The sequence below is a fragment of the Citrobacter sp. Cpo221 genome, assembly GCF_030332345.1.
Classification (GTDB): domain Bacteria; phylum Pseudomonadota; class Gammaproteobacteria; order Enterobacterales; family Enterobacteriaceae; genus Citrobacter; species Citrobacter portucalensis.
In genome coordinates this window covers 346,029-403,699 of sequence record NZ_JAOWIA010000029.1, presented here as the reverse complement: position 1 = coordinate 403,699, position 57,671 = coordinate 346,029, and the positions used below count along the sequence as shown (strand labels likewise).

Annotated in this window: 55 protein-coding genes and 7 tRNA genes (2 of these 62 cut by a window edge); 47 read left to right on the top strand and 15 right to left on the bottom strand. The window is 51.9% G+C overall.

Going from position 1 to position 57,671, the window contains the following annotated elements:
* A protein-coding gene (gene pgm, locus OGY72_RS03080) for a phosphoglucomutase (alpha-D-glucose-1,6-bisphosphate-dependent) (RefSeq protein ID WP_126955847.1) crosses the window boundary here: on the bottom strand, positions 1 to 730 show its start. It extends 911 nt beyond the left edge of the window; 730 of the gene's 1,641 nt are visible here — the first part of the coding sequence; the start codon lies at positions 728 to 730; its stop codon lies off the left edge, out of view.
* Between the two features lie 24 nt (positions 731 to 754).
* Entirely contained in the window at positions 755 to 1,297 is a 543-nt protein-coding gene (seqA, locus tag OGY72_RS03075) for a replication initiation negative regulator SeqA (RefSeq protein WP_003022848.1), read from the bottom strand.
* A gap of 194 nt (positions 1,298 to 1,491) precedes the next feature.
* Here seqA and ybfF point away from each other — a divergent pair, with 194 nt between their 5' ends.
* The 9 genes from ybfF to OGY72_RS03030 all read left to right on the top strand — a co-directional run bounded on the left by ybfF (position 1,492) and on the right by OGY72_RS03030 (position 9,258).
* Positions 1,492 to 2,265, top strand: coding sequence for an esterase (gene ybfF / locus OGY72_RS03070; RefSeq protein WP_284969376.1), 774 nt, complete (start codon positions 1,492 to 1,494; stop codon positions 2,263 to 2,265).
* 128 nt (positions 2,266 to 2,393) lie between these two features.
* Positions 2,394 to 2,681: a LexA regulated protein gene (gene ybfE / locus OGY72_RS03065; RefSeq protein WP_003831362.1), complete on the top strand. Its 288-nt coding sequence runs from the start codon at positions 2,394 to 2,396 to the stop codon at positions 2,679 to 2,681.
* A 279-nt stretch (positions 2,682 to 2,960) separates the two neighbouring features.
* The gene (gene fldA / locus OGY72_RS03060; RefSeq protein ID WP_003022839.1) at positions 2,961 to 3,491 is read left to right on the top strand and encodes a flavodoxin FldA; all 531 of its coding nucleotides are present in this window, start codon (positions 2,961 to 2,963) and stop codon (positions 3,489 to 3,491) included.
* A 210-nt stretch (positions 3,492 to 3,701) separates the two neighbouring features.
* Positions 3,702 to 3,788 carry a ryhB-regulated fur leader peptide gene (locus OGY72_RS03055; protein WP_100247215.1) on the top strand — a complete coding sequence of 29 codons (87 nt, stop codon included), beginning with the start codon at positions 3,702 to 3,704 and terminating at the stop codon, positions 3,786 to 3,788.
* Positions 3,781 to 4,227, top strand: a complete 447-nt coding sequence (fur, locus tag OGY72_RS03050) for a ferric iron uptake transcriptional regulator (protein ID WP_003022836.1) — start codon at positions 3,781 to 3,783, stop codon at positions 4,225 to 4,227. Before OGY72_RS03055 ends, fur begins: the two co-directional genes overlap by 8 nt.
* Before the next feature lie 128 nt (positions 4,228 to 4,355).
* Positions 4,356 to 5,282, top strand: coding sequence for a tricarballylate utilization LysR family transcriptional regulator TcuR (gene tcuR / locus OGY72_RS03045; protein WP_286546751.1), 927 nt, complete (start codon positions 4,356 to 4,358; stop codon positions 5,280 to 5,282).
* 97 nt (positions 5,283 to 5,379) lie between these two features.
* Positions 5,380 to 6,783, top strand: coding sequence for an FAD-dependent tricarballylate dehydrogenase TcuA (gene tcuA, locus OGY72_RS03040; protein ID WP_286546748.1), 1,404 nt, complete (start codon positions 5,380 to 5,382; stop codon positions 6,781 to 6,783).
* On the top strand, positions 6,770 to 7,909 hold the full coding sequence (tcuB, locus tag OGY72_RS03035; protein WP_286546746.1) for a tricarballylate utilization 4Fe-4S protein TcuB: 1,140 nt from the start codon (positions 6,770 to 6,772) through the stop codon (positions 7,907 to 7,909). The genes tcuA and tcuB overlap by 14 nt, the downstream gene beginning before the upstream one ends.
* Positions 7,910 to 7,962: 53 nt before the next feature.
* Positions 7,963 to 9,258: an MFS transporter gene (locus OGY72_RS03030; RefSeq protein WP_286546745.1), complete on the top strand. Its 1,296-nt coding sequence runs from the start codon at positions 7,963 to 7,965 to the stop codon at positions 9,256 to 9,258.
* Positions 9,259 to 9,309: 51 nt separating this feature from the next.
* On the opposite strand, the gene OGY72_RS03025 is transcribed toward OGY72_RS03030, so the two are convergent.
* The 4 genes from OGY72_RS03025 to nagE form a co-directional block, all read right to left on the bottom strand.
* Complete coding sequence (locus tag OGY72_RS03025) at positions 9,310 to 9,642, bottom strand: ChiQ/YbfN family lipoprotein (RefSeq protein ID WP_063940703.1); 333 nt, start codon at positions 9,640 to 9,642, stop codon at positions 9,310 to 9,312.
* A 49-nt stretch (positions 9,643 to 9,691) separates the two neighbouring features.
* On the bottom strand, positions 9,692 to 11,098 hold the full coding sequence (gene chiP / locus OGY72_RS03020) for a chitoporin ChiP (RefSeq protein ID WP_003831346.1): 1,407 nt from the start codon (positions 11,096 to 11,098) through the stop codon (positions 9,692 to 9,694).
* 436 nt (positions 11,099 to 11,534) lie between these two features.
* Positions 11,535 to 13,202: a glutamine--tRNA ligase gene (gene glnS, locus OGY72_RS03015; RefSeq protein ID WP_048226099.1), complete on the bottom strand. Its 1,668-nt coding sequence runs from the start codon at positions 13,200 to 13,202 to the stop codon at positions 11,535 to 11,537.
* A 187-nt stretch (positions 13,203 to 13,389) separates the two neighbouring features.
* Positions 13,390 to 15,339: a PTS N-acetyl glucosamine transporter subunit IIABC gene (gene nagE / locus OGY72_RS03010; protein ID WP_286546741.1), complete on the bottom strand. Its 1,950-nt coding sequence runs from the start codon at positions 15,337 to 15,339 to the stop codon at positions 13,390 to 13,392.
* 342 nt (positions 15,340 to 15,681) lie between these two features.
* Here nagE and nagB point away from each other — a divergent pair, with 342 nt between their 5' ends.
* The 12 genes from nagB (at position 15,682) to OGY72_RS02950 (ending at position 22,686) form a co-directional block, all read left to right on the top strand.
* Positions 15,682 to 16,482, top strand: coding sequence for a glucosamine-6-phosphate deaminase (gene nagB, locus OGY72_RS03005; protein WP_003022803.1), 801 nt, complete (start codon positions 15,682 to 15,684; stop codon positions 16,480 to 16,482).
* Positions 16,483 to 16,543: 61 nt separating this feature from the next.
* Positions 16,544 to 17,692 (top strand): N-acetylglucosamine-6-phosphate deacetylase, encoded by a 1,149-nt coding sequence (gene nagA, locus OGY72_RS03000; protein WP_003831339.1) that lies wholly within the window; start codon positions 16,544 to 16,546, stop codon positions 17,690 to 17,692.
* 8 nt (positions 17,693 to 17,700) lie between these two features.
* A complete protein-coding gene (nagC, locus tag OGY72_RS02995; protein WP_126955851.1) occupies positions 17,701 to 18,921 on the top strand; it encodes a DNA-binding transcriptional regulator NagC in 1,221 nt (406 codons plus the stop codon).
* Between the two features lie 166 nt (positions 18,922 to 19,087).
* Positions 19,088 to 19,840 (top strand): ribonucleotide monophosphatase NagD, encoded by a 753-nt coding sequence (gene nagD / locus OGY72_RS02990; protein WP_003022792.1) that lies wholly within the window; start codon positions 19,088 to 19,090, stop codon positions 19,838 to 19,840.
* 251 nt (positions 19,841 to 20,091) lie between these two features.
* Entirely contained in the window at positions 20,092 to 21,756 is a 1,665-nt protein-coding gene (gene asnB, locus OGY72_RS02985) for an asparagine synthase B (RefSeq protein ID WP_149384128.1), read from the top strand.
* A gap of 223 nt (positions 21,757 to 21,979) precedes the next feature.
* A tRNA-Met gene (locus OGY72_RS02980) sits at positions 21,980 to 22,056 on the top strand.
* Between the two features lie 8 nt (positions 22,057 to 22,064).
* Positions 22,065 to 22,149 (top strand) — tRNA-Leu (locus OGY72_RS02975).
* A gap of 23 nt (positions 22,150 to 22,172) precedes the next feature.
* Positions 22,173 to 22,247 (top strand) — tRNA-Gln (locus tag OGY72_RS02970).
* Between the two features lie 37 nt (positions 22,248 to 22,284).
* A tRNA-Gln gene (locus OGY72_RS02965) sits at positions 22,285 to 22,359 on the top strand.
* Between the two features lie 21 nt (positions 22,360 to 22,380).
* Positions 22,381 to 22,457: transfer RNA gene (locus tag OGY72_RS02960), tRNA-Met, on the top strand.
* Between the two features lie 43 nt (positions 22,458 to 22,500).
* Positions 22,501 to 22,575 (top strand) — tRNA-Gln (locus tag OGY72_RS02955).
* Between the two features lie 36 nt (positions 22,576 to 22,611).
* Positions 22,612 to 22,686, top strand: a tRNA-Gln gene (locus OGY72_RS02950).
* Between the two features lie 120 nt (positions 22,687 to 22,806).
* Here the strand turns inward: OGY72_RS02950 and ubiF are convergent.
* Positions 22,807 to 23,982, bottom strand: a complete 1,176-nt coding sequence (gene ubiF / locus OGY72_RS02945) for a 3-demethoxyubiquinol 3-hydroxylase (protein WP_003831329.1) — start codon at positions 23,980 to 23,982, stop codon at positions 22,807 to 22,809.
* Positions 23,983 to 24,127: 145 nt separating this feature from the next.
* Here ubiF and miaB point away from each other — a divergent pair, with 145 nt between their 5' ends.
* From miaB to rihA, 10 genes are all read left to right on the top strand, one after another.
* Entirely contained in the window at positions 24,128 to 25,558 is a 1,431-nt protein-coding gene (gene miaB, locus OGY72_RS02940; protein WP_003831327.1) for a tRNA (N6-isopentenyl adenosine(37)-C2)-methylthiotransferase MiaB, read from the top strand.
* Between the two features lie 206 nt (positions 25,559 to 25,764).
* The gene (locus OGY72_RS02935; RefSeq protein ID WP_003022776.1) at positions 25,765 to 26,811 is read left to right on the top strand and encodes a PhoH family protein; all 1,047 of its coding nucleotides are present in this window, start codon (positions 25,765 to 25,767) and stop codon (positions 26,809 to 26,811) included.
* Positions 26,808 to 27,275, top strand: coding sequence for an rRNA maturation RNase YbeY (gene ybeY / locus OGY72_RS02930; RefSeq protein WP_003831323.1), 468 nt, complete (start codon positions 26,808 to 26,810; stop codon positions 27,273 to 27,275). The genes OGY72_RS02935 and ybeY overlap by 4 nt, the downstream gene beginning before the upstream one ends.
* A 129-nt stretch (positions 27,276 to 27,404) precedes the next feature.
* Positions 27,405 to 28,283, top strand: coding sequence for a CNNM family magnesium/cobalt transport protein CorC (gene corC / locus OGY72_RS02925; RefSeq protein ID WP_003022770.1), 879 nt, complete (start codon positions 27,405 to 27,407; stop codon positions 28,281 to 28,283).
* A gap of 24 nt (positions 28,284 to 28,307) precedes the next feature.
* A complete protein-coding gene (gene lnt, locus OGY72_RS02920; RefSeq protein WP_286546734.1) occupies positions 28,308 to 29,846 on the top strand; it encodes an apolipoprotein N-acyltransferase in 1,539 nt (512 codons plus the stop codon).
* Positions 29,847 to 30,265: 419 nt separating this feature from the next.
* Entirely contained in the window at positions 30,266 to 31,174 is a 909-nt protein-coding gene (gene gltI / locus OGY72_RS02915; protein ID WP_003831318.1) for a glutamate/aspartate ABC transporter substrate-binding protein GltI, read from the top strand.
* Positions 31,175 to 31,333: 159 nt separating this feature from the next.
* Positions 31,334 to 32,074: a glutamate/aspartate ABC transporter permease GltJ gene (gltJ, locus tag OGY72_RS02910; protein ID WP_275396606.1), complete on the top strand. Its 741-nt coding sequence runs from the start codon at positions 31,334 to 31,336 to the stop codon at positions 32,072 to 32,074.
* On the top strand, positions 32,074 to 32,748 hold the full coding sequence (gltK, locus tag OGY72_RS02905) for a glutamate/aspartate ABC transporter permease GltK (protein ID WP_003831315.1): 675 nt from the start codon (positions 32,074 to 32,076) through the stop codon (positions 32,746 to 32,748). Before gltJ ends, gltK begins: the two co-directional genes overlap by 1 nt.
* Positions 32,748 to 33,473 carry a glutamate/aspartate ABC transporter ATP-binding protein GltL gene (gene gltL / locus OGY72_RS02900; RefSeq protein WP_003022754.1) on the top strand — a complete coding sequence of 242 codons (726 nt, stop codon included), beginning with the start codon at positions 32,748 to 32,750 and terminating at the stop codon, positions 33,471 to 33,473. Before gltK ends, gltL begins: the two co-directional genes overlap by 1 nt.
* A 116-nt stretch (positions 33,474 to 33,589) precedes the next feature.
* Positions 33,590 to 34,525, top strand: a complete 936-nt coding sequence (gene rihA, locus OGY72_RS02895; protein ID WP_286546726.1) for a pyrimidine-specific ribonucleoside hydrolase RihA — start codon at positions 33,590 to 33,592, stop codon at positions 34,523 to 34,525.
* Positions 34,526 to 34,621: 96 nt separating this feature from the next.
* On the opposite strand, the gene OGY72_RS02890 is transcribed toward rihA, so the two are convergent.
* Complete coding sequence (locus OGY72_RS02890) at positions 34,622 to 35,104, bottom strand: zinc ribbon-containing protein (protein WP_003022748.1); 483 nt, start codon at positions 35,102 to 35,104, stop codon at positions 34,622 to 34,624.
* 235 nt (positions 35,105 to 35,339) lie between these two features.
* On the opposite strand from OGY72_RS02890, the gene leuS reads away from it, so the two are divergent.
* Genes leuS through nadD form a run of 4 tightly spaced genes read left to right on the top strand, consistent with a single transcriptional unit; the run spans position 35,340 to position 40,210 of the window.
* Positions 35,340 to 37,922: a leucine--tRNA ligase gene (gene leuS, locus OGY72_RS02885; RefSeq protein WP_126955856.1), complete on the top strand. Its 2,583-nt coding sequence runs from the start codon at positions 35,340 to 35,342 to the stop codon at positions 37,920 to 37,922.
* Between the two features lie 14 nt (positions 37,923 to 37,936).
* The gene (gene lptE / locus OGY72_RS02880; RefSeq protein ID WP_003831304.1) at positions 37,937 to 38,536 is read left to right on the top strand and encodes an LPS assembly lipoprotein LptE; all 600 of its coding nucleotides are present in this window, start codon (positions 37,937 to 37,939) and stop codon (positions 38,534 to 38,536) included.
* Entirely contained in the window at positions 38,536 to 39,567 is a 1,032-nt protein-coding gene (gene holA / locus OGY72_RS02875) for a DNA polymerase III subunit delta (RefSeq protein WP_193135156.1), read from the top strand. Before lptE ends, holA begins: the two co-directional genes overlap by 1 nt.
* Position 39,568: 1 nt before the next feature.
* Positions 39,569 to 40,210, top strand: a complete 642-nt coding sequence (nadD, locus tag OGY72_RS02870; protein WP_122973951.1) for a nicotinate-nucleotide adenylyltransferase — start codon at positions 39,569 to 39,571, stop codon at positions 40,208 to 40,210.
* On the opposite strand, the gene cobD is transcribed toward nadD, so the two are convergent.
* Positions 40,185 to 41,279, bottom strand: a complete 1,095-nt coding sequence (gene cobD, locus OGY72_RS02865; RefSeq protein ID WP_286546711.1) for a threonine-phosphate decarboxylase CobD — start codon at positions 41,277 to 41,279, stop codon at positions 40,185 to 40,187. The genes nadD and cobD overlap by 26 nt on opposite strands.
* Before the next feature lie 96 nt (positions 41,280 to 41,375).
* On the opposite strand from cobD, the gene OGY72_RS02860 reads away from it, so the two are divergent.
* The 10 genes from OGY72_RS02860 (at position 41,376) to lipA (ending at position 50,849) form a co-directional block, all read left to right on the top strand.
* Entirely contained in the window at positions 41,376 to 41,987 is a 612-nt protein-coding gene (locus OGY72_RS02860) for an adenosylcobalamin/alpha-ribazole phosphatase (RefSeq protein ID WP_284969384.1), read from the top strand.
* A 254-nt stretch (positions 41,988 to 42,241) separates the two neighbouring features.
* Entirely contained in the window at positions 42,242 to 42,559 is a 318-nt protein-coding gene (rsfS, locus tag OGY72_RS02855) for a ribosome silencing factor (protein WP_003022728.1), read from the top strand.
* 3 nt (positions 42,560 to 42,562) lie between these two features.
* Positions 42,563 to 43,030, top strand: coding sequence for a 23S rRNA (pseudouridine(1915)-N(3))-methyltransferase RlmH (gene rlmH, locus OGY72_RS02850; RefSeq protein WP_003022725.1), 468 nt, complete (start codon positions 42,563 to 42,565; stop codon positions 43,028 to 43,030).
* Between the two features lie 30 nt (positions 43,031 to 43,060).
* A complete protein-coding gene (mrdA, locus tag OGY72_RS02845) occupies positions 43,061 to 44,962 on the top strand; it encodes a peptidoglycan DD-transpeptidase MrdA (protein WP_003831292.1) in 1,902 nt (633 codons plus the stop codon).
* Positions 44,963 to 44,964: 2 nt separating this feature from the next.
* Positions 44,965 to 46,077, top strand: coding sequence for a peptidoglycan glycosyltransferase MrdB (gene mrdB / locus OGY72_RS02840; protein WP_003022718.1), 1,113 nt, complete (start codon positions 44,965 to 44,967; stop codon positions 46,075 to 46,077).
* A 10-nt stretch (positions 46,078 to 46,087) separates the two neighbouring features.
* Positions 46,088 to 47,197, top strand: coding sequence for an endolytic peptidoglycan transglycosylase RlpA (gene rlpA / locus OGY72_RS02835; protein ID WP_032942683.1), 1,110 nt, complete (start codon positions 46,088 to 46,090; stop codon positions 47,195 to 47,197).
* Positions 47,198 to 47,339: 142 nt separating this feature from the next.
* Positions 47,340 to 48,551 carry a D-alanyl-D-alanine carboxypeptidase DacA gene (dacA, locus tag OGY72_RS02830; RefSeq protein WP_003022711.1) on the top strand — a complete coding sequence of 404 codons (1,212 nt, stop codon included), beginning with the start codon at positions 47,340 to 47,342 and terminating at the stop codon, positions 48,549 to 48,551.
* Positions 48,552 to 48,657: 106 nt separating this feature from the next.
* On the top strand, positions 48,658 to 48,921 hold the full coding sequence (gene ybeD, locus OGY72_RS02825) for a DUF493 family protein YbeD (RefSeq protein WP_003022706.1): 264 nt from the start codon (positions 48,658 to 48,660) through the stop codon (positions 48,919 to 48,921).
* Positions 48,922 to 49,035: 114 nt separating this feature from the next.
* Positions 49,036 to 49,677, top strand: a complete 642-nt coding sequence (gene lipB / locus OGY72_RS02820) for a lipoyl(octanoyl) transferase LipB (protein WP_032942682.1) — start codon at positions 49,036 to 49,038, stop codon at positions 49,675 to 49,677.
* Between the two features lie 206 nt (positions 49,678 to 49,883).
* Positions 49,884 to 50,849 carry a lipoyl synthase gene (gene lipA, locus OGY72_RS02815; protein WP_286546704.1) on the top strand — a complete coding sequence of 322 codons (966 nt, stop codon included), beginning with the start codon at positions 49,884 to 49,886 and terminating at the stop codon, positions 50,847 to 50,849.
* A 98-nt stretch (positions 50,850 to 50,947) separates the two neighbouring features.
* On the opposite strand, the gene tatE is transcribed toward lipA, so the two are convergent.
* Together tatE and OGY72_RS02805 are read right to left on the bottom strand one after the other, a co-directional pair.
* Positions 50,948 to 51,151, bottom strand: a complete 204-nt coding sequence (gene tatE / locus OGY72_RS02810) for a twin-arginine translocase subunit TatE (protein ID WP_003022699.1) — start codon at positions 51,149 to 51,151, stop codon at positions 50,948 to 50,950.
* Between the two features lie 128 nt (positions 51,152 to 51,279).
* Entirely contained in the window at positions 51,280 to 52,068 is a 789-nt protein-coding gene (locus OGY72_RS02805; protein ID WP_286546700.1) for a deaminated glutathione amidase, read from the bottom strand.
* A 90-nt stretch (positions 52,069 to 52,158) separates the two neighbouring features.
* Between OGY72_RS02805 and crcB the strand changes: the two genes are divergently transcribed.
* On the top strand, positions 52,159 to 52,542 hold the full coding sequence (gene crcB, locus OGY72_RS02800) for a fluoride efflux transporter CrcB (RefSeq protein WP_003831281.1): 384 nt from the start codon (positions 52,159 to 52,161) through the stop codon (positions 52,540 to 52,542).
* A 52-nt stretch (positions 52,543 to 52,594) separates the two neighbouring features.
* Here the strand turns inward: crcB and cspE are convergent, their stop codons facing one another.
* Together cspE and pagP are read right to left on the bottom strand one after the other, a co-directional pair.
* Positions 52,595 to 52,804 carry a transcription antiterminator/RNA stability regulator CspE gene (gene cspE / locus OGY72_RS02795; RefSeq protein WP_000034825.1) on the bottom strand — a complete coding sequence of 70 codons (210 nt, stop codon included), beginning with the start codon at positions 52,802 to 52,804 and terminating at the stop codon, positions 52,595 to 52,597.
* Between the two features lie 189 nt (positions 52,805 to 52,993).
* Positions 52,994 to 53,557, bottom strand: coding sequence for a lipid IV(A) palmitoyltransferase PagP (gene pagP / locus OGY72_RS02790; protein ID WP_003831280.1), 564 nt, complete (start codon positions 53,555 to 53,557; stop codon positions 52,994 to 52,996).
* A 462-nt stretch (positions 53,558 to 54,019) separates the two neighbouring features.
* On the opposite strand from pagP, the gene dcuC reads away from it, so the two are divergent.
* The gene (gene dcuC, locus OGY72_RS02785) at positions 54,020 to 55,405 is read left to right on the top strand and encodes an anaerobic C4-dicarboxylate transporter DcuC (protein WP_003022136.1); all 1,386 of its coding nucleotides are present in this window, start codon (positions 54,020 to 54,022) and stop codon (positions 55,403 to 55,405) included.
* Positions 55,406 to 55,521: 116 nt separating this feature from the next.
* Here the strand turns inward: dcuC and dpiA are convergent, their stop codons facing one another.
* Positions 55,522 to 56,202 (bottom strand): two-component response regulator DpiA, encoded by a 681-nt coding sequence (dpiA, locus tag OGY72_RS02780; RefSeq protein ID WP_286546697.1) that lies wholly within the window; start codon positions 56,200 to 56,202, stop codon positions 55,522 to 55,524.
* Positions 56,171 to 57,671, bottom strand: the 3' portion of a protein-coding gene (gene dpiB / locus OGY72_RS02775; protein ID WP_126318852.1) for a sensor histidine kinase DpiB. The gene runs 161 nt beyond the window's last position; the window shows 1,501 of its 1,662 coding nt (coding positions 162–1,662); its start codon lies beyond the right edge, outside the window — the gene reads right to left on this strand; the stop codon is at positions 56,171 to 56,173. The genes dpiA and dpiB overlap by 32 nt, the downstream gene beginning before the upstream one ends.

Here is a 57,671-nt window from a genome sequence, read left to right as displayed (position 1 = left end):
AGTATTCGATACCGGAACCGCCCAGCGGATCGACACCCAGCGTCAGACCCGCTTTTTGGATCGCCGCCATGTCGACGATGTCAGCCAGTCCTTCAACAAACGGCTGAACCAGATCCTGCTCTGTTACATGGCCAGATGCCAGCGCAGCGTCCAGCGACATGCGCTTCACGCCTTGCAAACCGTCAGCCAGCAGCGCGTTGGCTCTGTCTTCCACCACTTTGGTGACGTTGGTATCTGCCGGACCACCGTTTGGCGGGTTATATTTAATGCCGCCATCTTCCGGCGGATTGTGGGACGGCGTGATCACAATGCCGTCAGCCAGCGGGCCGCCTTTTTTGTTGTGGACCAGGATAGCATTCGACACAGCAGGGGTCGGCGTAAAACCGTTACTTTCCTGCACGATGACGTCAACGCCGTTCGCCGCCAGCACTTCCAGTACAGAGATAAAAGCCGGTTCAGACAGCGCGTGGGTATCCTTGCCCACATAGCACGGGCCAGTAATCCCGTTTTTCGCACGTTCTTCAGCAATCGCCTGAGCGATAGCCAGAATATGCGGCTCGTTAAAACTATGACGACCTGCACTGCCGCGATGTCCGGACGTACCGAACTTAACGGCGTGCTCAGCGTTCCCTGCTGTTGGTTTCAGTACATAATACTGTGCCGTCAGTTGGGCGACGTTAATCAAATCACTCTGTTGCGCAGGTTGACCTGCACGGTTGTGGATTGCCATTGCCTGGTCCTTCTAATGCAAGGATTAAATTGTTCCGCAAACCTTTTCAATCAATTCCGCGGGGAATTGCATTGACTGCATGATGTGTTCAACCATGCTGCATTTACGGCCGGTATTGGTGTTGGTGATCACCCAGTACGGCGTGCCTGGCACGTGTTTCGGTTTGGTTTGATTACCATTTTTCAGCAGCGTCTGTTCATCTGCTGCAAAATAAACGCGCGTACGGCCATGCAACGATTCCGTTGCTTCGGCGAACGCGTTTTGATCCAGTGAATAGAGTGTAGACAGCACCAGCATAAAGCGATTTACTGCTTTCTTCTGTTCCGCGTATTCGTCGGACAGCAGCAGTTCACGCATCGCGCGCACTTTATCTTTTACGGGGTTAACCGGCTTAGCTTCCACGACAGGTTGCACAGCGCGGACTTCTTTGACTATCGGAGTGACAGGCTGTGATGCGGCGGAAAATTTCAACATACGCCGTAAAATGTCGGATGCGCTCTCGCCAATATGCTTGGTGTGGCTGGCAATATAGCTATAGAGTTCATCATCAACTTCAATCGTTTTCATCTTAATCCAGTGCAGTGTTTAGCTGAATACAAGTTGTCGGGGTAAACACACGTAGTGTAAAGGCAAATCCCAACAGCGGATAGCGTCAAGCCTGGTGGCCAGCAAAACTCAGAGTAACCGTAGTTGTTGCAGCCATGTGGCAGAATGGTCAACATGATACCCTAACCCGTGAGTGTGAAAAAAAGAACTTTGCCATGAAATTGAATATCCGAGCGCAATCTGCGCAAAACCTGCACAATAATTCTCCCATCGTCCTGGTTCACGGCCTGTTTGGCAGTCTGGATAACCTGGGGATCCTGGCGCGCGATCTGGTGGTCGATCACGATATCATCCAGGTCGATATGCGAAATCATGGCCTCTCCCCTCGTTCCCCTGAGATGAATTATCCGGCCATGGCGCAAGATTTGCTGGATACGCTGGACGCTCAGCAAATAGAAAAGGCGACCTTTATTGGTCACTCGATGGGGGGAAAAGCCGTCATGGCATTAACCGCGCTGGCTCCTGATCGTATCGATCGACTGGTGGCCATTGATATTGCACCGGTCGACTATCAAGTTCGCCGTCACGATGCGATCTTTACCGCTATTAATGCCGTAACCGATGCCCAGGTCACTTCGCGTCAGCAGGCGGCCAGCGTCATGCGTCAGCATCTGCATGAGGAAGGCGTAATCCAGTTTCTGCTGAAATCTTTCGTCGACGGCGAATGGCGTTTTAACGTTCCCGTGCTGTGGGATCAGTATCCTCATATCGTCGGTTGGGAAACCATTCCTGCGTGGGAGCACCCGGCGCTGTTTATCCCTGGCGGCAACTCACCGTATGTTACCGAAGCGTATCGCGAACAGCTGCTGGCGCAATTTCCGCAGGCTCGGGCGCATGTTATTGCTGGCGCGGGGCATTGGGTACATGCGGAAAAACCGGAGGCGGTGCTGCGTGCCATCCGTCGTTATCTGAACGAACAGGCTAACTGATTAAAAACTCAGCGTCTGCGCGCGATTACGCGCGTGGGCGTTGGCGTGCCTCCCCTGCTGATGTATTATGGCGCGCTATCCATCCGGGCAGACGCCTGGCTGATTGTTTCCCCGAAGTCACCAAGATCATGGCCAAAGAACAAACGGACCGTACGACATTAGATCTGTTCGCGCAGGAGCGTCGCCCGGGACGACCCAAAACTAATCCGCTCTCGCGTGATGAACAGTTACGTATTAATAAACGTAATCAGCTTAAGCGTGACAAAGTTCGCGGGCTTAAGCGTGTCGAACTGAAACTGAACGCTGATGCCGTTGACGCTCTGAACGAGCTGGCGGAGGCGCGCAACATGAGTCGCAGTGAACTCATCGAAGAGATGCTGATGACCCAACTCAGCACATTGCGCGGTCAGGCATAGTCTGAATTTCTGCTCTATACCCAAATAATTCGAGTTACAGGAAGGCGGCAAATGAACGAATCCCGGTGAGCTTACTGTAGTAAGTGATTCGGGTGAGTGAGCGCAGCCAACGCACCTGAAACTTGAAGTATGACGGGTATAAATCATAAATCGTGTAGCACAGAGTGCAGTCCTGCGTGTTTGCTGTTTCCGCATGCCTGACTGTTCTGCTATGATTGCCCTTATCCGTGGGCAATGCGCCACCACCATTTCAATAAGTTTCAAGAGGTTATTTAACTCATGGCAATCACTGGCATCTTTTTCGGCAGCGACACCGGTAATACCGAAAACATCGCAAAAATGATTCAAAAACAGCTTGGTAAAGACGTTGCCGATGTTCATGACATTGCAAAAAGTAGCAAAGAAGACCTCGAAGGTTATGACATTCTGCTGCTCGGCATCCCAACCTGGTACTACGGTGAAGCGCAGTGTGACTGGGATGACTTCTTCCCTACCCTCGAAGACATTGATTTTAACGGCAAACTGGTTGCATTGTTCGGCTGTGGCGACCAGGAAGATTACGCAGAGTATTTCTGCGATGCGTTAGGCACAATTCGCGACATCATCGAACCGCGCGGTGCAACCATCGTTGGTCACTGGCCGACTGCGGGTTATCACTTTGAAGCGTCTAAAGGCCTGGCTGACGACGACCACTTTGTCGGTCTGGCTATCGATGAAGATCGCCAGCCAGAACTGACAGCAGAACGCGTAGAAAAATGGGTTAAGCAGATCTCTGAAGAGCTGCACCTCGACGAAATCATTAATGCCTGATTTCGTGCGGCGTAGATTTCCATCTGCGCCGCATCAATAGATAAAACCAATCAAAACAATTGCTACAAATTTGTAACTTTTTCGTCTGACCCTGTACAATGGCTGGATGCCAATCGGGTGTTGCACAGTGTGTTTGTCGGCGATACCACGTTTTGATTAACAATATATGCCAGAGACTTGCAGTTTTCATTTAGCCATGGCAGTTCTATAATGATACGCATTATCTCAAGTGCAATTTCTGTCACTTCTGTTAATGAAGTGAATCGTTTAGCTACAGGACAGATTCCGCATGACTGACAACAATACCGCATTAAAGAAGGCTGGCCTGAAAGTAACGCTTCCTCGTTTAAAAATTCTGGAAGTTCTTCAGGAACCGGATAACCATCACGTCAGTGCGGAAGACTTATACAAACGCCTGATCGATATGGGTGAAGAAATTGGTCTGGCGACCGTGTATCGCGTGCTGAACCAGTTTGATGATGCCGGTATCGTGACCCGCCATAATTTTGAAGGTGGTAAATCCGTCTTCGAACTGACTCAACAGCATCATCACGATCACCTCATCTGTCTCGACTGCGGCAAAGTAGTCGAGTTCAGCGATGATTCCATCGAAGCGCGCCAGCGTGAGATTGCGGCTAAACATGGTATTCGTTTAACCAACCATAGTCTCTATCTCTACGGCCACTGCGCTGAAGGCGATTGCCGCGAAGATGAGCATGCCCACGACGGCAAATAATGTAATGCTTTTTAAAAAGCCAACCTTCCGGTTGGCTTTTTTTATGGGCATTACCTGCCCTTTTCCCCTTCCCTACGCTCCTGTGTTGCTTTAATGTAAAAATCAATTGCCCCTTCCGGAGAGTCGAAATGGAACTTCGCCAGCTACGCTATTTTGTGCGCATTGTAGAAACAGGCAGCATGGGTAGCGCGGCGCTCGATCTCAATATCGGGGTTTCGGCACTCAGCCAGCAAATATCGCGTCTGGAAAACGAACTCGCTATTCGCCTGCTGCAACGCACCTCACGAGGCGTGACACCCACCAGCGCCGGGCTGGCTTTTTACTCCCAGGCGCAGCTGGCGCTTCGTCACGCAGACGACGCGATCCTCGCCGCACGCGAGTCCCGACTTTCCGGGCACGTCAGCGTCGGCATGGCTCCCAGTACCGCTTCCGTTCTCGGAATGCCGTTTATCAACGCCATGCAGGAAAGCTACAGTGATGTCCGTCTGCATGTGGTGGAAAGCCTCTCTGGCAATCTGGAGCGGATGATTAATACCCGCCAGATTGATCTGGCTGTCGTGTTTCAGAAAGAAAAGATCCTGCGCTGGAGCGCCATACCGATTCTCGAAGAGCGGCTGTTTTTGATTGGGACTCATGCCTTACTGGCTGATATTGCCGATGACAATATTGCTCCAGCCCAGCTGGCAAGTATCCCATTGATAATGCCAAGCCCGGGCCACGGTCTGCGCGGCAGGCTGGAAGCGATTTGTCAGGAACACGCGCTGAACATTGAGATCGCCACGGAAATTGATGGTCTGGCGCTACTCATGCGTGCCGTGCGCAGTGGCATTGGTGCCACTCTCCAGCCCGGCGCGGCAATTTCCCATCTCGATAAAGAGACGCTAAGAGTGATCGGCGTCCACAATCCAATACTTAGCCGCCCCAACTTTCTGGTGAGTCTCTCAGACGATGAACTCACCCCGGCAGGCCTCGCGGCCCGTGTGGTGCTGACGAAAGTGATGCATCAACTGGTGGAAGCAGGAAGCTGGCCTGGCGCCATCCTTTACAATAACTAAAGTACCGTTTAGCACTACGTCATAGCGCCCGCACAAGCTGCGCGTATACATTTCAATTACAAATTTAACAATTAGTTAAATGGTAATGGAGTATACGATGGTTGATGTTCTGGTGATTGGCGGTGGCAATGCTGCCTTATGCGCTGCCCTTACCGCCCGGGAGCAAGGCGCTTCCGTTTTACTACTCGAAGCGGCTCCCCGGGAATGGCGTGGGGGAAATTCCCAACACACGCGTAATCTGCGCTGTATGCATAATGCGCCGCAGGATGTGCTGGTGGAAAGCTATCCGGAAGAGGAGTTCTGGCAAGACCTGCAGCGCGTAACTGAAGGAAATACCAACGAAGCCCTGGCGCGTCTGGTGATCCGTACCTCATCACAGTGTCGCGACTGGATGCGCCAGCACGGCGTCAATTTTCAGCCCCCACTCTCTGGCGCTCTACACGTGGCGCGAACCAACGCTTTTTTTATGGGGGGCGGTAAAGCTCTCGTGAATGCCTATTATCGCAGCGCAGAAAAGCTGGGCGTGCAAATCCGCTATAACACACCGGTGCAGGCGCTTGAACTGCACAACGGCGAGTTCGTGGCGGCGCTGGCAGGCAAAGAGCGTATCACAGCGAAATCCTGCGTGCTTGCTGCTGGCGGATTCGAATCTAACCGGGAGTGGTTGCGCGAAGCCTGGGGGGAAAATGCCCGCGGCGAGTGGCCTGCGGATAACTTTCTGATTCGCGGCACGCGTTTTAATCAGGGCGTACTGCTCAAATTTATGATGGATGCTGGCGCAGACATTATCGGCGATCCCTCCCAGTCACACTGTGTGGCAATTGATGCCAGAGCGCCATTATATGACGGCGGGATTTGCACCCGCGTGGACTGCGTTTCGCTCGGTATTGTGGTGAACCGGGACGCTGAGCGTTTTTATGATGAAGGTGAAGATTTCTGGCCCAAACGCTACGCCATCTGGGGACGTCTGGTCGCTCAACAGCCAGGACAGATTGGCTACTCCATCATCGACAGTAAAGCTATCGGACACTTCATGCCTCCGGTCTTTCCTGGCACGCAGGCCAATACGCTGGCTGAACTGGCCTTTCAGTTAGGACTGGATGCCGAACGCTTTACCCACACCGTGACCGAGTACAACAACGCCTGCCAGCCAGGTCAGTTCGACCATACCGTTCTGGATAACTGCGCCACTAAAGATTTGCTACCCGAGAAAACGCATTGGGCGCGACCGCTGGATCAACCGCCTTACTACGGCTACGCCCTGCGGCCAGGAATCACCTTCACTTATCTTGGGTTAAAAGTGAACGAACGCGCCGCTGTGCATTTTGCAGGGCTTCCAAGCCGTAACCTGTTCGTCGCCGGAGAGATGATGGCGGGCAACGTGCTGGGCAAGGGTTACACCGCAGGCGTGGGGATGTCGATCGGCACGACCTTTGGCCGCATTGCCGGAAAAGAAGCCGCGCTGGCCGCACGTAAGGAGACACGTCATGAAGCAGCTTGAGAAACTGATCATCGAAGCGCAAATTATCACCGAACCGGAAGCGGAAGTTGAACGCGTGATGCAGGTGTGTAACGCCTGCCGCTATTGCGAAGGCTTTTGCGCCGTGTTCCCGGCCATGACTCTGCGTCTGGAATTCGGTAAAGCGGATATCAATTATCTGGCAAATTTGTGCCATAACTGCGGCGCTTGCCTGCACGCGTGTCAGTATGCCCCGCCTCATGAATTTGCCATCAACGTGCCGAAGGCGATGGCGGAAGTCCGGCTCGAAACCTATCAGCATTACGCGCAGCCCGCCGCTTTTGGAGCGCTATATCGTCGCGCAGGCGTAACCGTGACGCTGGCGCTGGTATTCGGTCTGATCCTGTTTTTACTCCTCGCTATAGGTTTGAAAGGTTCACTATTCCATCCTCCGCTGGCCGGGGATTTCTATCAAATTTTCCCGCATAACCTGCTGGCCTGGATGTTTGGTTCGGTCTTTGTTCTGGCGATCGGTTTGCTGATGGCAGGCGTGATCCGCTTCTGGCGCGAGATTTCTCCGGGCATGCCGCGTTCCGCCGAGATTGCTGAAGCCTCACACAATGTGCTGACGCTGAAGTATCTCGATGGAGGCCATGGCAAAGGTTGTAACGAAGCGGATGATGCTTTCACCCTGATGCGTCGCCGTTTCCACCACTTCACCTTCTACGGTTTTCTGCTCTGCTTTGCCGCCACCGTGGTGGCAACAGGCTATCACTACTTTGCCGGCATAGAAGCACCCTACCCGTTCTTCAGCGTTCCGGTCATGCTGGGCACGTTGGGTGGCATTGGCCTGGTTGTCGGCCCGGCTGGCTTGCTATGGCTTAATCTCAGGCGCTCACCGCTACACGGCGACGCCCGGCAAAAACCGATGGATCGCGGTTTTATTTTGCTGCTGCTGCTGACCAGTCTGACCGGTCTGGCGCTGCTGGCAGGAAGAGATACCTCATGGATGGCTATTTTACTGGTCATTCATCTCGGCGTGGTCATGGCGCTTTTTCTGACCATTCCTTACGGAAAATTTGCCCACGGATTTTACCGCTGCGCAGCCTTACTCAAGTGGGCGATTGAGAAACGGCGCGGCAAACAGGCGGGAGTCTCAGGCGACTAACCCGCAAACTCTTACCTCTATAAATATTATGATAAGACAGTGGAGCAAACCCAATGACACAACAACCATCGCGCACCGGAACTTTCGGCGCAATACTGCGGGTAACCAGCGGTAATTTTCTCGAACAGTTCGACTTTTTTCTGTTCGGGTTTTACGCCACCTATATCGCAAAGACTTTCTTCCCCGCGGAGAGTGAGTTTGCCGGGCTCATGTTGACCTTTGCGGTTTTCGGTTCGGGTTTTTTAATGCGGCCGGTTGGCGCAATCGTGCTGGGTGCTTATATCGACAGAATTGGTCGCCGCAAAGGACTGATGGTGACGCTGGCGATCATGGGCTGTGGGACCCTGCTGATTGCCCTGGTTCCCGGTTATCAAAGTATTGGCCTGCTGGCTCCTGTGCTGGTATTAGTCGGTCGATTATTGCAGGGCTTCTCTGCGGGCGTAGAGTTGGGCGGCGTTTCGGTTTATCTTTCTGAAATCGCCACGCCTGGCAATAAAGGTTTCTACACCAGCTGGCAGTCCGCCAGCCAACAGGTTGCCATTGTGGTGGCAGCGCTGATTGGCTTCGGCCTGAATGCCACGCTGGGGCACGATGAAATCTCTGAATGGGGCTGGCGCATTCCGTTCTTTATTGGTTGTATGATTATTCCGTTGATCTTCGTCCTGCGCCGCTCGCTTCAGGAAACGGACGCATTTTTACAACGTACACACCGTCCCGACACCAGGGAAATTTTCACCACTATCATCAAAAACTGGCGTCTGATCTCAGCGGGTACGCTGCTGGTGGCGATGACCACAACGACGTTTTACTTTATTACCGTCTATACCCCGACCTATGGCAGGGCTGTACTCCATCTGAGCGCTCGCGACAGCCTGGTTGTCACCATGCTGGTCGGTATTTCTAACTTTATCTGGCTGCCGATTGGCGGAGCGATTTCTGACCGAATTGGTCGCCGCCCGGTGTTGATGGGAATTACCGTACTCGCTCTGATCACCACCTGGCCGGTCATGCACTGGCTCACCGCCGCGCCAGATTTTATGCGCATGACGTTGGTCCTGCTTTGGTTCTCGTTCTTTTTTGGTATGTACAATGGGGCAATGGTCGCGGCACTCACCGAGGTGATGCCTGTCTATGTCCGTACGGTGGGTTTTTCACTGGCCTTCAGTCTGGCTACGGCGATTTTTGGCGGTCTGACACCCGTCATATCCACGGCACTGGTTCAGCTAACCGGAGATAAAAGCTCACCGGGATGGTGGCTGATGTGCGCGGCACTTTGCGGACTCGCCGCCACGGCAATGCTGTTTGTCCGGCTGAGTCGGGGTTATCAACCAGTGGAAAATAAGCTCTGAAATGCAAACGGGCGGAAAATTCTCCGCCCGTTGTCTTTTTCATTTTTTGAATTACTGTGCGGCATTCTTGCTGCGAATTTCCTGCCAGACCTTATCACAATCAGCATTAACGGACTGACCGTTACCCGTGCGCGTGGCCTGAATACACTGCTGATAATCCAGCACACGTACGCTTTCTTCATTGGCAAACTGCTGGTGCTGTTTTTCTTTCTTCAGTACATTCAACACGCTTTGGCAGGCTTCTATTTTTTCCGGCGATCCTTGAGCGGTATTAATACACGCGCTGTAGGCTTCTTTCAGACGGCTGTCCTCTTTCGGCGCAGGAGATTGCGCACACGCCACCAGCCCTGATGCCATAACGGCAATGAGTATCAGTTTTTTCATAGCACTTTCCTCAACGAAGCGGCAGGCCCCTGGCCTGCCGCTGTTGGCATTAGAAGATGGTGAACGGAGCAATAACGATGAACTTCACGTCGCGCTCATCCTGGAACATGTTGCCGTAGCCACCGCCCCAGCTCGGAATGTCTGAATGGTTGTCGTACTGAGTGAAGTGCAGCTTAAACATGGTGCCCTTCGCACGACCATCCTGCAGGGTGTAGACCGCATCCAGGCTGTAAGAAGATTCTTCGATAGTCCGGTTTTTGTCGTAGTACGCATCCGGGTTAAGCTGCCAGGTTGATGGCTTAGCATCCCATGCGTAAACGTAGGACGCGCCTACCGCCCAGCCCGGCAGATTCCAGTTCTTCAGGTCATACATTGCGCCGAAGAAGACCGCCTTTTCACCGTTGGCGTTGAAGTCAGAACGGTTATCCCACCAGACATCCAGACGACCGTTTGAAGAGGCATAGGTTGGGGTCATACGCTGCAGGAAGTAACCCTGCTGGCCGTCCGCTTTAACCCAAGTCCCTTCCAGACGAAGGTCAACGACTTCTGCCACTTTGTAGCCAAAGGTCAACGCCTGCAACCAGGCTGTGCCATCATAAATATCGTTCACGGTACGATCATCAACCTTGTCGCGTGCACCGTAGAACTGGTAGCTGGTGGTAAATGGGTTACCGCCTAAATCGAATTTGTAGCTGGCTTTTGCGAAGTACTGATCGACGTAACCTTCAGACTGACCAAATGCCGCTTCCAGCAACAGGTTATTTTTGAAGTCATATTTCGCGCCAATTGAGTGCAGGTAATCAACGCTGGTCTTTTTATCAGCCTGATAGAATTTATCGACTTCGGTGTGCCACGGTGCTTTATATTCGTTAGCCCACATATAGGAGAAGCTCAGCGCGCCAGCATCACCATAGTCGAAGTTGGCACCAGCTTCAGCACCCTGATAGGTACCTGGCATAAAACTCCAGTGCGGTGCCAGCAGAGTCTGCCCGGTTGGTTGAATGTAACCGGCACGCGCCCAGGTTGGGCCGTATTTAAATTTAGCTGCTGCTTTATAAAGGCTAATCCCGCTCTTATCGCCGGAATAATCCTCGTCATAGCCTTTATTTTTGGAAGAGAATGCGATTTCGTTTGGATGGCCGCTTTCGCTACTTTCGTTCATTTCAATAGCGGTAAATGCTGCGATATCAATACCAAACATATCGGCCGCATAACCGGACTGGAAGTCGAGGTTAGCGTTCCAGGTGGAGTGAGAAAGGTTGGTTTTGTATTTGTCATGATCGGTCACATCTTTACGGTCACGCTCACGCTGCCAGTAATAGATGCCGCCGGTTAAGGTTGAGTCATCAATAAATCCTTCGGCGTGTACCTGGGGAGCAACAACAAAACCCGACATTGCTGTGATACCGGCGATAGCCAGCGCCAGCGTACTACGTTTGCCACTAAACGTACGCATATGTTAATCCTCTTTGACGTATAAAATGCTGCCGACAAAAGCGGACAGCGAAAAAACAAAAAATAAAAAAGTAGCGCTAAGAAAACCTCAGTGACTACAATGAATAGACTATTTTTCGCGACGCGAATTATCAATCTCTTTCTGTAACGAGTATGTAATAGTATGAGCAACCGCACATATTTGATTGCTTTCTGTTACATTTTCATCGGAAGATAAAAAAGCGTTGAAAAAATTAAAAAATCGCTTGTTTTCCATGGAGATGAAATCGGTTTCAGCCCATTTCACATTGAGATAAGTTATTTAAACGTAAAAACATTCGCCCAGCCCATTATTACGGACATGTAATTAATTCGCTCCGCAAACGGAGCCTGGAACACGTTTTTTTTGCGAAAAAAAACGCCGCATGAAGCGGCGTTTAGAGAGGATGTGTTGCGGCTTATTCGCCCGCTTTAGCCCACGTGTCACGTAGACCAACGGTACGGTTAAACACCAGCTTGTCAGCCGTTGCATAACGACTGTCCAGGCAGAAGTAACCTTCACGCTCAAACTGGAACGCTTTACCTGCAACCGCTGCCTTCAGCGACGGCTCACCGTAACCCTGCTTAATGACCAGCGATTCCGGGTTAATAACGGACAGGAAGTCTTCCGCCGCGCCTGGATTTGGCACGCTAAACAGACGATCATACAAGCGGATTTCAATCGGCAGCGCATGGGACGCGCTCACCCAGTGAATAACGCCTTTGACTTTACGGCCATCGGCCGGATCTTTGCTCAGGGTGTCGGCATCGTATGTGCAGAAAATGGTGGTGATATTTCCTTCCGCATCTTTCTCAACACGTTCGGCTTTGATCACATAAGCATTACGCAGGCGTACTTCTTTGCCCATCACCAGACGCTTGTACTGCTTGTTCGCTTCTTCACGGAAGTCTGCGCGATCGATCCAAATTTCACCGCTAAATGGCACTTCGCGGCTGCCCATTTCCGGTTTGTTCGGATGGTTAGGCATGGTGACCAATTCGCTTTCGCCCTGCGGATAGTTTTCGATAACCAGTTTAACCGGATCGATAACCGCCATCGCGCGCGGGGCGTTTTCGTTCAGATCTTCGCGGATACAGGATTCCAGAGAAGCGATCTCAATGGTGTTGTCTTGCTTGGTCACGCCAATGCGTTTGCAGAACTCACGGATCGCGGCAGCGGTGTAACCGCGACGACGCAGGCCAGAAATCGTCGGCATACGCGGATCGTCCCAGCCTTCAACGTGCTTGTCGGTCACCAGCAGGTTCAGCTTGCGCTTGGACATCACGGTATATTCCAGATTCAGGCGCGAGAATTCGTACTGACGCGGATGAACCGGAATGGTGATGTTGTCCAGAACCCAGTCGTACAGACGACGGTTATCCTGGAACTCCAGCGTACACAGGGAATGCGTAATGCCTTCCAGCGCATCGCTGATGCAGTGGGTAAAGTCGTACATCGGGTAGATGCACCACTTGTTGCCGGTCTGGTGGTGTTCGGCGAACTTAATACGGTACAGCACCGGATCGCGCATCACGATAAACGGCGACGCCATGTCGATTTTCGCACGCAGGCAGGCTTTACCTTCTTCAAAACCACCGGCACGCATTTTTTCGAACAGCGCCAGGTTCTCTTCGACGCTACGATCGCGGTACGGGCTATTTTTGCCAGGCTGAGTCAGCGTGCCGCGGTATTCACGGATTTCGTCCGCTGACAGTTCGTCAACGTACGCCAGGCCTTTATTAATAAGCTCTACCGCATAGGCGTGAAGCTGATCGAAGTAATCCGAAGAGTAGCGAATGTCGCCAGTCCAGTGGAAACCTAACCATTCAACGTCGTTTTTAATCGACTCAACGTACTCGATATCTTCTTTAACCGGGTTCGTATCATCAAAACGCAGGTTGCACTGGCCCTGGTAATCTTGCGCAATGCCAAAGTTCAGACAAATGGATTTCGCGTGGCCAATGTGCAGATAGCCATTTGGCTCCGGCGGAAAACGGGTATGGATAGTGGTGTGCTTACCACTGGCCAGATCTTCATCGATGATCTGACGAATAAAGTTACTCGGGCGGGCTTCAGCCTCACTCATCGTGGATTCCTCAAAGCGTAAACAACGTATAACGGAGTATGATCTTATAAGCGACGTCAGGAGACAACTATTAGTTGCACAAAAAAGGTGTTTCAACAGGATATATGAGGGCATTTGCTGCAAAAAAAAGCGGCGGAGGAATATCCCCCGCCGCTTAAGGCACTTAACTCACTTTACTCAGGAGCAGTTATTTACCTTTAATCTCATACAGTGGTGTTTGACCGGCAACCACATGACCTTCGGCTTTAATAACCAGAGCGCCGAAATCATCGCTGTTGCTGCACACAACCGGGCTTATCATGGAACGTGCGTTAGCGTTCAGGAACTCCAGATCCATTTCCAGAATCGGTTGGCCTGCCGTAACTTCAGCACCTTCTTCAACCAGACGCTTAAAGCCTTTGCCTTCCAGCGCTACGGTATCGATGCCCATATGGACCACGATTTCCACGCCTTTAACAGTTTCCAGGCAGAACGCATGGTTAGTGTTGAAGATTTTCACGATGGTGCCCGCAGCCGGAGCAACCACGATTTTATCCGTTGGTTTCACTGCCACGCCGTCGCCTACTGCTTTGCTGGCGAAGGCTTCATCAGGAACCTGTTCCAGCGCAACTACGTCACCAGTAATCGGAGAAACCAGCGCTTCAACGGTGACTGCATTCGCTACAGCCTGCGGTTTTGCTACTGGGGCCGCTGCTGCTGGCGCACTTTCACCAGATGCTGCTGCCACCGGACCACGCGCGACAACTTTCTTCATTTCGTCGCCGATGGATTCGGCTTTCGCACCCACGATGACCTGGATAGTTTGCTTGTTCAGCTTAACTACTCCAGATGCACCTAAACGCTTACACATCGCATCGTTTACGCGACCGGAGTCGGCAACGGTCAGACGCAGACGAGTGATACAGGCATCAATCGCTTTCAGGTTATCAGTACCGCCAACCGCTGCAATGTAGTTGGTTGCCAGTTGAGCCAAACCTTCTTCAGTGTTGCTGTTGGCTTCTTCAGTAACGATATCGTCTTCTTTATCTTCGCGGCCCGGCGTTTTCAGGTTAAACATACGAATAACCGCGCTGAACAGCACAAAGTAGATAACGAAGAACACCAGACCCATCACCACCAGCATCCAGACGTTCTTACTTGCTGCTGGCAGGTTGTACATCAACACGTAGTCGATAGCACCTGCGGAGAAGGAGAAGCCTGCGTGGATCCCCAGCAGTGTTGCAACGAACAGGCTGATACCCGTTAACAGTGCGTGCAGGAGGTACAGCAGTGGAGCCAGGAACATGAACAGGAATTCCAGCGGCTCGGTAACACCGGTCAGGAACGCGGTGATCGCAACGGACAGCAGCATACCGCCAACCATCGGACGACGAGCTTTCGGAGCCGCGAAGTACATCGCCAGCGCCGCACCCGGCAGACCAAACATCATGATCGGGAAGAAGCCAGACATGAACATACCCGCAGTACCGTCACCCGCGTAGAAGCGGTTGATGTCACCGTGGAATACGGTACCTGCAGCGTTAGTAAATTCGCCAATCTGGAACCAGGCGATGGTGTTCAGCACCTGATGCAGACCGGTTGGGATCAGCAGACGGTTGATGAAACCAAAGATACCGGAACCCAGCGCGCCAGCGCCCACGATCCACTCACCACCTGCATGGATGGCGTTCTGCACCGGCGGCCACACGTAGCCAAAGATAGCAGCCAGCACCAGACAGAAGAAGCCAGTGGCGATCGGCACGAAGCGTTTGCCGCCAAAGAAGCTCAGGAAGTCAGGCAGTTTGATACCAGACCAGCGGTTATACACGGCACCGCCGACCAGACCGGTGATGATACCAGCCAGCACGCCCATATTGATTGCAGGGTTAATGGTAACCATTGCTTTGGTCAATATGAAATAACCGACCGCACCTGCCAGCGCTGCCGCACCTGCGCTGTCTTTTGACCAGCTGGAAGCAACGCCGATCGCAAAAATTAACGCGAGGTTATCAAAGATGGCCCCACCCGCTTGCGCGATGAAGGGTACGTTAAGTAAATCTGGTTGGCCGAATCGCAGCAGCAGTGCCGCGACTGGCAGCACAGCGATGGGGAGCTGTAACGCCCTACCCAGCCGCTGGAAAAAACCTAAAATATTCATTTTATTCCCCCTACGAGACCCCGATTAGGCTTCTTTGAAGCCATATTTTTATTGTGCGACCATTCCTGACAGCAAGATTCTGGAACAACGATATTAACCATTCATCTACATTCAGAGTGTGTGAAAAATTAATTCGTATCGCAAATTAAACGCGTGTTTTTTGTGATTCCAGTCACCAAATATCGTTATTAACCCTCCCTTTCACTGGCTAACTACGAAAACTTATTTTATCATTCAAAAAATCGAAACGGATTGTTCCTTACCGATGCAAAACCAGGTTACGCTTATTACTGCACAGAGACTCAATCCGCCAATTGCTTACATTTACTTTTGAGGTGAAGAATGAGACTGATCCCCCTGAATACCGCTGAACAAGTCGGCAAATGGGCTGCTCGCCATATCGTTAACCGTATTAACGCGTTCAAACCAACGGCAGATCGTCCGTTCGTTCTGGGCCTGCCGACTGGCGGTACTCCGCTGACAGCTTATAAAGCATTGGTTGAAATGCACAAAGCGGGCCAGGTGAGCTTCAAGCATGTTGTTACTTTCAACATGGACGAATATGTTGGCCTGCCGAAAGAGCATCCGGAAAGCTACCACAGCTTTATGCACCGCAATTTCTTTGATCACGTTGATATTCCAGCAGAAAATATCAACCTCCTCAATGGTAACGCGCCGGATATTGATGCAGAATGCCGTCAGTATGAAGAAAAAATCCGTTCTTACGGTAAAATCCACCTGTTTATGGGCGGTGTAGGCAACGATGGTCACATCGCGTTCAACGAACCAGCTTCCTCTTTGGCTTCCCGTACCCGCATCAAAACGCTGACTCACGACACACGTGTTGCTAACTCACGCTTCTTTGACGGCGACGTAAGCCAGGTGCCTAAATATGCGCTGACCGTTGGCGTGGGTACCCTGCTGGATGCTGAAGAAGTGATGATCCTGGTTCTGGGCCACCAGAAAGCACAGGCGCTGCAAGCCGCCGTTGAAGGCAACGTTAACCACATGTGGACCATCAGCTGCCTGCAGTTGCATCCAAAAGCCGTTGTGGTCTGCGATGAGCCTTCCACCATGGAACTGAAAGTGAAGACGCTGAAATACTTCAACGAGTTAGAAGCGGAAAATATTAAAGGTCTGTAATTGATGTCTCCGCCCTGTCGATAAGTTGCAGGGCGGCATTTTTTTGAAATCGGGGGTCGGAATGTATGCTTTAACCCAGGGCCGGATCTTTACCGGTCACGAAATTCTTGATGACCATGCGATTGTTGTCGCCAATGGCCTGATCGACAGCGTTTGCCCACTGGCTGAATTACCGTCAGGGATTGAACAGCGCTCACTGAATGGGGCCATTGTTTCCCCCGGTTTTATTGATGTACAGCTGAACGGCTGCGGCGGTGTGCAGTTTAATGATACGGCAGAAGCCGTGACCGTTGAAACGCTGGAAATCATGCAGAAAGCCAATGAAAAATCTGGCTGCACCAACTATCTGCCAACGCTTATCACCACCAGCGATGACCTGATGAAACAGGGTGTTCGCGTGATGCGTGAATACCTGGCGAAACACCCGAATCAGGCATTAGGTCTTCATCTTGAAGGCCCGTGGCTGAACCTGGTGAAAAAAGGTACCCATAATCCGGGATTTGTCCGTCAGCCGGACGCTGCACTGGTTGATTTCCTGTGCGATAATGCAGATGTGATCACCAAAGTCACACTGGCACCAGAAATGGTCCCGGTAGAGGTCATCACCAAACTGGTGAATGCGGGTATCGTGGTTTCTGCGGGTCACTCCAATGCAACGGTAAAAGAAGCAAAAATTGGCTTCCGCGCAGGCATCACCTTTGCGACACATCTGTTCAACGCGATGCCGTACATTACCGGCCGTGAGCCCGGTCTGGCGGGCGCTATTTTGGATGAAGCCGATATCTACTGCGGTATCATCGCCGATGGCCTGCATGTTGACTACGTTAACATCCGTAATGCTAAGCGCCTGAAAGGCGACAAGCTGTGCCTGGTCACTGACGCGACTGCGCCGGCAGGTGCAAACATTGAACAGTTCATTTTCGCTGGTAAAACAATATACTACCGCAATGGACTGTGTGTTGATGAGAACGGCACGTTGAGCGGTTCATCATTAACCATGATTGAAGGCGTACGCAATCTGGTCGAGCATGCAAATATCGCCCTCGACGAAGTCTTACGCATGGCAACGCTCTACCCTGCTCGCGCCATTGGCGTCGACAAACAACTCGGCAGCATCGCGCCAGGCAAAGTAGCCAACCTGACTGCGTTCACGCACGACTTTAAAATCATCAAGACCATCGTTAATGGCAACGAGGTCGTTACTGAGTAAGAGAAAGAATGACACCAGGCGGACAAGCTCAAATAGGTAATGTTGATCTCGTAAAACAGCTTAACAGCGCGGCGGTTTATCGCCTGATTGACCAGCATGGGCCAATCTCGCGAATTCAAATTGCCGAGCAAAGCCAGCTTGCCCCCGCCAGCGTAACCAAAATTACGCGTCAGTTGATCGAACGCGGGCTGATCAAAGAAGTCGATCAGCAGGCCTCCACCGGGGGCCGCCGCGCTATCTCTATCGTCACAGAAACCCGCAATTTCCACGCCATCGGCGTACGCCTGGGTCGCCACGACACAACGCTCACGCTCTATGATATGAGCAGTAAAGTGGTTGCTGAAGAGCATTACCCTCTCCCGGAGCGCACCCAGGAAACGCTGGAATATGCTCTGCTCAACACCATTGCCATCTTTATTGAGAACTGCCAGCGGAAAATCCGTGAGCTGATCGCAATTTCTGTCATCTTGCCAGGCCTTGTCGATCCTGAAAGCGGCGTCATCCGCTATATGCCACACATTCAGGTCGAAAACTGGGGACTGGTCGAAGCGCTCGAAAAACGCTTCAACGTCACCTGCTTTGTTGGTCATGATATTCGCAGCCTTGCGCTGGCTGAGCACTATTTCGGGGCAAGCCAGGATTGCGAAGACTCCATTTTGGTGCGAGTGCACCGCGGAACCGGCGCGGGTATCATCTCCAATGGCCGAATTTTCATCGGTCGCAATGGCAACGTCGGCGAGATTGGTCATATTCAGGTAGAGCCGCTGGGTGAGCGCTGTCACTGCGGTAACTTCGGCTGTCTGGAAACCATTGCCGCCAATGCCTCTATCGAACACCGCGTGCAGAACTTATTGAAACAGGGTTATCCAAGCCGGCTCACGCTGGATGATTGCAGCATCAAAGCTATCTGTAAGGCGGCAAATAAAGGCGATAACCTGGCAGCAGAAGTCATTGAGCACGTTGGTCGCCACCTGGGTAAAACCATCGCCATCGCCATCAACCTGTTTAACCCACAAAAAATCGTCATTGCGGGCGAAATTACCGAGGCTGATAAAGTGCTGCTGCCTGCAATAGAAAGCTGTATCAACACGCAGGCGTTGAAAGCGTTTCGCCACAATTTACCGGTGGTTCGTTCCACGCTGGATCACCGCTCTGCCATTGGCGCCTTTGCGTTGGTGAAGCGTGCGATGCTCAACGGTACACTGCTGCAACGTTTGCTGGAAAACTAATACACGTCATCCTTCGAGCTGCCTCTGCGTTAGCTGCATCTGCTCACCCCGGTCACTTACTTCAGTAAGCTCCAGGGGTTCGCAGACTTGCCGCCTTGATGCAACTCGAATGATGTAGTGTATTTTGTGTATAGTAATGCCTTCTTTTTTTAATGTCGGATTGTCCATGGCCATTAAGAATGTAATTTGTGATATCGACGGCGTGCTGATGCACGACAATGTTGCCGTACCAGGTGCGGCAGAATTTCTGACTGGGATCCTGGAAAAAGGCCTGCCGTTAGTCTTGCTGACTAACTACCCTTCGCAGACCGGGCAAGATCTGGCAAACCGCTTCGCCACCGCGGGTGTGAATGTCCCTGATAGCGTCTTTTATACTTCCGCGATGGCTACCGCTGATTTTCTTCGTCGCCAGGAAGGAAAAAAGGCCTATGTGGTGGGTGAAGGCGCGTTAATTCACGAACTGTACAAAGCTGGATTTACCATTACCGACGTGAACCCCGATTTTGTGATTGTTGGCGAGACACGTTCCTATAACTGGGACATGATGCATAAAGCAGCATATTTTGTCGCCAACGGCGCGCGTTTTATCGCCACTAACCCGGATACCCACGGTCGCGGCTTTTATCCCGCCTGTGGAGCACTCTGTGCCGGTATTGAGAAGATCTCAGGTCGTAAACCGTTTTATGTCGGCAAACCCAGCCCGTGGATTATTCGCGCGGCTCTCAACAAAATGCAGGCGCACTCGGAAGAAACCGTTATCGTTGGCGACAACCTGCGTACCGATATTCTGGCTGGTTTTCAGGCGGGTCTGGAAACTATCCTGGTACTGTCTGGCGTATCCAAGCTTGATGATATTGACAACATGCCGTTCAGACCAAGCTGGATTTACCCATCCGTTGCTGAAATAGACGTCATTTAATCTCTTTAGCCGGATAACAACATCTGTAAGTTATCCGGCCTGAAAAATACATCCATTCAATAAAATCACCACTTCACTGTTGATTCATCAATAATAGCGCTCATTACATAATCTTTTTTCACCAATCCACAATGACTATTGCGTTTTTTATTTTCTGACCCGTAATTCGCTTGCGCCCTCTCCAGCTTTGCGGCATTTTCTTTATCAAGCAAACATAAAAAGCATCACGCAACAGGTTAACGGAGAAGGTTATGTGTTCTATTTTTGGCGTATTCGATATTAAAACTGACGCAGTTGAACTGCGTAAAAAAGCCCTGGAACTGTCTCGTCTGATGCGCCACCGCGGCCCGGACTGGTCAGGTATTTACGCCTGTGATAACGCCATTCTGGCGCACGAACGTCTGTCCATCGTCGACGTCAATGCCGGTGCTCAGCCGCTGTACAACATGAAGAAGACACATATCCTGGCGGTTAACGGTGAAATTTATAACCACCAGACACTGCGTGCTGAATACGGCGATCGCTACCAGTTCCAGACCGGTTCCGACTGCGAAGTTATCCTCGCGCTGTATCAGGAAAAAGGACCCGCTTTCCTCGATGACCTGCAAGGGATGTTCGCTTTTGCGCTGTACGACAGCGAGCAGGACGCCTACCTGATCGGTCGTGATCATATCGGGATCATCCCGCTGTATATGGGTTACGACGAGCACGGTAACTTCTACGTTGCGTCTGAAATGAAAGCGCTGGTTCCTGTCTGCCGCACAATCAAAGAATTCCCGGCCGGTAGCTATTTGTGGAGTAAAGACGGTGAAATTCGTCAGTACTACCAGCGCGACTGGTTTGAATACGATGCCGTCAAAGACAACGTTACCGATAAAAACGAGCTGCGCCAGGCGCTGGAAGATGCGGTGAAAAGTCACCTGATGTCAGATGTTCCTTATGGAGTTCTGTTGTCCGGTGGTCTGGATTCATCCGTCATTTCCGCGATCACTAAAAAATACGCGGCACGCCGTGTTGAAGATCAGGAACGTAGCGAAGCCTGGTGGCCACAGCTGCACTCCTTCGCCGTCGGCCTGGAAGGCGCTCCGGATCTGAAAGCTGCGCAAGAGGTGGCGAACCATCTGGGGACCGTGCACCATGAGATCCACTTCACCGTGCAAGAAGGTCTGGATGCGATCCGCGACGTGATTTACCACATCGAAACTTACGATGTCACGACGATTCGCGCCTCGACGCCAATGTACTTAATGTCGCGTAAAATTAAAGCGATGGGCATTAAAATGGTGTTGTCGGGTGAAGGTTCGGACGAGGTGTTTGGCGGCTACCTCTATTTCCACAAAGCGCCAGATGCAAAAGAACTGCACGAAGAAACTGTACGCAAGCTGCAAGCGCTGCATATGTTCGACTGCGCCCGTGCCAACAAAGCCATGTCGGCCTGGGGTGTAGAAGCTCGCGTGCCCTTCCTGGATAAGAAATTCCTTGATGTGGCGATGCGCATCAACCCGCAGGACAAAATGTGCGGCAACGGCAAAATGGAAAAACACGTTCTGCGCGAATGTTTTGAGTCCTACCTGCCGGCAAGCGTCGCATGGCGTCAGAAAGAACAGTTCTCTGACGGTGTCGGTTACAGCTGGATTGACACCCTGAAAGAGGTGGCTGCAGAACAAGTTTCTGACCAACAACTGGAAACTGCCAGCTTCCGTTTCCCGTACAACACGCCATCGTCAAAAGAAGCGTATTTGTACCGTGAGATTTTCGAAGAGTTGTTCCCGGTAGTAAGCGCTGCCGAATGTGTGCCTGGCGGGCCGTCGGTTGCCTGTTCTTCTGCCAAGGCGATCGAATGGGATGAGGCGTTTAAAACCATGAACGATCCGTCTGGCCGTGCCGTTGGCGTACACCAGTCTGCTTATAAATAAGTTAATCCTTAGATAAGAGCCCTGCGGGGCTCTTTTTTTATGTTTGTTTTCTGTGCAAAAAAACAATTAATAACTAATAATTGCCGAATATTGCGTCATGCTGTTCGCAACCTAACCAAACAGTCACATTCCAGCTATTTTCAATGAAAAAGGGGTTGACGCTTCAAGGCTCAATACGCATAATGCGCCCCGCAACGCCGATAAGGTTACGCGAAAAAAAGATGGCTACGTAGCTCAGCTGGTTAGAGCACATCACTCATAATGATGGGGTCACAGGTTCGAATCCCGTCGTAGCCACCATCTTTTTTGCGGGAGTGGCGAAATTGGTAGACGCACCAGATTTAGGTTCTGGCGCCGCAAGGTGTGCGAGTTCAAGTCTCGCCTCCCGCACCATTCACCCGTAAGCGTTGCACGGATGGGGTATCGCCAAGCGGTAAGGCACCGGTTTTTGATACCGGCATTCCCTGGTTCGAATCCAGGTACCCCAGCCATTTTTTCTTCGATATAGCGGTTCACCGCAACGGTCATTGGGGTATCGCCAAGCGGTAAGGCACCGGTTTTTGATACCGGCATTCCCTGGTTCGAATCCAGGTACCCCAGCCATCGAAGAAAATGTTAGTATTTGGCTACGTAGCTCAGCTGGTTAGAGCACATCACTCATAATGATGGGGTCACAGGTTCGAATCCCGTCGTAGCCACCATATTAAGGACGTATCGACTCGTTCGGTAAATCCAAAAAATTGTTGGGGTATCGCCAAGCGGTAAGGCTCTGGTTTCTGATACCAGCATTCCGAGGTTCGAATCCTCGTACCCCAGCCAATTTCAAAAAGTCGTCCACTCTGTGGGTGCACCCGTTGGGGTATCGCCAAGCGGTAAGGCTCTGGTTTCTGATACCAGCATTCCGAGGTTCGAATCCTCGTACCCCAGCCATATTAAAAAAGCTCGCTTCGGCGAGCTTTTTGCTTTTCTGACGCCGGATGACGGCAAGCTTTACCCGGCCTACATGAGCTGTAGGCCTGATAAACGTAGCGCCATCAGGCACCACTCGAGCTACAACCCTAACGCATACTTCAGTGCCTGACGTTTCAGTACGCCAGCGCGCTCTGCGGCCATGAGCCCGAGATTACGCATGATGCGCAGCGGCTGCAGGTTATTGCTAAATCCAGCATAGAACAGATCCATACCGCTTTGCATGATGAAATTGTCAGTCATACGGCGATTCTGATAGCGCTTGAGCACCGGCTGACTGGCCCAGGATTCACCGTAGCTGCGCGCGTTCACCAGCACATCAATCAACGCATCAACATCACGAAAGCCCAGATTGACGCCCTGCCCCGCCAGCGGATGAATGGTATGCGCGGCATCACCTACCAGCGCCAGCCCTGGTTGCACATATTGCAGCGCATGACGACGCGTAAGCGGGAACGCCCCCGCAGCCACTGGCATCACCTTACCGAGTCGCGATGGAAAATGTTTAGCAATCTCCGTCTGCAATTGCGGCATATTCAGCGCTTGCAATTGGCGGATGCGAGCCGGTGAGTCGTACCACACCAACGAGGCCCAGTTATCAAACAGCGGTAAAAACGCGCGCGGGCCGTCAGGCGTAAATTGCTGCCAGGTGCTGTCTCCCGGTGAATTTTCGCATTGCACGGTTATCAACATACAGGACTGCGCGTACTGCCAGGCATGGATACCAATCCCGGCCATTTTTCGCACCTGAGAGTTGGCACCATCGGCGCCGATGACCAGCTTCGCGCTGATGGTTTCGCCGCCTGCCAGCTCAAGCTCATGTCGATCGTTATGTTGATGCAAAGAAATCAGGGACGCCGGTACGCGCAGCGTGACTTTAGGGTGAGCTTCCAGTGCCTGCCAGAGCGCCTGTTGCAGGACCGTGTTTTCCACCATATAGCCCAACAGAGGCAGCTTAAGCTCGGCGGCATCAAACATCACATGGGCATTTTCCCACTCCCACGTTTCCAGTCGACGATAAGGATGGCTGCGCATCCCCTGCACCGTATCCCAGACGCCCAGCCCTTTTAGCAACGACACCGATGCGGAACTTATGGCAGAAATTCTGACATCAGGCTGTCCGTCAGCCACAAACGGCGCGGGAACGGCATGCTCAATGACCGTTACCGTAAATCCATGCTGCGCCAGTCCAAGCGCCAGCGCGCCGCCGACCATCCCCCCGCCGACAATGGCAATTTCCGTTGGTTGATTTGTCATGGTCAATTATCCAGTTACATGTATTGTGTAAGTTTACAGGATTTTTTACCCCTTGAGGCTGACATCCGTCATACTGGTCACAACCGCGCCAAAGCAGTACACTATGCGCCCTGCATTTCAGCCACAATTTCGCAAGAGCAAGTCGATGACCAAAAAACTCCATATTAAAACCTGGGGCTGTCAGATGAACGAATACGATTCATCGAAGATGGCCGATCTGCTGGATGCCACTCATGGGTATCAACTGACTGACGTGGCGGAAGAAGCGGATGTGCTGCTGCTGAATACCTGCTCAATCCGTGAGAAGGCTCAGGAAAAAGTGTTCCATCAACTGGGCCGCTGGAAACTGTTAAAAGAGAAAAATCCCAAGCTCATCATTGGGGTCGGTGGCTGTGTTGCGTCTCAGGAAGGCGATCATATTCGCCAGCGCGCGCATTACGTCGATATTATTTTTGGGCCGCAAACGCTGCACCGCCTGCCTGAAATGATCAACAAAGTGCGTGGAAGCACGACCCGTAGCCCGGTGGTTGATATCAGTTTTCCGGAGATCGAAAAGTTCGACCGCCTGCCGGAACCGCGTGCTGAAGGTCCAAGCGCGTTTGTGTCCATCATGGAAGGTTGTAATAAATATTGTACTTACTGCGTGGTGCCCTACACCCGCGGTGAGGAAGTCAGCCGTCCGGCGGATGATATTCTGTTTGAAATCGCCCAGCTTGCAGCCCAAGGCGTGCGTGAAGTGAACCTGCTGGGGCAAAACGTGAACGCCTGGCGTGGTGAGAACTACGACGGCACGATCGGATCTTTTGCCGATCTGTTACGTCTGGTCGCAGCGATCGACGGTATTGATCGTATCCGCTTCACCACCAGCCATCCGATCGAATTCACCGATGATATCGTTGAAGTTTATCGCGATACGCCAGAGCTGGTGAGCTTCCTGCATCTGCCGGTACAGAGCGGTTCAGACCGCGTACTGAACCTGATGGGGCGTACCCATACCGCGCTGGAATACAAAGCGATCATCCGCAAACTGCGCGCTGCGCGTCCGGATATCCAGATTAGCTCCGACTTCATCGTTGGCTTCCCGGGTGAGACCACGCAGGATTTCGAGCAGACCATGAAGCTGATTGCTGACGTCAATTTTGACATGAGCTACAGCTTTATTTTCTCTGCGCGTCCTGGCACCCCTGCCGCCGATATGGTTGACGACGTACCGGAAGAAGAGAAGAAACAGCGTCTGTACATTCTACAGGAGCGTATCAACCAGCAAGCTATGGCCTGGAGCCGCCGTATGGTCGGCACGACCCAGCGCATTCTGGTTGAAGGCACATCGCGTAAGAGCATCATGGAACTGTCAGGCCGTACCGAAAATAACCGTGTGGTGAACTTTGAAGGCAACCCGGATATGGTCGGTAAATTCGTAGACGTAGAAATTACCGATGTCTGGACTAACTCCCTGCGCGGTAAAGTGGTGCGTACCGAAGATGAAATGGGTCTGCGTATCGCAGAATCCCCTGAATCGGTCATTGCGCGTACCCGTAAAGAAAACGATCTGGGCGTCGGTATTTATCAGCCTTAATCCTGCTGAAAGACGTAAAAAAGGCCCGATACCGCTACACTTATCGGGCCTTCACTTCCAGGCTCGCTGTCCCGGCGGGCCTTGTAATCTGCCCTATCATCCCCATATTTATTGCAATGCTTGCGCCTTTCACCCATGGCGTGAATAATTTCCTTAGATGCCGGTAAATGTTCAGCGTCCGGCGAGACATGCATAAGAGGAACAGTTTGAACATAGACACTCGCGAAATCACCCTTGAACCCGCAGACAACGCCCGCCTGTTGAGCCTTTGCGGCCCCTTTGATGACAACATCAAACAGCTGGAACGTCGCCTCGGCATCGAAATTAACCGCCGTGATAACCACTTTAAACTGACCGGTCGCCCCATTTGCGTCACCGCTGCGGCAGATATTTTACGTAGTCTGTACGTCGATACCGCGCCAATGCGCGGTCAGACGCAGGACATCGAGCCTGAACAAATTCATCTGGCGATCAAAGAAGCGCGTGTGCTTGAGCAAAGCGCAGACAGCGTGCCTGAATTTGGCAAAGCGGTGAACATCAAAACCAAGCGTGGAGTAATTAAGCCGCGTACACCGAACCAGGCACAGTACATTGCGAATATCCTCGACCACGACATCACCTTTGGTGTTGGCCCTGCGGGTACGGGTAAAACGTATCTCGCCGTTGCCGCTGCGGTCGATGCGCTTGAGCGTCAGGAGATCCGTCGCATTCTGCTGACCCGTCCGGCAGTGGAAGCGGGCGAAAAACTGGGATTCCTGCCAGGAGATCTCAGCCAGAAAGTCGATCCGTATTTACGACCGCTGTATGACGCGCTTTTCGAAATGCTCGGCTTTGAGAAAGTTGAAAAGCTGATTGAGCGTAACGTCATTGAAGTTGCGCCGCTGGCTTATATGCGCGGTCGTACGTTAAACGATGCGTTCATCATTCTTGATGAAAGCCAGAACACTACCATCGAACAGATGAAAATGTTCCTGACCCGTATCGGCTTTAACTCCAAAGCGGTCATCACTGGCGATATCACGCAGATTGACCTGCCGCGTAGCACCAAATCCGGTCTGCGTCATGCCATTGAAGTGTTGGCAGAAGTCGACGAAATTAGTTTTAATTTCTTCCATAGCGAAGACGTGGTGCGCCACCCGGTGGTCGCCCGTATCGTCACGGCGTATGAAGCCTGGGAAGAAGCAGAACAGAAACGCAAAGCCGAGCAGGCTGCAGAACGCAAGCGCGAAGCTCAGGAGCAGGAACAAAAATGAGTCAGGTTATCCTCGATTTACAGCTGGCATGTGAAGACGAATCCGGTTTACCAACAGAAAGTCAGTTTCAGGGCTGGCTGGATGCGGTGATCCCGCAGTTTCAGGAAGAGTCTGAAGTGACGATTCGTCTGGTCGATGACGCGGAAAGCCACGACCTGAACCTGACCTATCGCGGGAAAGACAAATCCACCAACGTGCTCTCTTTCCCGTTTGAGGCTCCGCCGGGCATCGAGATGCCGCTGCTGGGCGATTTGATCATCTGCCGTCAGGTCGTCGAGAAAGAAGCGCAGGAGCAAGGCAAACCGCTTGAGGCCCACTGGGCGCACATGGTGGTGCATGGTAGCCTGCACTTACTCGGCTACGACCATATTGAAGACGATGAAGCGGAAGAGATGGAATCCCTCGAAACAGAGATTATGCTTGCTCTGGGCTATGAGGATCCGTACATTGCCGAGAAAGAGTAAGCATTTCGACATCTTGTAGGCCTGATAAGGCCTACCTGGTTTGAAGTACAATGAAGAGATATGCCGTCAACAGCTGAGTAAACGCATGACGCGCTTTGTATTAACTAACATGAGAACCCATACGACGCCATGAGCGACGACAATTCACACAGTAGTGACACCTTAAACAGCAAAAAGGGATTTTTTTCCCTGTTACTGAGCCAACTTTTCCACGGTGAACCGAAAAACCGCGACGAACTGTTGGAGCTGATCCGTGATTCCGGGCAAAACGACCTTATCGATGAAGATACGCGCGATATGCTCGAAGGGGTAATGGATATTGCGGACCAACGTGTTCGCGACATCATGATCCCTCGCTCCCAGATGATTACCCTGAAACGCAACCAAACTCTGGACGAATGCCTCGATGTCATTATCGAGTCTGCCCACTCGCGTTTCCCGGTAATTAGCGAAGACAAGGATCACATTGAAGGGATTCTGATGGCCAAAGATCTGCTGCCGTTTATGCGTAGCGATGCCGAAGCCTTCAGCATGGAGAAAGTGTTACGCCAGGCGGTTGTCGTCCCTGAAAGCAAGCGGGTTGACCGCATGCTGAAAGAGTTCCGCTCCCAGCGTTATCATATGGCTATCGTCATCGACGAGTTTGGCGGTGTCTCAGGTCTGGTGACCATTGAGGACATCCTTGAACTGATTGTCGGTGAAATTGAAGACGAGTACGACGAAGAAGACGATATTGATTTCCGTCAGCTCAGTCGCCACACCTGGACTATTCGTGCGCTGGCGCCGATTGAAGACTTCAACGAAGCTTTCGGCACGCATTTCAGCGATGAAGAAGTGGATACCATTGGCGGGTTGGTCATGCAGGCCTTCGGTCATCTGCCCGCGCGTGGAGAGACCATCGACATTGATGGTTACCAGTTCAAAGTGGCAATGGCCGACAGCCGTCGTATTATTCAGGTTCATGTCAGAATTCCGGACGACTCACCCCAGCCCAAACTGGACGAATAAACCCGAAACTGGATCTAAGACTACATGGCATTTGCCCCTTTAATTGAACGCCAGCGCATTCGCCTGCTGCTGGCGTTATTATTCGGTGCCTGCGGGACACTGGCTTTCTCACCGTATGACATCTGGCCCGCTGCGATTGTTTCGCTGATGGGTCTGCAGGCTCTCACCTTCAACCGTCGTCCGCTCCAGTCTGCCGCTATCGGCTACTTCTGGGGACTGGGACTGTTTGGCTCAGGCATCAACTGGGTTTACGTCAGTATCGCGCAGTTTGGCGGTATGCCGGGCCCCGTTAACGTCTTCCTCGTGGTTCTGCTTGCTGCTTACCTTTCCCTCTACACCGGCCTGTTTGCCGGTGTTTTGGCGCGTCTGTGGCCGAAAGCCACCTGGATACGCGTAGCGATTGCCGCGCCGGTAGTCTGGCAAATCACTGAATTTCTGCGCGGCTGGGTACTGACAGGTTTCCCGTGGCTGCAGTTCGGCTACAGCCAGATCGACGGTCCGTTAAAAGGGCTGGCGCCGGTAATGGGCGTTGAGGCGATTAACTTCCTGCTGATGATGGTTAGCGGCCTGCTGGCGCTGGCGCTGGTAACACGTAACTGGAAGCCGCTGGCTGCCGCCGCAGTTCTTTTCGCTCTGCCCTTTCCGCTACGTTATATTCAGTGGTACACGCTTGAGCCAGAAAAAACCACCCAGGTTTCGATGGTGCAGGGTGACATTCCGCAGTCGCTTAAATGGGATGAAGGCCAGTTACTCAACACCCTGAAGATTTATCTCGACGCTACCCAGCCCGAGATGGGCAAATCACAGCTCATCATCTGGCCAGAATCCGCTATTCCTGACCTGGAAATTAACCAGCAGCGTTTTCTGAGTATGATGGATGACCTGCTGAAATCGAAAAACAGCACGCTGATTACCGGTATCGTGGACGCGCGTCTGAACAAGCAGAATCGTTACGACACCTACAACACCATCATCACGTTGGGTAAAGACAGTCCGTACAGCTACGACTCCAGCAACCGCTACAACAAAAACCATCTGGTACCGTTTGGCGAGTTTGTCCCGCTGGAATCAATCCTGCGCCCGCTGGCGCCATTCTTTGACCTGCCAATGTCTTCGTTCAGCCGCGGTCCGTATGTACAGCCACAGCTGCATGCACACGGCTTTAAGCTGACCGCAGCCATCTGCTACGAAATCATTCTTGGCGAACAGGTACGAGATAACTTCCGCCCGGATACGGACTATCTGCTGACTATCTCCAACGATGCATGGTTTGGTAAATCTATTGGTCCGTGGCAGCACTTCCAGATGGCGCGGATGCGTTCCCTCGAGCTGGCGCGACCTCTGCTGCGTAGCACCAACAACGGTATTACGGCGGTGATTGGTCCGCAGGGCGAAGTGCAGGCGATGATCCCGCAGTTTACCCGCCAGGTGCTGACCACCAGCGTGACGCCAACGACGGGCTTAACCCCTTATGCCCGTACCGGAAACTGGCCGCTCTGGCTGCTAACCGCGCTGTTTGGCTTTGGCGCAGTGGTAATGAGTCTGCGCCAGCGTCGCAAATAAACCAGTACCCCATCAAATGTAGGCCGGATAAGGCGGTACGCCGCCATCCGGCAGTTGTGCCGCATCGTGCCTGATGGCGCTACGCTTATCAGGCCTACTCCCCCCTTCCTCTCTTCCAATGCCCATTCTGGCACGTCTATTGCTTTGTTCTACAAGGCAAACGCTGTTTTGGCTGAATGTGCAACCTGGTCGCACCAAAGTTGAGCGCCGGTAGCACCTGAAAAGTGCAACAAGATATTTTTGCCCCCAAATGGTGCGGCGCACTTCGCAAAAATAAACAATAACACAGCAAATTCTTTACATTCATCCAAACTAAATGTTAACAAACACATACAAGACTGCACGTTTTAGTAGCAAACAATAACAACATCACAATGGGTATCAATGCGTCCCTGGCGCAGACGATAAAGGAGTTGGATATGCAATTACGTAAGCTCGCCACTGCCATGCTGGTCATGGGAATGTCCGCCGGTCTGGCGCACGCAGAAGACGCAGCACCAGCGGCAGGCAGCACGCTGGATAAGATCGCCAAAAATGGCGTGATCGTTGTCGGCCACCGTGAATCATCAGTACCGTTTTCTTACTACGATAATCAGCAAAAAGTGGTCGGTTATTCACAGGATTACTCCAACGCGATCGTTGACGCCGTGAAGAAAAAGCTGAACAAGCCTGATCTGCAGGTGAAACTGATCCCGATTACTTCTCAAAACCGTATCCCGCTGCTGCAAAACGGCACCTTCGATTTTGAATGTGGATCCACCACCAACAACGTCGAGCGCCAAAAACAAGCGGCTTTCTCTGACACCATTTTCGTTGTCGGCACCCGTCTGCTGGCGAAAAAAGGCGGCGACGTCAAAGATTTCGCCGATCTGAAAGGTAAAGCCGTAGTCGTGACTTCGGGTACCACCTCCGAAGTTCTGCTGCACAAGCTGAATGAAGAACAAAAAATGGATATGCGCATCATCAGCGCGAAAGACCACGGTGACTCTTTCCGTACTCTGGAAAGCGGTCGCGCCGTTGCCTTTATGATGGATGACGCCCTGCTGGCTGGCGAGCGCGCGAAAGCGAAGAAACCAGACAACTGGGAGATCGTCGGCAAGCCACAGTCTCAGGAAGCCTACGGCTGTATGTTGCGCAAAGATGATCCTGAGTTCAAAAAGCTGATGGACGACACTATCGCCAAGGCGCAAACCTCAGGCGAAGCTGAGAAATGGTTTGATAAGTGGTTTAAAAATCCAATTCCACCGAAGAACCTGAACATGAATTTCGAACTGTCAGACGAGATGAAAGCTCTGTTCAAAGAACCAAATGATAAAGCGCTTAACTAACTAAAATAAATGGGAGGCTTCCCCTCCCTCTCGATTGTTACTCGGCACGGACAGACTATAAGCCTGATGGTCGTTCCCCATCAGGCCTGAAAACCGCAAAACGCCGAATAACAATCTTCGAGGGTAGCGCTGCTACCCTTTTTTTTCTGGAGTAGATTTATGTCTATAGACTGGAACTGGGGTATTTTTTTACAACAAGCCCCGTTCGGCAACACCACCTATCTCGGCTGGCTCTGGAGTGGTTTCCAGGTCACTGTCGCGTTATCCATCACCGCCTGGATTATCGCTTTCCTCATAGGCTCTTTATTCGGCATCTTACGTACCGTTCCAAATCGTTTCCTTTCTGGGATCGGCACACTGTACGTTGAGCTGTTTCGTAACGTTCCGCTCATCGTCCAGTTTTTTACCTGGTATCTGGTTATTCCGGAACTGCTGCCGGAAAACATTGGGATGTGGTTCAAGGCTGAGTTGGATCCCAACATCCAGTTCTTCCTCTCATCGATGCTTTGTCTGGGGCTGTTTACCGCCGCGCGCGTCTGCGAACAGGTTCGCGCCGCAATTCAGTCTCTGCCTCGTGGGCAGAAAAACGCCGCACTGGCGATGGGGCTAACGTTGCCGCAGACCTACCGCTATGTTCTGTTGCCAAACGCCTACCGCGTGATTGTTCCGCCAATGACCTCAGAGATGATGAACCTGGTGAAGAACTCCGCTATCGCCTCCACCATCGGCCTGGTCGATATGGCGGCACAGGCGGGCAAACTGCTGGATTACTCCGCCCACGCATGGGAATCGTTTACCGCTATCACTCTGGCTTACGTCCTGATTAACGCCGTCATCATGCTGGTGATGAATCTCGTTGAACGTAAAATCCGCCTGCCTGGCAATTTGGGAGGCAAATAATGTACGAATTTGACTGGAGTTCTATCATCCCTTCCCTGCCGTATCTGCTGGATGGGTTAATCATCACGCTGAAAATCACCGTTACGGCGGTAGTCATTGGTATTGTCTGGGGAACCATCCTTGCAGTAATGCGTCTGTCCAGCTTCGCGCCGATTGCCTGGTTTGCGAAAGGCTACGTCAACGTATTTCGTTCTATTCCGCTGGTCATGGTGCTGCTGTGGTTCTACCTGATTGTGCCCGGCTTCCTGCAAAACGTACTGGGTCTGTCGCCAAAAACCGATATTCGCCTGATCTCAGCAATGGTCGCGTTTTCGATGTTTGAAGCCGCGTACTATTCCGAGATTATCCGTGCCGGTATCCAGAGTATTTCTCGTGGGCAATCCAGCGCCGCGCTGGCTCTGGGGATGACCCACTGGCAGTCGATGAAGCTCATTATTCTGCCGCAGGCATTCCGCGCGATGGTACCGCTGCTGCTAACCCAGGGCATCGTACTCTTCCAGGATACCTCGCTGGTCTATGTATTAAGTCTGGCAGACTTCTTCCGTACCGCCTCTACCATTGGCGAGCGTGACGGCACACAGGTTGAAATGATCCTGTTTGCTGGCGCCGTTTATTTTGTATTCAGTCTGAGCGCATCGTTGTTGGTCAGCTATTTGAAGAAAAGGACAGTTTAATGATTACCCTGAAAAATGTTTCTAAATGGTATGGTCACTTTCAGGTGCTGACCGACTGCTCCACGGAAGTGAAAAAAGGTGAAGTGGTGGTGGTCTGCGGCCCGTCAGGCTCAGGTAAATCAACGCTTATCAAAACGGTGAACGGGCTGGAGCCGGTACAACAGGGCGTCATCACCGTTGATGGTACCGTGGTGAATGATAAAAAAACCGATCTGGCCAAACTGCGCTCTCGCGTTGGTATGGTGTTCCAGCACTTTGAACTGTTCCCTCACCTGTCGATCATTGAGAACCTGACTCTGGCGCAGGTAAAAGTGCTCAAGCGCGATAAAAAGCCGGCCCGCGACAAAGCGCAAAAGTTACTGGAACGCGTTGGTCTGTCAGCACATGCCGAAAAGTTTCCAGCTCAGCTCTCAGGGGGTCAGCAACAGCGTGTCGCTATCGCCCGGGCGCTGTGCATGGATCCTATCGCCATGCTGTTTGACGAGCCGACGTCGGCGCTTGATCCTGAAATGATCAACGAAGTACTGGACGTTATGGTTGAACTGGCCAATGAAGGGATGACCATGATGGTGGTAACCCACGAAATGGGCTTTGCGCGTAAAGTGGCGAACCGGGTGATCTTCATGGATGAAGGGAAAATTGTTGAAGACTCACCGAAAGAAGAGTTCTTCGCTAATCCGAAATCGGACCGCGCCAAAGACTTCCTCGCGAAAATACTGCACTAATCTTGCTGGCGCGCACCTCCATGTGCGCGCCACCTCACGCTTTATCTCTTCGCCTCTCGAAACACATACAGCCCAGCGTTAACCTTGTCACAAAGTCCCACTTACAAGGAGCAACAATGGCACTCCCTATCCTGTTTGATTGCGATCCGGGTCATGATGACGCTATCGCAATTGTGCTCGCCCTCGCCTCACCAGAACTGGATGTGAAAGCGATAACCTCATCAGCCGGTAACCAGACACCAGACAAAACACTGCGTAACGTGTTGCGCATGTTAACGTTGCTCAACCGTACGGATATACCAGTAGCTGGTGGCGCAGTGAAACCACTAATGCGCGATCTGATTATCGCCGATAACGTTCACGGCGAGAGTGGGCTGGATGGCCCGGCGCTGCCGGAACCCGCTTTTGCGCCACAAGACTGTACCGCCGTGGAACTGATGGCGAAAACCCTGCGTGAAAGCCCGGAACCGATGATGATTGTCTCCACCGGGCCGCAAACTAACGTCGCATTGCTCCTGAATAGCCATCCTGAGCTGCACGCCAAAATCGCCCGTATCGTGATTATGGGTGGTGCGATGGGCCTCGGAAACTGGACGCCCGCCGCCGAGTTCAACATCTTCGTGGATCCCGAAGCCGCCGAAATCGTATTCCAGTCGGGTATTCCGATGGTAATGGCAGGGCTTGACGTCACGCATAAAGCGCAAATACATCGGGAAGATACCGAGCGGTTCCGCGCTATCGGCAATCCTATTTCGACGATCGTGGCTGAACTACTCGACTTCTTCTTTGAATATCACAAAGATGAAAAATGGGGATTCATCGGCGCACCGCTGCATGATCCATGCACCATTGCCTGGCTGCTGAAACCTGAACTGTTTACCACCGTTGAACGCTGGGTCGGCGTGGAAACTCAGGGTAAATATACCCAGGGAATGACCGTGGTGGATTACTATTTCCTGAGCGGCAGGAAGCCAAACGCCACCGTAATGGTAGACGTTGATCGTCAAGGGTTTGTCGATTTGCTGGCAGAACGGCTGAAGTTTTACGCCTAATACACGCCGGATCGCGCTAACGCTTATCCGGCCTACAAAATCGTGCAATTTGTAGGCCGGATAAGACGCTTTGCGTCGCCATCCGGCAAAAAGCGATCACGGCTCAAACGGTCGGCGCTGGAACTGATCGTGTCCGCATTTTGGACACAGCGGCAGCACATCCGGGGTGTAAACCGCTAAATGGAAGTGGCACTTCTCGCAGACCAGATTACCTAATCCGACCACCTCACCGCTGTGATAAACCCCATGATGACTGAGATCCTGGAACACTTCTCGCCATTCGAGCTGCGTTTTATCGGTAATATCGGCCAGTTCCTGCCAGATACTCTCCTTGATAACCCGCATAAAGACGCTGTCTGTCTCCTCATCGAGACTTTCTTCATAGCTCAGAGCAAACTCTTCCAGGTCACGTCTGACGGCCCGGGTGAGCTCTTCCACCTCGGTTCGCGTTAACTCCCCGGTCTGCATAACTCGTTGACGCGCTTGCTCCACCAACGCATCAATATCGCGTTCGCCATTACGCAGACGTTCGCTCAGTGAAGCCACCAGTTCACGGTAATATTGAGCAACCTTGTTCATCGCTTCGCCTCCTGGGTCGTTAACTGTCTATAATAATAGACGTTATTTACGCTACGCTTTGCAAGACTGTCCACAGAGTGTGTAAATTCGTGCAAGAATTATCCTTGCGGGAATTCAACGCTGAATGCGCGAAAGGCTGTTTTGGCGCGGGCGTTTGGGCTATGCTATGCGGATCTGAAACACCACATCTAGAGCTACGTTTGTAGCTGTATTGAAAACAGGACCACTGGCTGCCATGCAAGAGCAATACCGCCCGGAAGAGATAGAATCCAAAGTACAGCTTCACTGGGATGAGAAGCGCACATTTGAAGTTACCGAAGACGAGAGCAAAGAGAAGTATTACTGCCTGTCTATGCTTCCCTATCCTTCTGGTCGACTACACATGGGCCACGTACGTAACTACACCATCGGTGACGTGATCGCCCGCTACCAGCGTATGCTGGGCAAAAACGTACTGCAGCCAATTGGCTGGGATGCGTTCGGTCTGCCTGCAGAAGGCGCAGCGGTTAAAAACAACACCGCGCCGGCACCGTGGACGTACGACAACATCGCATACATGAAAAACCAGCTCAAAATGCTGGGTTTCGGTTACGACTGGAGCCGTGAGCTGGCGACCTGCACCCCGGAATACTACCGTTGGGAACAGAAATTCTTCACCGAGCTGTACAAAAAAGGCCTGGTGTACAAGAAAACGTCTGCGGTCAACTGGTGCCCGAACGACCAGACCGTACTGGCGAACGAACAGGTTATCGACGGCTGCTGCTGGCGTTGCGATACCAAAGTCGAGCGTAAAGAGATCCCACAGTGGTTCATCAAAATCACCGCTTACGCTGACGAACTGCTGCGTGACCTGGATAACCTGGATCACTGGCCTGACACCGTGAAAACGATGCAGCGCAACTGGATTGGCCGTTCTGAAGGCGTGGAAATCACCTTCGATGTGAACGGTTACGACAACACGCTAACCGTTTACACCACCCGCCCGGACACCTTTATGGGTGCGACCTATCTGGCCGTTGCCGCAGGTCACCCGCTGGCGCAGAAAGCTGCTGCAAATAATCCAGAACTGGCCGCCTTCATTGACGAATGCCGCAACACCAAGGTTGCTGAAGCCGAAATGGCAACCATGGAGAAGAAAGGCGTCGACACGGGCTTTAAAGCCGTTCACCCGCTGACTGGCGAAGAAATCCCCGTTTGGGCGGCAAACTTCGTCCTGATGGAATACGGTACGGGCGCAGTCATGGCCGTTCCGGGCCACGATCAGCGCGATTACGAGTTTGCGACAAAATATGGCCTGACCATCAAGCCAGTAATTCTGACCGCTGAAGGCGCAGAGCCGGATCTGTCCGAACAAGCTCTGACCGAAAAAGGCGTGCTGTTTAACTCCGGCGAGTTTGACGGCCTCGGCTTCGAAGCTGCCTTCAACGCCATTGCTGACAAGCTGGTAGCGAAAGGCGTGGGTGAACGTAAAGTGAACTACCGTCTGCGTGACTGGGGTGTTTCCCGTCAGCGTTACTGGGGGGCGCCAATTCCGATGGTGACGCTGGAAGACGGTACCGTACTGCCGACGCCAGAAGATCAGTTGCCGGTTATTCTGCCGGAAGACGTGGTTATGGACGGCATCACCAGCCCAATAAAAGCCGATCCGGAGTGGGCAAAAACCACCGTTAACGGCATGCCTGCGCTGCGCGAAACCGACACCTTCGATACCTTTATGGAATCCTCCTGGTACTACGCGCGCTATACCTGCCCGCAGTACAACGAAGGGATGCTGGATCCAGAAGCCGCAAACTACTGGCTGCCAGTTGATATCTACATTGGTGGTATTGAACACGCCATCATGCACCTGCTCTACTTCCGCTTCTTCCACAAGCTGATGCGCGATGCGGGCATGGTCAACTCTGACGAACCGGCCAAACAGCTGCTGTGCCAGGGTATGGTGCTGGCTGATGCGTTCTATTACGTTGGTGCAAACGGCGAGCGTAACTGGGTTTCTCCGGTCGATGCTATCGTTGAGCGCGACGAAAAAGGTCGTATCGTCAAAGCTCAGGACGCAGAAGGCCATGAACTGGTCTATACCGGCATGAGCAAAATGTCCAAGTCGAAAAATAACGGTATCGACCCGCAGGTCATGGTTGAACGTTACGGCGCTGACACGGTACGTCTGTTCATGATGTTCGCTTCTCCGGCTGATATGACGCTGGAATGGCAGGAATCCGGCGTTGAAGGGGCGAACCGCTTCCTGAAACGTGTATGGAAGCTGGTTTACGAACATACTTCCAAAGGCGATGTTGCTGCCCTGAACGTTGATGCGTTGAGCGAAGACCAAAAAGCGCTGCGTCGCGACGTACATAAAACCATTGCTAAAGTTACCGATGATATCGGTCGTCGTCAGACTTTTAACACTGCAATTGCGGCGATTATGGAGCTGATGAACAAGCTGGCGAAAGCACCGCAGGAAGACGAACAAGACAGAGCCCTGATGCAGGAAGCGTTACTGGCCGTCGTTCGCATGCTGAACCCGTTCACCCCACACGTTTGCTTCACAATGTGGGAAGCACTGAAAGGCGAAGGCGATATCGACAACGCACCGTGGCCGGTGGCAGACGAAACCGCAATGGTTGAAGACTCGAAGCTGGTTGTTGTTCAGGTGAACGGTAAAGTCCGTGGCAAAATTACCGTTCCGGTAAATGCGACAGAAGAACAGGTTCGTGAACGTGCTGGCCAGGAGCATCTGGTGGCAAAATATCTTGATGGCGTTACCGTACGTAAAGTGATTTATGTACCGGGTAAACTCCTCAATCTGGTCGTTGGCTAAGCGCGGGAGGAAGCGTGCGACTTCTGACAACATTGTTGTTATCTCTGGCGGTGCTTGTCACCGCCGGATGTGGATGGCATCTGCGTAATACTACGCAGGTCCCACCCTCAATGAAAACCATGATTCTGGACTCTGGGGATCCAAACGGCCCATTAAGCCGCGCGGTTCGTAATCAGCTGCGTCTGAACGGCGTTACGCTGCTAGAGGACGGCTCAATGCGTAAAGATGTGACGTCCTTACGTCTGGGCGCGGTCAGCATATCGCAAGATACGGCGTCGGTATTCCAGAACGGTCAAACGGCTGAATACCAGATGGTGATGTTCGTGAGTGCTACTGTGCTGATTCCAGGTCATGATATTTATCCAATCAGTGCCAAAGTTTATCGTTCGTTCTTTGACAACCCACAGGCTGCACTGGCGAAAGATAACGAGCAGGACATGATCATCAAAGAGATGTATGACAAAGCGGCTGAACAGTTAATTCGTAAGCTGCCAAGCGTACATCTGGCCGATACTCTGTCATCCAATGCTGATGATGATGCTAAGCCAGCGGCGACAAAAGCCGCAGAGCCCGCGTCATCTCCGGCGCGTGTTTCCACCACGCTGGGTAACTGATGCTCAAGTTGTACCCTGAACAACTCCGCGCACAGCTCAATGAAGGGCTGCGCGCGGCGTATTTGCTCTTAGGTAACGATCCTCTCTTATTGCAGGAAAGCCAGGACGCTATCCGTCAGGCAGCAGCAACGCAAGGATTCGAAGAACACCACGCTTTCACCCTGGACAATAGCACCGACTGGGGAGAGATTTTTTCACTCTGCCAGGCGATGAGCCTGTTTGCCAGCCGTCAAACCCTACTTTTGCAGTTACCTGAAAATGGCCCCAATGCCGCCATTAACGAACAGCTCGCTTCACTCGTCACACTGCTACATGACGACCTGCTGCTGATTGTTCGCGGCAACAAACTGACTAAAGCGCAGGAAAACGCCGCATGGTATACCGGACTTGCCAATAATGCGGTGCAGGTAAGCTGCCAGACGCCGGAGCAAGCACAGCTTCCTCGTTGGGTCGCTGCCAGGGCGAAGCTTAACAATCTACAACTGGATGACGCAGCCAATCAGCTGTTGTGCTATTGCTATGAAGGTAATCTGTTAGCGCTGGCGCAAGCGCTGGAACGGCTAGCGTTGCTTTGGCCTGATGGCAAACTAACGCTGCCTCGCGTGGAGAAAGCCGTTAACGATGCCGCGCACTTTACCCCGTTCCATTGGGTGGATGCGCTGCTGATGGGCAAAAGCAAACGCGCTCTGCACATTCTGCAACAGTTACGTCTGGAAGGCAGTGAGCCGGTTATTTTGCTACGTACGATACAGCGCGAATTACTGCTGTTGGTCAACTTAAAACGGCAGTCAGCCCATACGCCTTTGCGCACGTTGTTTGATAAACACCGGGTGTGGCAAAATCGCCGGGGTATGATGGGAGACGCGCTAAACCGGCTGAGTCCTGCGCAGTTGCGTCAGGCGGTAACGTTGTTAACGCGTACGGAAATTACGCTTAAACAAGACTATGGTCAGTCAGTGTGGGCGGAACTTGAGGGGCTTTCCCTTTTGCTCTGCCATAAATCGCTGGCCGATGTTTTTATTGATGGTTGATATGAAATCATTGCAGGCTCTGTTCGGTGGCACCTTTGATCCGGTGCATTATGGTCATCTTAAACCAGTTGAAATTCTGGCGAATCTGATTGGCCTTTCCCGGGTCATTATCATGCCCAATAACGTGCCGCCGCATCGTGCGCAACCCGAAGCGTCCGGCGAACAACGTCAACGCATGGTTGAACTGGCCATTGCCGATAAGCCGCTGTTCTCCCTTGATGAACGCGAACTGAAACGCGATACCGCCTCCTACACCGCGCAAACGCTCAAAGAGTGGCGCGAGGAGCAAGGACCGGAAGTACCGTTAGCGTTTATTATTGGCCAGGACTCACTGCTTACCTTTCCGTCCTGGCATGACTACGACACGATTCTGGGTAACACCCACCTCATTGTCTGCCGACGTCCGGGCTATCCGCTCGAAATGGCGCAGGAAAAGCACCAGCAGTGGCTGGAGGATCATCTGACCCATTCGCCAGATGACCTGCACAACTTGCCTTGCGGGAAAATTTATCTGGCTGAAACGCCGTGGTTTAACATCTCCGCCACGCTCATCCGTGAGCGTCTGGAAAAAGGCGAGCCGTGCGACGACCTGATGCCAGCTGCAGTGCTTGACTATATCAATCAGCAAGGGTTGTACCGCTAAGCACCTTGCGTAAAGCCGCCAACAGGCGGTTATTCTCTTCCTGGCTGCGAACGGCTACCCGATAATAGCGCGCATCCAGCCCCGGATAATTAGCACAACTGCGAATCAAGACATGTTGCTCCAGCATTGCGCGTTGCAGATCAAAATCCGCCCGCTCGGAGCGCAATAAGCGATAATTTGCCCTGCCAAGATACACCGTCAGGCCGGGCAGTTCTTTCAACTGCCGATCAAACCTCGCACCCTCTTGCTCCAGCCACTTCCACGTTGCCTGCTGATATGCGCTGTCGTGTAAAATAATCTCGCCTGCCAGTGCAGCAAATGCGTTAATTGACCACGGCATTTGTCGACGGCGCATCTGTGCAACAGCCTGTTCATTACTGTTGACCAGATACCCCAACCGGAGCCCCGGTATCGCATAGAACTTGGTGAGAGAGCGCAGCACCCAAATATGCGGGTTATCATGAAGCAGCGGAATAAACCCCGGCTCCCCGGCAATAAAATCGATAAACGCTTCATCAAGGATCAGATTGATCCCAAGCAACTCACAACGCGCGGCTATTTCGCGCAGCAGGCGGTTATCTGGCAGCAAGCCAGTGGGATTGTTGGGCGTACAGAGAAGCAAGCAGTCCAGCTCTGAGGTTAACGCATCGATGATTGCATCAGTAAGCTGCCAACCATCGTCTTCGCGTAGCGCAAACTCATGGATCGTACAGTCTTCCCATTGCAGCGCCCGACGATATTCAGCAAACCCGGGCGTCACGATCATCGCATGGCGTGGTTTAAGACCTTGCACCAAAGTGAAAATCGACTCAGTCTCGCCGTTTCCGGCAAGTATCCATGAGGCAGGAATCTGATGATGCTCCGCCAGCGCCGCATGCAGTTTAGCGTAATCAACATCCGGGTAATGCTCCGCGCAGTCCAGGTTGTCGACGATCGCGCGTTTTAAACTTGCCGGCATACCCAGCGGATTAATATTCGCGCTAAAATCCAACAATTGCTCAGGCGAGATGCCCAACAGTTCGGCGGCTTCTCGGGTATTGCCACCATGCGCGCTCTTCAATAAAGACATCGTGCCGCTCCACGCAAAAAAAGGTATTTTAGTGAAAAATCTCTGCGCAATCAGGGCAAACATCATGTTTTGTGCGAATAACCTCAAGAGGAAAAAATGAGACTCTGGTTAGTACGTCATGGAGAAACTGAAGCCAATGTCGCTGGTTTATACAGCGGCCACGCCCCCACACCGCTAACGGGACGGGGTATCGCTCAGGCGCAAACACTGGGTACGCTGTTACGCCATGTGCCTGTCGACAACGTTCTGTGCAGCGAGTTGGAACGTGCCCGCCATACAACGCAGTTGATCTTAGGCGATCGCGAGGTTCCTGTGCGCAACATGCCTGAGCTCAATGAGATGTTTTTTGGTGACTGGGAAATGCGCCATCATCGCGATCTGGCGCGAGAAGACGCCGAAAACTACGCCGTGTGGTGTAACGACTGGCAGAATGCGACGCCAACCAATGGTGAAGGTTTTCAGGCGTTTTCCCAGCGCGTGGAACGCTTTATTGCTCAGCTCGCTGATTACAAAACGTGCCAAAACCTGCTGGTGGTGAGTCATCAAGGTGTTCTGAGCGTGTTGATCGCCCGTCTGCTGTCCATGCCGGCTGCAGCAATGTGGCATTTTCGCGTCGAACAAGGTTGCTGGAGCGCAATTGATTTTTGCGACGATTTTGCGGTTCTTAAAGTGCTCAACAGCCGGGCAGTATGGCACGACGGGGAGTGAACGCACTGTTTTTTCTGCCGAAGGGCTTCTCTCCCATTGACACCCCATGACAGGCTGTTATTCTCCGCAACCTGACTTTTCCCGCCCTTCAGAGCTTTGCAGAAATTGTTTTACAAAAATGGCGATGCATTCTGCGGCGTGGGGTGGGATGATAGCGCACTTCAAAAGCGCTTTCGGAGACATTTGTCCCGATATCGCCTCTGGTTCAGGTATACTAACAGACGTTTTTAACTCTTTTCACCCAGGGGGAACACTTGCAGGGTAAAGCACTTCAGGATTTTGTAATCGACAAAATTGATGACCTGAAAGGTCAAGACATCATCGCCTTAGACGTTCAGGGCAAATCCAGCATCACTGATTGCATGATTATCTGCACCGGCACGTCCAGCCGTCATGTAATGTCTATCGCAGACCACGTTGTTCAGGAGTCCCGCACAGCTGGCCTGCTGCCGCTCGGCGTAGAAGGCGAGAACGTTGCAGACTGGATCGTCGTTGACCTCGGTGATGTGATTGTCCACGTGATGCAGGAAGAAAGCCGTCGCCTGTATGAACTGGAAAAACTCTGGAGTTAATGCGTGAAGCTGCAACTTGTCGCTGTGGGTACGAAAATGCCTGACTGGGTGCAAACCGGGTTTACGGAGTATCTCCGTCGGTTTCCGAAAGATATGCCCTTTGAGCTGATCGAAATCCCGGCAGGAAAACGCGGCAAGAACGCGGATATTAAACGCATTCTCGACAAAGAGGGTGAGCAGATGCTGGCTGCCGCAGGCAAAAACCGCATCGTCACCCTTGATATCCCTGGTAAACCCTGGGACACGCCGCAACTGGCGACTGAACTGGAACGCTGGAAACTGGACGGTCGTGACGTCAGTCTGTTGATTGGCGGGCCGGAAGGTCTCTCTCCTGCCTGTAAGGCGGCAGCGGAACAAAGCTGGTCACTCTCTGCGTTAACCCTTCCTCACCCTCTTGTTCGGGTTCTGGTCGCGGAGAGTCTGTACAGGGCGTGGAGCATCACCACCAACCATCCTTATCACCGTGAGTGATCATTGATTCTTGAGTAGATTAAGCAGCGGATGAAACTACAGAATTCTTTTCGCGACTATTCGGCTGAGTCCGCGCTGTTTGTGCGCCGGGCGCTGGTCGCTTTTTTGGGGATTTTGCTGCTCACCGGCGTGCTGATCGCCAACCTTTATAATCTGCAAATCGTTCGCTTTACTGATTACCAGACCCGCTCGAACGAAAACCGCATCAAACTGGTGCCTATCGCCCCCAGTCGCGGCATCATTTATGACCGTAACGGAATTCCGCTCGCCCTTAACCGCACCATTTATCAGATAGAAATGATGCCGGAAAAGGTCGACAACGTTCAGGATACCCTCGACGCGCTGCGTAACGTCGTAGACCTGACGGACGACGACATTGCCGCCTTTAAAAAAGAGCGCGCCCGTTCACACCGCTTCACCTCCATTCCGGTAAAAACTAACCTGAGTGAAGTGCAGGTGGCACGGTTCGCCGTTAATCAATATCGCTTTCCCGGCGTCGAAGTTAAAGGCTATAAACGCCGCTATTACCCCTACGGCTCTGCGCTGACCCACGTCATTGGCTACGTATCGAAGATCAACGATAAAGACGTGGACCGCCTGGACAAAGACGGCAAGCTGGCCAACTACGCGGCAACGCACGACATCGGTAAGCTGGGTATTGAACGCTATTATGAAGACGTACTTCACGGCCAGACCGGTTATGAAGAAGTTGAAGTGAACAACCGTGGCCGCGTCATTCGCCAGTTGAAAGAAGTGGCGCCGCAGGCCGGGCACGATATCTATCTAACCCTTGACCTGAAACTCCAGCAGTACATTGAAACGCTGCTGGCGGGCAGTCGTGCCGCGGTGGTAGTCACAGACCCGCGTACCGGTGGCGTTCTCGCACTGGTGTCCATGCCGAGCTACGACCCGAACCTGTTTGTCGATGGTATCTCGAGTAAAGATTACTCCGGGTTGCTCAATGACCCGAATACCCCATTGGTTAACCGCGCGACTCAGGGTGTCTACCCTCCTGCTTCGACGGTTAAACCTTACGTCGCGGTTTCTGCATTAAGTGCGGGCGTCATCACCCGCAATACTGGTCTGTTCGATCCGGGTTGGTGGCAATTACCGGGCTCTGAAAAACGTTACCGCGACTGGAAAAAATGGGGGCACGGCCATCTGAACATCACCCGTTCTCTGGAAGAGTCGGCGGATACGTTTTTCTATCAAATCGCCTATGATATGGGGATAGACCGCCTTTCAGAATGGATGAGCAAGTTTGGCTACGGCCAATATACGGGCATCGATCTTGCCGAAGAGCGCGCCGGAAACATGCCAACCCGCGAGTGGAAGCAAAAACGGTTTAAAAAGCCATGGTACCAGGGTGATACCATTCCGGTCGGCATCGGCCAGGGTTACTGGACGGCAACCCCTATCCAGATGAGTAAAGCGCTGATGATCCTTATCAACGACGGTTTGGTAAAAGTCCCGCATCTGCTGATGAGCACAGCAGAAAACGGCAAGCAAGTGCCATGGATACAGCCACACGAACCACCTGTTGGTGACATTCATTCCGGTTATTGGGAAATCGCAAAAGACGGCATGTACGGTGTAGCCAACCGTCCTAACGGTACTGCACACAAATATTTCGCTGGCGCACCTTACAAAATTGCGGCGAAATCCGGTACTGCACAGGTCTTTGGCCTGAAAGCCAATGAAACCTATAACGCACATAAGATCGCCGAGCGCTTACGTGACCACAAGTTGATGACGGCCTTCGCACCCTATGATAAGCCCCAGGTTGCTGTCGCCATAATCCTTGAAAACGGTGGCGCGGGCCCGGCTGTGGGTACCATTATGCGCCAGATCCTTGACCACATTATGTTGGGCGACAATAACACCAATCTGCCTGCAGAAAACCCCGCGGTTGCAGCAGCGGAGGACCAATAATCGTGACGGATAATCCGAACAAAAAAACATTCTGGGACAAAATCCACATCGATCCCACGATGTTGCTTATTTTGCTGGCGCTGCTGGTTTACAGCTCGCTGGTCATCTGGAGCGCCAGCGGCCAGGATATTGGCATGATGGAGCGCAAGGTCGGTCAGATCGCGATGGGCCTGGTCATCATGGTGGTGATGGCGCAAATCCCGCCCAGGGTTTATGAGGGCTGGGCACCCTATCTCTACATCTTTTGCATCATTCTGTTGGTGGCGGTAGATGCCTTCGGCGCTATCTCCAAAGGCGCGCAGCGCTGGCTGGATTTGGGGATTGTGCGTTTTCAGCCTTCCGAAATCGCCAAGATTGCCGTGCCGCTGATGGTCGCGCGCTTCATCAACCGTGATGTTTGCCCGCCATCGCTAAAAAATACCGCCATTGCGTTAGTGCTGATATTTATGCCCACCCTGCTGGTGGCCGCCCAGCCAGACCTCGGAACTTCAATTCTGGTCGCCCTTTCCGGTCTGTTTGTTCTGTTCCTTTCTGGTTTGAGCTGGCGTTTAATCGGTGTTGCAGTGGTCCTGGTTGCGGCGTTTATCCCGATACTGTGGTTCTTCCTGATGCATGATTATCAACGTCAGCGCGTCATGATGTTACTCGATCCGGAAACTGATCCGCTGGGTGCGGGTTATCACATCATTCAGTCTAAAATTGCTATTGGCTCCGGCGGTCTACGTGGTAAGGGCTGGCTACACGGTACGCAGTCGCAGCTTGAGTTTTTACCCGAACGTCATACAGATTTTATCTTCGCGGTATTAGCGGAAGAACTGGGTCTGGTAGGGATCTTAATTCTGTTGGCGCTGTACATTTTGCTGATTATGCGCGGATTATGGATCGCTGCCCACGCGCAAACCACCTTTGGTCGCGTTATGGCGGGTGGTTTAATGTTGATATTATTCGTTTATGTCTTCGTAAATATTGGTATGGTGAGCGGTATTCTGCCCGTGGTTGGCGTTCCTCTCCCACTGGTCAGTTACGGAGGCTCGGCACTTATCGTGCTGATGGCTGGGTTCGGGATTGTTATGTCGATCCATACCCATAGAAAAATGTTGTCGAAAAGCGTGTAAGGGGTACGCAATGCGTAAGCAGTGGCTTGGTATCTGCATCGCAGCAGGAATGCTCGCGGCGTGTTCGAGTGATGATGGTCAGCAACAGGGTGCTGTCGCGCCGCAGCCTGCGGTGTGTAATGGTCCGATTGTTGAAATCAGCGGGGCCGATCCGCGCTTTGAACCCCTGAACCCAACGGCGAATCAGGACTATCAGCGTGATGGTAAGAGCTACAAAATCGTCCAGGACCCTTCCCGCTTTAGCCAGGCAGGGCTTGCCGCTATCTATGATGCGGAACCCGGAAGCAACTTAACCGCGTCTGGTGAAGCGTTCGACCCGATGCAGTTAACCGCTGCGCATCCGACGCTGCCAGTCCCAAGCTATGCCAGAATAACTAACCTGGCAAATGGCAGGATGATTGTCGTGCGCATTAACGATCGCGGCCCTTATGGCAACGATCGCGTGATTTCACTTTCACGTGCAGCAGCCGACCGTCTGAATACCTCCAACAATACCAAAGTGCGTATCGACCCGATCATCGTCGCCCAGGATGGTTCCTTGTCCGGGCCGGGAATGGCTTGTACCACGGTAGCGAAACAAACCTATGCCCTGCCCGCGCGTCCTGATTTAAGCGGCGGTGGCAATATGGGCAGCATGCCTGCGCCATCGGATGCGGGTCAGCCGCAAGGCGATATTCGTCCGATCAGCAATTCCACGTTGAAAAGCGATGATACAACCGGTGCGCCAGTGAACAGCAGTGGATTCCTCGGTGCGCCGACCACGCTCGCTGCAGGCGTGCTGGAAGGTAGCGAGCCGACTCCGGCTCCGCAACCGACCACCACCGCACCGGTAACACCAACCGCACCAGCAGCAACACCAGCCGCCGTCGCTGCACCTGCGCCAGCGGCAGTAGCCAACGGACGCTACGTGGTTCAGGTTGGCGCAGTCAGCGAGCAGTCGCGTGCGCAGCAGTATCAAAAACGTTTAAGCCAGCAATTTGGCGTCCCAGGTCGGGTGGTACAAAACGGCGCAGTCTGGCGTATCCAGATGGGGCCGTTCGCCAGCAAAGCTGAAGCCTCCACATTGCAGCAGCGTCTTCAAGCCGAGGCGCAATTACAGTCCTTCATCACCGGCGTGTAATAACGTAAATCAGGTATCTGAACTGTCAGTTTCTGTAAATGACATTAACAAAGTCACGCGGAAAGTCAGATGCCTGCCCGTTTTGCATTTGCTATAGTAGGGCACTTTTTTTAATTTCATCACGGACGTCGTAGTTCAGACCATGAAGACCACTTTTTCCGCTCGTTTCGTGCAGCGTATGGCGCTCACCGCGGCTCTCTGCGCAGCTTCTCTCTCTGCTGCCCATGCCGATGACCTGAATATTAAAACCATGATCCCGGGTGTTCCGCAGATCGATGCGGAGTCATATATCCTGATTGATTACAATTCAGGCAAAGTTCTGGCAGAACAGAACGCTGACACTCGCCGCGATCCCGCCAGTCTGACCAAAATGATGACCAGCTACGTCATCGGCCAGGCGATGAAAGCCGGGAAATTCAAAGAAACTGATCTGGTCACCGTCGGCAATGACGCCTGGGCTACAGGTAACCCGGTCTTTAAAGGTTCATCATTGATGTTCCTGAAACCTGGCATGCAGGTTCCTGTTTCTCAGCTTATCCGTGGTATCAACCTGCAATCCGGGAATGACGCGTGCGTGGCAATGGCGGACTTCGCAGCCGGTAGCCAGGATGCTTTCGTCGGTCTGATGAACAGCTATGTGAACGCGCTGGGCCTGAAAAACACCCACTTCCAGACCGTTCATGGTCTCGATGCTGACGGTCAGTACAGCTCGGCTCGCGACATGGCGATGATTGGTCAGGCGCTGATTCGCGACGTCCCTAACGAATACTCTATCTATAAAGAAAAAGAGTTCACCTTTAACGGCATCCGTCAGTTAAACCGTAACGGCCTGCTGTGGGATAACAGCCTGAATGTCGACGGTATCAAAACCGGTCATACCGACAAGGCTGGCTATAACCTCGTTGCATCCGCAACCGAAGGTCAGATGCGTCTGATCTCCGCCGTCATGGGTGGCCGCACCTATAAAGGTCGTGAAACCGAAAGTAAAAAACTGCTGACCTGGGGCTTCCGTTTCTTTGAAACCGTGAACCCACTGAAAGTCGGTAAAGAGTTTGCTTCAGAGCCCGCCTGGTTTGGTAATACCGATCGTGCATCGTTAGGCGTAGATAAAGATGTCTACCTGACTATTCCGCGCGGCCGCATGAAAGATCTGAAAGCAAGCTATGTGCTGAACACCACGGAACTGCACGCACCGCTGCAGAAAAACCAGGTTGTCGGCACCATCAACTTCCAGCTTGATGGCAAAACTATTGAGCAGCGCCCGCTGGTAGTCCTGCAGGAAATCCCTGAAGGCAACTTCTTTGGGAAAATCATTGATTACATTAAATTAATGTTCCATCACTGGTTTGGCTAAAAATCGAACACTTGAAAGTGTGATTTACGTCCCCATATACTAGGTATCCAGATAACTCCCACGCGCTGTGGGAGTTATTATTTATTGATGTAACGCCGGAGCTGACATGAAAACCAAACTTAACGAACTGCTTGAATTCCCTACTCCATTTACTTACAAAGTAATGGGGCAGGCGTTGCCTGAGCTGGTTGATCAGGTGGTTGAAGTGGTACAGCGCCATGCGCCAGGTGATTACTCTCCGACGGTAAAACCGAGCAGCAAAGGCAACTACCACTCGGTCTCAATCACTATTACTGCTACACACATTGAGCAGGTTGAAACGCTGTACGAAGAATTAGGCAATATCGATATCGTTCGCATGGTGCTGTAAAAACCTGTTGGTTACCCGCTGCATCCCCGCTCGGGTAACCCCTCCCTCCTGTGATATACTTTTTCCCCTCTTTTATATTCTCTACTCTATGTGAGTATCTACGGAGATGCCGTTTTGTATCAGGATAAAATTCTTGTCCGCCAGCTCGGTCTTCAACCTTACGAGCCAGTTTCTCTGGCCATGCACGAATTCACCGATACCCGCGATGAAAACAGTTATGACGAAATCTGGCTGGTAGAGCATTATCCTGTTTTTACCCAGGGTCAGGCAGGTAAAGCAGAGCACGTACTGATGCCGGGAGATATTCCGGTGATCCAGAGCGATCGTGGCGGCCAGGTGACCTACCACGGACCGGGCCAGCAGGTCATGTATGTGCTGTTGAATCTGAAGCGTCGTAAACTTGGCGTTCGCGAACTGGTTACGCTGCTGGAGCAAACCGTTGTGAATACCCTTGCGGAAATCGGTATTGACGCCCACCCGCGAGCCGATGCGCCTGGCGTATACGTTGGAGAGAAGAAAATCTGCTCTTTGGGGTTACGTATTCGTAAAGGATGCTCATTTCACGGCTTAGCGCTCAACGTGGATATGGACTTGTCGCCTTTCCTGCGTATCAATCCTTGTGGTTATGCCGGAATGGAGATGGCGAAGGTATCGCAGTGGGATAGCACTGCCACGACCGAGAGCGTTCGCCCCCGTCTGCTGGCCAACATTCTGGCGCTGTTGGGTAACCCACCGCACGAGTACATTGCGGACTGAAAATACGCGCATACTTTGCCATGGCATATGTTGTGGCAAATGGCACAAAACAACAACTATTTTACATTTTGCCAGCCTGTCAGGCTGCTTTCTGGCCCGTTTCAATGATATACTGCGTATCACTAATTCAAAAATAGTTGATAAATGCAACATTCCCTTGAATTGAAACGCTTTCCTTCGTAATTCGCAACTGGAACACGCAAGCTATGAGTAAACCCATTGTGATGGAACGCGGTGTTAAATACCGCGATGCCGATAAGATGGCTCTTATCCCGGTAAAAAATGTGGCAACAGAGCGTGAAGCCCTGCTGCGTAAACCGGAATGGATGAAAATAAAACTGCCAGCGGACTCCACTCGCATCCAGGGCATCAAAGCGGCAATGCGCAAAAATGGCCTGCACTCTGTCTGCGAAGAAGCTTCCTGCCCTAACCTGGCTGAATGTTTCAATCACGGAACTGCAACCTTTATGATCCTCGGCGCAATCTGTACCCGCCGTTGCCCATTCTGTGACGTTGCCCATGGACGTCCGGTTGCTCCTGATGCTAACGAGCCGTTAAAACTTGCTCAGACAATTGCTGACATGGCGCTGCGCTATGTCGTCATTACCTCCGTTGACCGCGACGATCTGCGTGACGGCGGCGCTCAGCACTTTACTGACTGCATCACCGCTATTCGTGAGAAAAGCCCGTCGATTAAAATCGAAACGCTGGTGCCTGACTTCCGTGGTCGTATGGATCGCGCGTTGGATATCCTCACCGCTACGCCGCCGGATGTGTTTAACCACAACCTCGAAAACGTACCACGTATTTATCGCAATGTTCGTCCTGGTGCTGACTACAACTGGTCACTGAAGCTTCTGGAACGTTTCAAGGAAGCGCACCCGGAGATTCCGACCAAATCAGGTCTGATGGTCGGTCTGGGCGAAACCAATGCGGAAATCATTGAGGTCATGCGTGACCTGCGCAGCCATGGTGTCACCATGCTGACATTGGGACAGTATTTACAGCCAAGCCGCCATCACCTGCCGGTTCAACGCTATGTGAGCCCGGATGAGTTCGATGAGATGAAAGCCGAAGCTATGGCCATGGGCTTTACCCATGCAGCCTGCGGTCCATTCGTTCGCTCTTCATACCATGCTGACATGCAGGCCAAAGGGCTGGAAGTGAAGTGATCGTGTAATACTCACTTACATTTCAGCAATAAAAAAACCGGCAGATTGCCGGTTTTTTTTCATGCAGAGTATGCAGTATGAGCATCATGCTCCTGACATTACTCTTTATGAGAAAGCTTCTCAGCCTGAACGCTACCATCAGCATCTTTCTTAGCATCGGCATTATCGTCGTTCATTGCTTTTTTGAAGCCCTTGATTGCCGTTCCCAGGTCTCCACCCAGTGTACGTAACTTCTTGGTACCAAACAGCAGAACAACCAGTGCGGCAACCACCAGCAGTTTGGTAATACTAATCTCACCCATAGATACCTTCTTGACTTAAACCAGGCTGCATAAAGCGCCATATTAACCTGAGAATATTAACGGCCTTTCGACGCGCGCACACAATAGCAATCTGTAACAAGGTGAATCAAGCCTTGTTTAAAAAAACGTCATAATAATTGCGGTGGCGCAAAGCGTCGGTTACTTAACACCGGGAGTTGTGCCCTAACCTGCCTCACCCGCTCGGCGGAAACCTCGGCCATAATTAGCGTGGGCGTTTCTGCCGCAGCAGCAATGGTCACACCAAAGGGGTCGATGACCCTGCTTTGGCCGATATTCTTGTTACCGCACTCTCCCGCCGCAATCAAGTAACACGTCGCATCTAACGCTCTTGCCGCCAAAAGCGTAGCCCAGTGATGTTCTTTAAGCGATCCCCGAACCCAGGCTGCGGGTAAGACAAGAATTTCCGCTCCCTGCAATGCGTGCGCCAGCGCCAGCTCAGGAAAGCGCAGATCATAACAGGTCATTAACCCTACTTTTAACCCGTCTACGTCCAACAGCGGCGCTATGGCGTCCCCTGCATCCACATTACGTGACTCCTGAATCGAAAAGGCATCATAGAGATGTAATTTAGCGTAATGGGCCACGACCTGACCTGCCCGTAGCGCCACCAGCATGTTAAACGCCCGGCCTGGCACAGAAGGAACATGAATTGTCAGGATTGTCGTCATCTCGTTTTGCGCGCTTTCTCGCAGCAAGCGCATCAAAAATCCGCCCTCCAGCAGTTGAGCTGATTTCACTGACAGGTCTGGGTCCAGATCGTCACGGGCCAGAAGCGCCTCCGGTAATACCAGCAGCGACGCCCCCTCTCCTGCAGCCTGTGACATCAATAAGACGCAGGTTTCTGCATTTTTTTCCCATGAAGGTCCCACGGCAAATTGCCCTGCTGCAACGAACATATTTCCTCCAGAAAACGTTGTTAGGCTCGCCAACCACGATTATTCAGCGTTACACTCATCCTATATACAATCAAATAGCAGGATTATGCAGTGTTACAACTCCTTTTAGCGGTTTTTATCGGTGGTGGTACAGGTAGTGTAGCAAGATGGATGTTGAGCATGAGGTTTAACCCGCTCCATCAGGCCATCCCATTCGGTACGCTGGCTGCAAACTTACTTGGCGCATTTATCATTGGTATGGGTCTGGCATGGTTTAATCGCATGACTAACATTGATCCAATGTGGAAGGTACTGATTACCACTGGCTTTTGCGGGGGACTAACAACGTTCTCCACTTTCTCAGCTGAGGTGGTGTTTTTGCTACAGGAAGGACGCTTTGGTTGGGCTATGGTGAATGTACTGGTTAATCTGTTGGGATCATTTGCGATGACCGCCCTGGCATTCTGGCTGGTTTCGGCCTCTCCCGCGCACTGAAGCGAAAAAAAACCCGCAATTAAGCGGGTTTTGAATGCTTGCTGTCGTATGCTTACAGAGCGATTACGTTTGCAGCAGAAGGGCCTTTGGCACCGTTAGTGATTTCGAACTCTACACGCTGACCTTCAGCCAGAGTTTTAAAACCATTGGTCTGGATTGCAGAGAAGTGTACGAACACGTCTTTGCTGCCATCTTCCGGAGTAATGAAACCGAATCCTTTGGACTCATTAAACCACTTAACGTTACCTTTAATCTTAGACATCAAAATTACCTTTACATGAAAAATAGACACAAATGCTGTGTCGGGTATCAGTACAACAATTGTGGTGGACTTTGTCCAGTCGAACTTTATCAAAAAGTGATAAATGTCGCGTTATTTTTCAGTTAAAGTTAATATCACACTGTTTTTAAAAGACTTTTTAATAATCCACCTGACAATACAGGTAGTCCATCAAAACTGGAAACGCATCCATGCAAAGTAGACGTTACCGTTGTTGTACGTTCCCGGAATGTAGGTCATCTGGAACGTTGCCGGACCATACCCTATCGATGCCAGCGGTAACAGCACGGGTACCGGAATGTAGTTCCAGTTATCGCGCGCGGTAAAACCAGCGGTAAAACCGAGACCTGTATGGAAATTTTCATCTGCCAGCGGTCGCCAGGTTTTTTCCCAGCCATAACCACCAATGGGTTCCCATTTATTGTAGGAATCCTTAAAGGCCATTATATAAAGCCCGTGCCAGTTACCTTTATCATCCCAACGAGATTGACCAAAGCCCGCCCCCCATGGGCGTTCATTGTAGCGATCCGTTTTTTCTTTATCATAAGCAAAACGCGCATGCCAGGTAATAGCCGGCACGTACAGATCATAATGTTCTGGCTGCTGCCAGGTTTCACTGACATTGTCTTTAAAAGTAGCGAACCAACCTTTATCTTCAGCAGCGCCCTGGGGAATGAAAGCTAACTGAATAAAAAGAAATGAAAAAATGAGAAAATATCGTTTAGCGACAATCACAACTTAATTACCATCCTGGGATTTATTATTAATTGTAGCAAACCCAACCTTAATGTTAGCTTAACAAAAATGCGCAGCTAAAAAATCAGAATAATCCTCAGCCTATAATTTTTAAGATAAATATCCATGAATTTATTGAGTCATCTGATAGGAACTATTTTCTCTTTATTGCCATTAAATTGTTCTTTCCTGCGGGAAAAGTTAAATAACATTACAATAAATTAACAATTAAGAATCAATATCACCACAAAACACACACAGCGGCGCTGCACTTCACAGTTTTTTATTGTGAGATTCTTTTTTTAACCACGATGCTGAAAAATCGGCTTAGCCATCGCTTGAATCCGTATTTTTATTGATTTTAATCAGCAAGAGTTATCGGTTTATTAGGCACATTCTGTCACCACTTTTTACTTTTTTTAGTTTTTTTACTTTCTGGGCAGCAATGCGACAGGGGAAACGATGTTGACATTTATTGAACTCCTTATTGGGGTTGTGGTTATTGTGGGTGTAGCGCGCTACATCATTAAAGGTTATTCCGCGACAGGCGTACTGTTTGTTGGCGGTCTGGTTTTGCTGATTATCAGTGCGCTGATGGGGCATAAAGTTTTGCCGTCCAGCGCGGCATCGACAGGCTATACGGCAACAGACATTGTTGAATATATTAAAATTTTGCTGATGAGCCGTGGTGGCGATCTCGGCATGATGATCATGATGCTGTGTGGTTTTGCCGCTTATATGACCCATATTGGCGCGAACGATATGGTCGTTAAGCTGGCCTCCAAGCCTCTGCAATACATCAACTCTCCTTACCTGCTAATGATTGCCGCCTATTTTGTCGCCTGCCTGATGTCACTGGCGGTTTCGTCAGCAACCGGTCTGGGCGTATTGCTGATGGCAACACTGTTCCCGGTCATGGTTAACGTAGGGATCAGCCGTGGCGCCGCAGCGGCCATTTGCGCCTCCCCTGCTGCAATTATTCTTTCACCAACATCCGGTGATGTGGTGCTGGCGGCAAAAGCTGCGGAAATGCCGCTGATCGATTTCGCCTTTAAAACCACGCTGCCAATTTCCATTGCCGCCATCATTGCTATGGCGATTGCCCACTTTTTCTGGCAGCGTTTTCTGGATAAAAAAGAGAACATTTCTCATGAAATGTTAGATGTAGCTGAAATCACCACGACTGCCCCGTCATTTTACGCCATTCTGCCGTTTACCCCGATTGTTGGCGTCCTGATTTTTGATGGTAAATGGGGCCCGCAGCTGCATATCATTACGATTCTGGTTCTGTGCATGCTCATCGCAGCTATTCTGGAATTCGTACGTGGGTTCAACACCCAAAAGGTTTTCTCTGGTCTGGAAGTCGCTTACCGTGGCATGGCGGATGCCTTTGCTAACGTGGTGATGTTGTTAGTCGCTGCGGGTGTTTTTGCCCAGGGTCTGAGCACAATCGGCTTTATTCAGAGTCTGATTTCTATCGCCACCTCGTTTGGTTCGGCGAGCATTATTCTGATGATGGTGCTGGTGATCCTGACTATGCTGGCGGCAATGACTACGGGTTCCGGTAACGCTCCGTTCTATGCCTTCGTTGAGATGATCCCTAAGCTGGCGCATTCCTCCGGCATTAACCCAGCTTACCTTGTTATCCCGATGCTGCAGGCGTCAAACCTTGGACGCACAATCTCCCCGGTCTCCGGCGTGGTGGTTGCTGTTGCAGGTATGGCGAAGATTTCTCCGTTCGAAGTGGTGAAACGTACTTCGGTTCCGGTTCTGGTTGGGCTGTTGGTTGTGATTATCGCAACTGAAGTGATGGTACCAGGCTCTTCTTCAGCCGTCGTTGGCGGCTGATACTCAGTGAAATGTAGGCCGGATAAGGCATTCACGCCGCATCCGGCATTTCGACTGCAACGTTGCCGGATGTCGATGCTAAAGCATCTTATCCGGCCTACGTCAGAAATTAGCATTTAGCCGCCGTGATAGATACGCTGCGGCCTACCCACCTTACCGTGAATAATCTCCGCAATAATCAAATGACGGCTGGCACAGTACTCCAGGTAGCGTCTGGAAGTCGTTCGGCTGATGGTGAGCGCCTGGGCGATCGTTTCTGCTGTATGGTGTACCGTCGGATCGGCGAATAATTTCAACACTGCATTCAGCGTTAACGCATCAATCCCGGTCGGTAAATCCCCTTTCGGCTCGCCCCGCGCGTAGGCATTAAACATCTCATCTATCTGCTTTTGACTGGCGCTATCATTACCGGCCAACATGCGTCGACGCTGTTGATAACGCGTCAGGGTCTGCCCCAGCCGCTCGTAGGCAATGGGTTTGACCAGGTAATCAAACGCGCCGCTGCGCACAGCTTCGGAGACTGTTTCCATGTCGCTGGCCGCCGTGGTAAACACCACACCGCCCGGATAACGCGCCTGGGTTAGCTCATGCAATAAGGTAATTCCCTTGCCGTCCGGCAAGTAGTTATCGAGCAGAATCAAACCGGGCTTAAAACGCTCAATCATCATCCTCGCCTGCGCAAGATTACCCGCCAGCCAAATCTGGTTGAAGCCGGGTATATGGCGGATATATTCAGCATGCATTTCCGCCAGTAGCGTTTCATCCTCAACGATCAATAGCGTTAATGGTTCCGTCATTGTTTTTTTTCACTTTCGGAAGAAATAAAGAAAATAAGGTGCCGCAGGGGGAGTTATCTTCGAGCGTAATCACCCCGTCACAGCGCCTCACATAACTTGCAATAAGATACAAACCGATGCCATGTTCACCTGGTTCATCGGTACGGGTGCTCACACCCTGTTCAAATATTTTTTCACGCAATGCTTCCGGCACACCGCATCCCTGATCGGCAACTTCGATGATCACGTCATCCCCTTCATCGCTCAAATAAAGCTCTACGACCTTGTTGCCTTGCTGGGTGCGCAAGCTCGCTTCAAATGCATTATCAAGCAGATTGCCAACAATTGCTGCAAACTCTGTGCTATCCAGCCCCTCGGGGAGTTGATGCAGTTGGCTGCCCGGAACAATAGTCATGGTGAGACCCAGTTCCCGCGCGCGCTGCACCTTGCCAAACAACAGACCGGCTACCTGACGATCGGCAAACGCGCCGCGCAGGCTGTCAATCAGTTGCTGTTGCGCCTGGGATTCTCCCTGCACCATGGCCAGAACCTTGTCATACTCTTTCATTTGCAGCAGACCATTGATGGTCGACATCCAGTTCAGGTGCTCATGACGCAGCGTTCTCAGGCTCTCTACATACTGTTTGATCTGCGTTAACTGCGCATTAAGAGTAGCAATTTCATCTTTACTACGAAAACTGATGATTGCCCCAAGCAGTTCGTCACCGGAGCGAATCGCCTCACGGTTGGCGATAACGCTCAGTCCATTAAAGTTGACCATCGCATCCTGTCGTTTTTCCGCAATCTGTTGGGTGAAAAAGTCCGCTGGCTGAACCACCTCACTCACCGGTTTTCCAAGCCACTTTCTCCCAGGTGAAGACAGCCCCAGCATTTTCCTCGCACTGCGATTTATTGCGGTGATATATCCATCAGGATCCACGGCAATCAATCCTTCATATACCGAGCTAAACAACGCTTCCTGCTGACGTACCACCCGCGCAATTTGTTTCGGTTCCATACCCAACATCTGCCGACGAATATGGGCAGCGAAAAACCAGGAGAGCAGCATAAGTACCAGCAACAGCAGGATAAACACGCCGGCCATCGGAAGTAAGAAGTCCGATCGCCAGCTATCGATTTTGCTGATCAGATAACCAATTGAGACTACGCCAATGATTTTGCCATCGTCATCAAAGATGGGCGTTTTAGCGCGCATTGCCATCCCGATGGACCCTTTACCGGTAATAAAGTAGCTCTCCCCTTTTTCCAGCGCGCCGGGTTTGGTGAACTGCATCGGATAGCCAATCTTTTCCGGGTTCGGATGATATAGACGAATGGAGTTGGTATCCCCGATAACCACATAGTCGAAGTCAGTTCCGCTCTGCAGTTTGTCGGCAATCGTCGCCAGCCGCTTGTAATCACGATGCTTAACCGCCGTGATGATACTGTCGTTAGAGGCGATGATTTTGGCCTGATTCATTGCCATATCG

Excerpts from the sequence above, each read along its gene's own strand:
- seqA (WP_003022848.1), bottom strand. The coding sequence starts at position 1,297 with ATGAAAACGATTGAAGTTGATGATGAACTCTATAGCTATATTGCCAGC.
- ybfF (WP_284969376.1), top strand. The coding sequence starts at position 1,492 with ATGAAATTGAATATCCGAGCGCAATCTGCGCAAAACCTGCACAATAAT.
- ybfE (WP_003831362.1), top strand. The coding sequence starts at position 2,394 with ATGGCCAAAGAACAAACGGACCGTACGACATTAGATCTGTTCGCGCAG.
- fldA (WP_003022839.1), top strand. The coding sequence starts at position 2,961 with ATGGCAATCACTGGCATCTTTTTCGGCAGCGACACCGGTAATACCGAA.
- OGY72_RS03055 (WP_100247215.1), top strand. The coding sequence starts at position 3,702 with ATGATACGCATTATCTCAAGTGCAATTTCTGTCACTTCTGTTAATGAA.
- fur (WP_003022836.1), top strand. The coding sequence starts at position 3,781 with ATGACTGACAACAATACCGCATTAAAGAAGGCTGGCCTGAAAGTAACG.
- tcuR (WP_286546751.1), top strand. The coding sequence starts at position 4,356 with ATGGAACTTCGCCAGCTACGCTATTTTGTGCGCATTGTAGAAACAGGC.
- tcuA (WP_286546748.1), top strand. The coding sequence starts at position 5,380 with ATGGTTGATGTTCTGGTGATTGGCGGTGGCAATGCTGCCTTATGCGCT.
- tcuB (WP_286546746.1), top strand. The coding sequence starts at position 6,770 with ATGAAGCAGCTTGAGAAACTGATCATCGAAGCGCAAATTATCACCGAA.
- OGY72_RS03030 (WP_286546745.1), top strand. The coding sequence starts at position 7,963 with ATGACACAACAACCATCGCGCACCGGAACTTTCGGCGCAATACTGCGG.
- OGY72_RS03025 (WP_063940703.1), bottom strand. The coding sequence starts at position 9,642 with ATGAAAAAACTGATACTCATTGCCGTTATGGCATCAGGGCTGGTGGCG.
- chiP (WP_003831346.1), bottom strand. The coding sequence starts at position 11,098 with ATGCGTACGTTTAGTGGCAAACGTAGTACGCTGGCGCTGGCTATCGCC.
- glnS (WP_048226099.1), bottom strand. The coding sequence starts at position 13,202 with ATGAGTGAGGCTGAAGCCCGCCCGAGTAACTTTATTCGTCAGATCATC.
- nagE (WP_286546741.1), bottom strand. The coding sequence starts at position 15,339 with ATGAATATTTTAGGTTTTTTCCAGCGGCTGGGTAGGGCGTTACAGCTC.
- nagB (WP_003022803.1), top strand. The coding sequence starts at position 15,682 with ATGAGACTGATCCCCCTGAATACCGCTGAACAAGTCGGCAAATGGGCT.
- nagA (WP_003831339.1), top strand. The coding sequence starts at position 16,544 with ATGTATGCTTTAACCCAGGGCCGGATCTTTACCGGTCACGAAATTCTT.
- nagC (WP_126955851.1), top strand. The coding sequence starts at position 17,701 with ATGACACCAGGCGGACAAGCTCAAATAGGTAATGTTGATCTCGTAAAA.
- nagD (WP_003022792.1), top strand. The coding sequence starts at position 19,088 with ATGGCCATTAAGAATGTAATTTGTGATATCGACGGCGTGCTGATGCAC.
- asnB (WP_149384128.1), top strand. The coding sequence starts at position 20,092 with ATGTGTTCTATTTTTGGCGTATTCGATATTAAAACTGACGCAGTTGAA.
- ubiF (WP_003831329.1), bottom strand. The coding sequence starts at position 23,982 with ATGACAAATCAACCAACGGAAATTGCCATTGTCGGCGGGGGGATGGTC.
- miaB (WP_003831327.1), top strand. The coding sequence starts at position 24,128 with ATGACCAAAAAACTCCATATTAAAACCTGGGGCTGTCAGATGAACGAA.
- ybeY (WP_003831323.1), top strand. The coding sequence starts at position 26,808 with ATGAGTCAGGTTATCCTCGATTTACAGCTGGCATGTGAAGACGAATCC.
- corC (WP_003022770.1), top strand. The coding sequence starts at position 27,405 with ATGAGCGACGACAATTCACACAGTAGTGACACCTTAAACAGCAAAAAG.
- lnt (WP_286546734.1), top strand. The coding sequence starts at position 28,308 with ATGGCATTTGCCCCTTTAATTGAACGCCAGCGCATTCGCCTGCTGCTG.
- gltI (WP_003831318.1), top strand. The coding sequence starts at position 30,266 with ATGCAATTACGTAAGCTCGCCACTGCCATGCTGGTCATGGGAATGTCC.
- gltJ (WP_275396606.1), top strand. The coding sequence starts at position 31,334 with ATGTCTATAGACTGGAACTGGGGTATTTTTTTACAACAAGCCCCGTTC.
- gltK (WP_003831315.1), top strand. The coding sequence starts at position 32,074 with ATGTACGAATTTGACTGGAGTTCTATCATCCCTTCCCTGCCGTATCTG.
- gltL (WP_003022754.1), top strand. The coding sequence starts at position 32,748 with ATGATTACCCTGAAAAATGTTTCTAAATGGTATGGTCACTTTCAGGTG.
- rihA (WP_286546726.1), top strand. The coding sequence starts at position 33,590 with ATGGCACTCCCTATCCTGTTTGATTGCGATCCGGGTCATGATGACGCT.
- OGY72_RS02890 (WP_003022748.1), bottom strand. The coding sequence starts at position 35,104 with ATGAACAAGGTTGCTCAATATTACCGTGAACTGGTGGCTTCACTGAGC.
- leuS (WP_126955856.1), top strand. The coding sequence starts at position 35,340 with ATGCAAGAGCAATACCGCCCGGAAGAGATAGAATCCAAAGTACAGCTT.
- holA (WP_193135156.1), top strand. The coding sequence starts at position 38,536 with ATGCTCAAGTTGTACCCTGAACAACTCCGCGCACAGCTCAATGAAGGG.
- nadD (WP_122973951.1), top strand. The coding sequence starts at position 39,569 with ATGAAATCATTGCAGGCTCTGTTCGGTGGCACCTTTGATCCGGTGCAT.
- cobD (WP_286546711.1), bottom strand. The coding sequence starts at position 41,279 with ATGTCTTTATTGAAGAGCGCGCATGGTGGCAATACCCGAGAAGCCGCC.
- OGY72_RS02860 (WP_284969384.1), top strand. The coding sequence starts at position 41,376 with ATGAGACTCTGGTTAGTACGTCATGGAGAAACTGAAGCCAATGTCGCT.
- mrdA (WP_003831292.1), top strand. The coding sequence starts at position 43,061 with ATGAAACTACAGAATTCTTTTCGCGACTATTCGGCTGAGTCCGCGCTG.
- rlpA (WP_032942683.1), top strand. The coding sequence starts at position 46,088 with ATGCGTAAGCAGTGGCTTGGTATCTGCATCGCAGCAGGAATGCTCGCG.
- dacA (WP_003022711.1), top strand. The coding sequence starts at position 47,340 with ATGAAGACCACTTTTTCCGCTCGTTTCGTGCAGCGTATGGCGCTCACC.
- ybeD (WP_003022706.1), top strand. The coding sequence starts at position 48,658 with ATGAAAACCAAACTTAACGAACTGCTTGAATTCCCTACTCCATTTACT.
- lipA (WP_286546704.1), top strand. The coding sequence starts at position 49,884 with ATGAGTAAACCCATTGTGATGGAACGCGGTGTTAAATACCGCGATGCC.
- tatE (WP_003022699.1), bottom strand. The coding sequence starts at position 51,151 with ATGGGTGAGATTAGTATTACCAAACTGCTGGTGGTTGCCGCACTGGTT.
- OGY72_RS02805 (WP_286546700.1), bottom strand. The coding sequence starts at position 52,068 with ATGTTCGTTGCAGCAGGGCAATTTGCCGTGGGACCTTCATGGGAAAAA.
- cspE (WP_000034825.1), bottom strand. The coding sequence starts at position 52,804 with ATGTCTAAGATTAAAGGTAACGTTAAGTGGTTTAATGAGTCCAAAGGA.
- dcuC (WP_003022136.1), top strand. The coding sequence starts at position 54,020 with ATGTTGACATTTATTGAACTCCTTATTGGGGTTGTGGTTATTGTGGGT.
- dpiA (WP_286546697.1), bottom strand. The coding sequence starts at position 56,202 with ATGACGGAACCATTAACGCTATTGATCGTTGAGGATGAAACGCTACTG.